Origin of the sequence: Nesterenkonia alkaliphila (assembly GCF_009758175.1) — a bacterium.
GTDB lineage: Bacteria > Actinomycetota > Actinomycetes > Actinomycetales > Micrococcaceae > Nesterenkonia > Nesterenkonia alkaliphila.
Genome location: NZ_WRPM01000023.1, coordinates 1 through 51,535 on the forward strand (window position 1 = coordinate 1; position 51,535 = coordinate 51,535).

The 51,535-nt window shown below is 63.5% G+C and carries 48 protein-coding genes and 1 CRISPR repeat array; of the genes, 22 read left to right on the forward strand and 26 right to left on the reverse strand.

All coding sequences use genetic code 11. The annotated features are described in order from the left end of the window. Positions 1-49 precede the first annotated feature (49 nt). The 7 genes from cas1 (at position 50) to GNZ21_RS03210 (ending at position 5,028) form a co-directional block, all read left to right on the forward strand. Positions 50-568 carry a type II CRISPR-associated endonuclease Cas1 gene (gene cas1, locus GNZ21_RS03180; RefSeq protein WP_157321268.1) on the forward strand — a complete coding sequence of 173 codons (519 nt, stop codon included), beginning with the start codon at positions 50-52 and terminating at the stop codon, positions 566-568. A 3-nt stretch (positions 569-571) separates the two neighbouring features. Beyond that, complete coding sequence (gene cas2 / locus GNZ21_RS03185) at positions 572-892, forward strand: CRISPR-associated endonuclease Cas2 (RefSeq protein WP_157321270.1); 321 nt, start codon at positions 572-574, stop codon at positions 890-892. Between the two features lie 355 nt (positions 893-1,247). Then, positions 1,248-2,757: a CRISPR direct-repeat array (repeat unit 36 nt; unit sequence CCAGTCTATCGAGGAGTGGAGGGGGAGATTCTCAAC). A gap of 244 nt (positions 2,758-3,001) precedes the next feature. Beyond that, positions 3,002-3,238 (forward strand): hypothetical protein, encoded by a 237-nt coding sequence (locus GNZ21_RS03190; protein WP_157321272.1) that lies wholly within the window; start codon positions 3,002-3,004, stop codon positions 3,236-3,238. Positions 3,239-3,287: 49 nt separating this feature from the next. Further along, entirely contained in the window at positions 3,288-3,521 is a 234-nt protein-coding gene (locus tag GNZ21_RS03195) for a hypothetical protein (RefSeq protein WP_157321274.1), read from the forward strand. Between the two features lie 3 nt (positions 3,522-3,524). Then, positions 3,525-4,223, forward strand: coding sequence for a pyroglutamyl-peptidase I (locus tag GNZ21_RS03200; protein ID WP_157321276.1), 699 nt, complete (start codon positions 3,525-3,527; stop codon positions 4,221-4,223). Positions 4,224-4,323: 100 nt separating this feature from the next. Beyond that, the gene (locus tag GNZ21_RS03205) at positions 4,324-4,527 is read left to right on the forward strand and encodes a hypothetical protein (protein ID WP_157321278.1); all 204 of its coding nucleotides are present in this window, start codon (positions 4,324-4,326) and stop codon (positions 4,525-4,527) included. 57 nt (positions 4,528-4,584) lie between these two features. Beyond that, positions 4,585-5,028, forward strand: coding sequence for a hypothetical protein (locus GNZ21_RS03210; protein ID WP_157321280.1), 444 nt, complete (start codon positions 4,585-4,587; stop codon positions 5,026-5,028). 9 nt (positions 5,029-5,037) lie between these two features. On the opposite strand, the gene dnaB is transcribed toward GNZ21_RS03210, so the two are convergent. Together dnaB and GNZ21_RS03220 are read right to left on the reverse strand one after the other, a co-directional pair. Continuing rightward, entirely contained in the window at positions 5,038-6,402 is a 1,365-nt protein-coding gene (gene dnaB, locus GNZ21_RS03215; protein WP_188503516.1) for a replicative DNA helicase, read from the reverse strand. Between the two features lie 26 nt (positions 6,403-6,428). After that, positions 6,429-7,847: a condensation domain-containing protein gene (locus GNZ21_RS03220; RefSeq protein WP_157321281.1), complete on the reverse strand. Its 1,419-nt coding sequence runs from the start codon at positions 7,845-7,847 to the stop codon at positions 6,429-6,431. Between the two features lie 87 nt (positions 7,848-7,934). Between GNZ21_RS03220 and GNZ21_RS03225 the strand changes: the two genes are divergently transcribed. Both GNZ21_RS03225 and GNZ21_RS03230 read left to right on the forward strand, forming a co-directional pair. Then, positions 7,935-8,723: an alpha/beta fold hydrolase gene (locus tag GNZ21_RS03225; protein WP_157321283.1), complete on the forward strand. Its 789-nt coding sequence runs from the start codon at positions 7,935-7,937 to the stop codon at positions 8,721-8,723. A gap of 768 nt (positions 8,724-9,491) precedes the next feature. After that, positions 9,492-10,619 (forward strand): CE1758 family FMN-dependent luciferase-like monooxygenase, encoded by a 1,128-nt coding sequence (locus GNZ21_RS03230; protein WP_157321285.1) that lies wholly within the window; start codon positions 9,492-9,494, stop codon positions 10,617-10,619. Between the two features lie 180 nt (positions 10,620-10,799). On the opposite strand, the gene rplI is transcribed toward GNZ21_RS03230, so the two are convergent. The 13 genes from rplI to GNZ21_RS03295 all read right to left on the reverse strand — a co-directional run bounded on the left by rplI (position 10,800) and on the right by GNZ21_RS03295 (position 22,758). Next, entirely contained in the window at positions 10,800-11,252 is a 453-nt protein-coding gene (gene rplI, locus GNZ21_RS03235; RefSeq protein ID WP_157321286.1) for a 50S ribosomal protein L9, read from the reverse strand. 28 nt (positions 11,253-11,280) lie between these two features. Next, the gene (rpsR, locus tag GNZ21_RS03240; protein WP_157321289.1) at positions 11,281-11,526 is read right to left on the reverse strand and encodes a 30S ribosomal protein S18; all 246 of its coding nucleotides are present in this window, start codon (positions 11,524-11,526) and stop codon (positions 11,281-11,283) included. Positions 11,527-11,596: 70 nt separating this feature from the next. Continuing rightward, positions 11,597-12,130, reverse strand: coding sequence for a single-stranded DNA-binding protein (locus GNZ21_RS03245; protein WP_157321291.1), 534 nt, complete (start codon positions 12,128-12,130; stop codon positions 11,597-11,599). 57 nt (positions 12,131-12,187) lie between these two features. Further along, positions 12,188-12,487, reverse strand: a complete 300-nt coding sequence (gene rpsF / locus GNZ21_RS03250) for a 30S ribosomal protein S6 (protein ID WP_157321293.1) — start codon at positions 12,485-12,487, stop codon at positions 12,188-12,190. A gap of 96 nt (positions 12,488-12,583) precedes the next feature. After that, positions 12,584-13,981, reverse strand: coding sequence for a M18 family aminopeptidase (locus GNZ21_RS03255; RefSeq protein ID WP_157321295.1), 1,398 nt, complete (start codon positions 13,979-13,981; stop codon positions 12,584-12,586). A gap of 31 nt (positions 13,982-14,012) precedes the next feature. Beyond that, on the reverse strand, positions 14,013-15,194 hold the full coding sequence (locus GNZ21_RS03260) for an NAD(P)/FAD-dependent oxidoreductase (RefSeq protein WP_157321297.1): 1,182 nt from the start codon (positions 15,192-15,194) through the stop codon (positions 14,013-14,015). Further along, positions 15,191-16,633: a sodium:solute symporter family protein gene (locus GNZ21_RS03265; RefSeq protein ID WP_157321299.1), complete on the reverse strand. Its 1,443-nt coding sequence runs from the start codon at positions 16,631-16,633 to the stop codon at positions 15,191-15,193. The genes GNZ21_RS03260 and GNZ21_RS03265 overlap by 4 nt, the downstream gene beginning before the upstream one ends. An 11-nt stretch (positions 16,634-16,644) precedes the next feature. Continuing rightward, positions 16,645-17,778: an N-methyl-L-tryptophan oxidase gene (gene solA, locus GNZ21_RS03270; RefSeq protein WP_157321301.1), complete on the reverse strand. Its 1,134-nt coding sequence runs from the start codon at positions 17,776-17,778 to the stop codon at positions 16,645-16,647. A gap of 50 nt (positions 17,779-17,828) precedes the next feature. Further along, positions 17,829-18,545, reverse strand: coding sequence for a GntR family transcriptional regulator (locus GNZ21_RS03275; protein WP_157321304.1), 717 nt, complete (start codon positions 18,543-18,545; stop codon positions 17,829-17,831). A 146-nt stretch (positions 18,546-18,691) separates the two neighbouring features. Continuing rightward, on the reverse strand, positions 18,692-19,468 hold the full coding sequence (locus GNZ21_RS03280) for a response regulator (RefSeq protein ID WP_157321306.1): 777 nt from the start codon (positions 19,466-19,468) through the stop codon (positions 18,692-18,694). A 27-nt stretch (positions 19,469-19,495) separates the two neighbouring features. Next, positions 19,496-20,962 carry a sensor histidine kinase gene (locus tag GNZ21_RS03285; RefSeq protein WP_229659411.1) on the reverse strand — a complete coding sequence of 489 codons (1,467 nt, stop codon included), beginning with the start codon at positions 20,960-20,962 and terminating at the stop codon, positions 19,496-19,498. A 12-nt stretch (positions 20,963-20,974) separates the two neighbouring features. Next, positions 20,975-21,838 carry an ABC transporter permease subunit gene (locus tag GNZ21_RS03290; protein WP_157321307.1) on the reverse strand — a complete coding sequence of 288 codons (864 nt, stop codon included), beginning with the start codon at positions 21,836-21,838 and terminating at the stop codon, positions 20,975-20,977. Then, positions 21,835-22,758 (reverse strand): ABC transporter ATP-binding protein, encoded by a 924-nt coding sequence (locus tag GNZ21_RS03295; protein WP_188503515.1) that lies wholly within the window; start codon positions 22,756-22,758, stop codon positions 21,835-21,837. Before GNZ21_RS03295 ends, GNZ21_RS03290 begins: the two co-directional genes overlap by 4 nt. 314 nt (positions 22,759-23,072) lie before the next feature. On the opposite strand from GNZ21_RS03295, the gene GNZ21_RS03300 reads away from it, so the two are divergent. Continuing rightward, positions 23,073-23,438, forward strand: coding sequence for a DUF4333 domain-containing protein (locus GNZ21_RS03300; protein ID WP_157321309.1), 366 nt, complete (start codon positions 23,073-23,075; stop codon positions 23,436-23,438). A 33-nt stretch (positions 23,439-23,471) separates the two neighbouring features. On the opposite strand, the gene GNZ21_RS03305 is transcribed toward GNZ21_RS03300, so the two are convergent. Then, complete coding sequence (locus GNZ21_RS03305) at positions 23,472-24,680, reverse strand: DUF418 domain-containing protein (RefSeq protein ID WP_157321311.1); 1,209 nt, start codon at positions 24,678-24,680, stop codon at positions 23,472-23,474. A gap of 9 nt (positions 24,681-24,689) precedes the next feature. Continuing rightward, positions 24,690-26,078 (reverse strand): glycosyltransferase family 87 protein, encoded by a 1,389-nt coding sequence (locus GNZ21_RS16155; protein ID WP_157321313.1) that lies wholly within the window; start codon positions 26,076-26,078, stop codon positions 24,690-24,692. A 47-nt stretch (positions 26,079-26,125) separates the two neighbouring features. Between GNZ21_RS16155 and GNZ21_RS03315 the strand changes: the two genes are divergently transcribed. Then, the gene (locus GNZ21_RS03315) at positions 26,126-27,211 is read left to right on the forward strand and encodes an inositol-3-phosphate synthase (protein ID WP_157321314.1); all 1,086 of its coding nucleotides are present in this window, start codon (positions 26,126-26,128) and stop codon (positions 27,209-27,211) included. A 26-nt stretch (positions 27,212-27,237) separates the two neighbouring features. Here the strand turns inward: GNZ21_RS03315 and GNZ21_RS03320 are convergent, their stop codons facing one another. Next, complete coding sequence (locus tag GNZ21_RS03320) at positions 27,238-28,662, reverse strand: CCA tRNA nucleotidyltransferase (protein WP_157321316.1); 1,425 nt, start codon at positions 28,660-28,662, stop codon at positions 27,238-27,240. 93 nt (positions 28,663-28,755) lie between these two features. On the opposite strand from GNZ21_RS03320, the gene GNZ21_RS03325 reads away from it, so the two are divergent. The 5 genes from GNZ21_RS03325 to trxA all read left to right on the forward strand — a co-directional run bounded on the left by GNZ21_RS03325 (position 28,756) and on the right by trxA (position 34,065). Continuing rightward, positions 28,756-29,250: an NUDIX hydrolase gene (locus GNZ21_RS03325; RefSeq protein WP_157321345.1), complete on the forward strand. Its 495-nt coding sequence runs from the start codon at positions 28,756-28,758 to the stop codon at positions 29,248-29,250. A gap of 23 nt (positions 29,251-29,273) precedes the next feature. Beyond that, positions 29,274-31,100: a murein biosynthesis integral membrane protein MurJ gene (murJ, locus tag GNZ21_RS03330; RefSeq protein ID WP_229659410.1), complete on the forward strand. Its 1,827-nt coding sequence runs from the start codon at positions 29,274-29,276 to the stop codon at positions 31,098-31,100. A 75-nt stretch (positions 31,101-31,175) separates the two neighbouring features. Beyond that, positions 31,176-32,591: a hypothetical protein gene (locus GNZ21_RS03335; protein WP_157321318.1), complete on the forward strand. Its 1,416-nt coding sequence runs from the start codon at positions 31,176-31,178 to the stop codon at positions 32,589-32,591. A 107-nt stretch (positions 32,592-32,698) separates the two neighbouring features. Continuing rightward, entirely contained in the window at positions 32,699-33,694 is a 996-nt protein-coding gene (trxB, locus tag GNZ21_RS03340; protein ID WP_188503514.1) for a thioredoxin-disulfide reductase, read from the forward strand. Positions 33,695-33,738: 44 nt separating this feature from the next. Beyond that, positions 33,739-34,065, forward strand: a complete 327-nt coding sequence (trxA, locus tag GNZ21_RS03345; RefSeq protein WP_157321320.1) for a thioredoxin — start codon at positions 33,739-33,741, stop codon at positions 34,063-34,065. 243 nt (positions 34,066-34,308) lie between these two features. Here the strand turns inward: trxA and GNZ21_RS03350 are convergent, their stop codons facing one another. The 8 genes from GNZ21_RS03350 to rpmH all read right to left on the reverse strand — a co-directional run bounded on the left by GNZ21_RS03350 (position 34,309) and on the right by rpmH (position 41,017). Beyond that, on the reverse strand, positions 34,309-35,529 hold the full coding sequence (locus tag GNZ21_RS03350) for a ParB/RepB/Spo0J family partition protein (protein WP_157321321.1): 1,221 nt from the start codon (positions 35,527-35,529) through the stop codon (positions 34,309-34,311). 1,078 nt (positions 35,530-36,607) lie between these two features. Continuing rightward, a complete protein-coding gene (locus GNZ21_RS03355) occupies positions 36,608-37,495 on the reverse strand; it encodes a ParA family protein (protein ID WP_157321323.1) in 888 nt (295 codons plus the stop codon). A gap of 43 nt (positions 37,496-37,538) precedes the next feature. Further along, entirely contained in the window at positions 37,539-38,213 is a 675-nt protein-coding gene (gene rsmG / locus GNZ21_RS03360; protein ID WP_157321325.1) for a 16S rRNA (guanine(527)-N(7))-methyltransferase RsmG, read from the reverse strand. A gap of 14 nt (positions 38,214-38,227) precedes the next feature. Then, positions 38,228-38,830, reverse strand: a complete 603-nt coding sequence (locus GNZ21_RS03365; RefSeq protein WP_157321326.1) for a Jag family protein — start codon at positions 38,828-38,830, stop codon at positions 38,228-38,230. After that, positions 38,827-39,846 (reverse strand): membrane protein insertase YidC, encoded by a 1,020-nt coding sequence (gene yidC, locus GNZ21_RS03370; protein ID WP_157321328.1) that lies wholly within the window; start codon positions 39,844-39,846, stop codon positions 38,827-38,829. The genes GNZ21_RS03365 and yidC overlap by 4 nt, the downstream gene beginning before the upstream one ends. A 101-nt stretch (positions 39,847-39,947) precedes the next feature. Then, positions 39,948-40,223: a membrane protein insertion efficiency factor YidD gene (gene yidD, locus GNZ21_RS15830; protein ID WP_308805452.1), complete on the reverse strand. Its 276-nt coding sequence runs from the start codon at positions 40,221-40,223 to the stop codon at positions 39,948-39,950. Positions 40,224-40,375: 152 nt separating this feature from the next. Next, positions 40,376-40,744, reverse strand: a complete 369-nt coding sequence (gene rnpA, locus GNZ21_RS03380; protein WP_188503513.1) for a ribonuclease P protein component — start codon at positions 40,742-40,744, stop codon at positions 40,376-40,378. A gap of 135 nt (positions 40,745-40,879) precedes the next feature. Continuing rightward, positions 40,880-41,017 carry a 50S ribosomal protein L34 gene (rpmH, locus tag GNZ21_RS03385; RefSeq protein WP_188503512.1) on the reverse strand — a complete coding sequence of 46 codons (138 nt, stop codon included), beginning with the start codon at positions 41,015-41,017 and terminating at the stop codon, positions 40,880-40,882. A 378-nt stretch (positions 41,018-41,395) separates the two neighbouring features. Here rpmH and dnaA point away from each other — a divergent pair, with 378 nt between their 5' ends. The 6 genes from dnaA to gyrA all read left to right on the forward strand — a co-directional run bounded on the left by dnaA (position 41,396) and on the right by gyrA (position 51,330). After that, on the forward strand, positions 41,396-42,916 hold the full coding sequence (gene dnaA, locus GNZ21_RS03390; RefSeq protein WP_157321350.1) for a chromosomal replication initiator protein DnaA: 1,521 nt from the start codon (positions 41,396-41,398) through the stop codon (positions 42,914-42,916). 540 nt (positions 42,917-43,456) lie between these two features. Beyond that, entirely contained in the window at positions 43,457-44,584 is a 1,128-nt protein-coding gene (gene dnaN, locus GNZ21_RS03395; protein WP_188503510.1) for a DNA polymerase III subunit beta, read from the forward strand. A 22-nt stretch (positions 44,585-44,606) separates the two neighbouring features. Continuing rightward, positions 44,607-45,821 (forward strand): DNA replication/repair protein RecF, encoded by a 1,215-nt coding sequence (gene recF / locus GNZ21_RS03400; RefSeq protein WP_188503509.1) that lies wholly within the window; start codon positions 44,607-44,609, stop codon positions 45,819-45,821. Further along, positions 45,814-46,371 carry a DciA family protein gene (locus GNZ21_RS03405; RefSeq protein ID WP_157321332.1) on the forward strand — a complete coding sequence of 186 codons (558 nt, stop codon included), beginning with the start codon at positions 45,814-45,816 and terminating at the stop codon, positions 46,369-46,371. The genes recF and GNZ21_RS03405 overlap by 8 nt, the downstream gene beginning before the upstream one ends. A 161-nt stretch (positions 46,372-46,532) precedes the next feature. Then, positions 46,533-48,617, forward strand: coding sequence for a DNA topoisomerase (ATP-hydrolyzing) subunit B (gene gyrB, locus GNZ21_RS03410; RefSeq protein ID WP_188503508.1), 2,085 nt, complete (start codon positions 46,533-46,535; stop codon positions 48,615-48,617). Between the two features lie 112 nt (positions 48,618-48,729). Next, positions 48,730-51,330, forward strand: coding sequence for a DNA gyrase subunit A (gene gyrA / locus GNZ21_RS03415; protein ID WP_229659415.1), 2,601 nt, complete (start codon positions 48,730-48,732; stop codon positions 51,328-51,330). Positions 51,331-51,535: the final 205 nt, after the last annotated feature.

Here is a 51,535-nt window from a genome sequence, read left to right on the forward strand (position 1 = left end):
ACATCCAAGACGAATACGGTCACGGCCCTCGGGAGGGTTACACCACTCTATGGGGCACTACTGGAGGGAAGCGAAGCACCTCTACGAGATGGCAAAGAAGGTGCGATCCGGTGACCCTGAGAACTTGGAGGGCCAAGCCGCCAGAGTATTGTGGAAAGGGCTCTACGGACATCTGAACTTCACTCGGATTCCCGGTGCGAATGATGCACTGAATGCCGCCCACAACTATGGGTACACAATTCTTCGTGGTCGCGTGCTCACGTCTATCTTGGGCTCAGGGCTGACTGCCGGGATCGGGATCTTCCATAGGGGGCGATCCAACCCTTTTGCACTAGCGGACGACCTCATCGAGCCCTTCCGCGCAGTGATCGACCGGGCGGTACTTGAGTTCGATCCTGAGAAGCTACTGCTGGATCAGCCGACAAAGAAGGCACTCATTCATGCTGTTCGCCCCCTCGATGTCCCTGAAGAGGGTTTTCGAGTCGATGCCGAGATTGACCGGTTCACCGCTGCTTTCGCTCAGTACCTGGAGGGAAAGCAGGACTATCTGGAAGTGCCGAGGATTTGAAAGATGGCGGATCCCGTGTGGTTACTTGTGATGTTTGACCTTCCGGTCCAAACTAAGGCACAACAGAAGGCCGCCAATCAGTTCCGAAACCTTTTGTTGGACTTAGGGTGCTCTCGCGTGCAGTTCAGTGTGTATGCTCGCTACTTTCCGAATGCCAGTCAGTCGCATCGTGTGGTGAAGAATATCGAAGAAAACATCAGTCCTGGTGGCGCAGTACGCATTATGCGATTTAGTGACGCAGTATGGTCATCAATGAAACGTTTTGAGGCCGAGGGACAGGCCATTGAGGCTGAAGAGCCAGAGGACCAACTGCTGTTGTTCTAGCTCCCTAGGAGCTAAGAGATCATCGCCGACGAACGCCAGCCAGGTCGTCGCCGATGACCTTCACCCGAACTACGTCCCTTGAGAAACACCGGAAACCCCGAACAGCAATGCTGCGGGACTTCGAGGGTTGAATTATGTGGCCCCGTCGGTATGACCCGACAGGGCGGAGAAGTCAGAGGAACCGAAGTTCCTCCTTATTAAGAATCTCCCCAGATTCTCCTCGATAGTTGCCGAAACTCTAGCATTTTTCGCTTCAAGTGTCAGCACTGAGGCCTCCCAGGACTGGTCAGACACCGTTTCCGAGCTCCGAAAAGCCCTCCAAAACGGCCTCTGACCAGGCCCTTTAGCCCCGTATCCAGTCTATCGAGGAGTGGAGGGGGAGATTCTCAACGTTCGCGGCCTGCCAGCCGGCGACGTCGCCAGTCTATCGAGGAGTGGAGGGGGAGATTCTCAACCCTCGCCGCCGGTATCGTCCTCGCCCTCCCAGTCTATCGAGGAGTGGAGGGGGAGATTCTCAACATCCGGTTGGGGTACCCGCGTCTGGGTGCCAGTCTATCGAGGAGTGGAGGGGGAGATTCTCAACGTCCTGACCAGCAGGGCGTGACCCTGGACCAGTCTATCGAGGAGTGGAGGGGGAGATTCTCAACAAGGTGGGGGGGTGAAATTGAAGTTTTGCCAGTCTATCGAGGAGTGGAGGGGGAGATTCTCAACAACGCTTCTGGTAGGCCGGTAAATAATTCCAGTCTATCGAGGAGTGGAGGGGGAGATTCTCAACAATACTTCAAACTGATTAGAGCGTGACCCCAGTCTATCGAGGAGTGGAGGGGGAGATTCTCAACCAGTGCTGGCACCAGCTAGTCAGCCTCCCCAGTCTATCGAGGAGTGGAGGGGGAGATTCTCAACAGCTTCTCCATGGCCAAGCTCGCGGCCACCAGTCTATCGAGGAGTGGAGGGGGAGATTCTCAACGTCGCCGACGGGCACCGCCGCCTCGCGGCCAGTCTATCGAGGAGTGGAGGGGGAGATTCTCAACCGCTTGCCGACAGTGCCGACCCGGTTGCCCAGTCTATCGAGGAGTGGAGGGGGAGATTCTCAACCGTGTTCTGTTCTGTCATGTTCCAGATTCCCAGTCTATCGAGGAGTGGAGGGGGAGATTCTCAACGTACGTGAGGGTCCACCACTGCGCGTTCCCCAGTCTATCGAGGAGTGGAGGGGGAGATTCTCAACCGACCGGAAACCATGATAGCTACCAAGCCCAGTCTATCGAGGAGTGGAGGGGGAGATTCTCAACGATTGGAGCCTCACCTATGCACATCAAGCCAGTCTATCGAGGAGTGGAGGGGGAGATTCTCAACGCGACCCCGCATCTAAAGCTAGGGCGCGCCAGTCTATCGAGGAGTGGAGGGGGAGATTCTCAACGTCTGCCGCCCTTCTCCTGCATCCACGCCCAGTCTATCGAGGAGTGGAGGGGGAGATTCTCAACCAGAGCTCCTGTGGGACCGCATCCCATCCCAGTCTATCGAGGAGTGGAGGGGGAGATTCTCAACCTCTTCTTTGCTTCCAAATCGGCCAATGCCAGTCTATCGAGGAGTGGAGGGGGAGATTCTCAACTGATGTTAGAGAACCGCTGCATGCTCATCCAGTCTATCGAGGAGTGGAGGGGGAGATTCTCAACTGAGCAGGCCCGGCACGAGGCGCAGCAGCCAGTCTATCGAGGAGTGGAGGGGGAGATTCTCAACTCGACCCAGCAGTAGCAGCATCAAGCAACCAGTCTATCGAGGAGTGGAGGGGGAGATTCTCAACACCCGCCTATCCCCTGCCGCTAAGTCAGCCAGTCTATCGAGGAGTGGAGGGGGAGATTCTCAACCTCGCTCTCCGGCTGCCGCTTCCACCAGCCGGCTGGACTGGGAGCGGGGCTGACAGGACCAGGGAGGCCGATCCCCCGGAAGTTCTAGCGCTGAGTGCGCAGCTTGTGCAGCGTTTCCGGGTGTTCTGGGGTGAGAGTGCTGCACAGATTGCGCACTCGATGGATTCCTAGCGTTCGCCGCAGAGTTTGCCTAGGTGCCGTCCGCAGCAGGAGTACGATGAGGCTCAGAGGGCAGGAGGAGCTCATGACTGATACGGATCAAGTCACACAGCACGACGGCCCGATAAGAACCGTCGATGGCCTGTACAAGGTGCTGCTGACGTACGACCGGGGCCAGGCTGTGTACTACAAGGACCGGGAGCTTGCTGAAGCGATCCACGATGCCAATCGCAAGGCAATCTACTTCCGGAACCTCGAGCATGACCTGCGCGCCTGGCAGAAGCTTCCGTGGTGGAAGCGGCTGTTTACGCCCCGTCCCTGATTCCCAGCGCCCCCCACAACACCACCCCCTAGACTGGTGGCAGTCGAGCATGGAGGAACGCACTGTGGCAGATCTGGAGAAGCTCAACAAGATCGGGTGGCTGCTGGTGGGCGCCGCCGTCCTGGTGAGCCTGCTGGTGATCATCGGACTCTTCAACGGCCTGGGCTTCTGGGCCGGGTTCTGGAGTTTTGTGTTCATCGTGGCGCCGCTGGCGGTGATCGGCCTGGCGCTGCTGGGCAAGCGTTGGTTCACGATCTCCAAGCGCACCGGCCGCCGGCTCTGACCGGTGGCAGCGCCTCAGCGAGTCCTGATCTCCGCCTTCGAACCCTTCGGCGGCGCGGACCGCAACCCCTCCCAGGACGTACTCACCCTACTCACCCAGCGGGCAGACCAGGGTGAGCTGCACGCACAGGCTGAACACCGCGGCGTCGTACTCATCCCGCTGACCCTGCCGGTGGAGTTCGGCCGCGCCGGGAAGCTGCTCACCGCAGCCATCGGCGACCACTCCCCCGCCCTGGTGGTCTGCCTGGGGCTCGCCGCAGGCACTGAGACCATCCGGCTGGAACGCCTCGGGGTGAATCTGCGCGATGCCCGGATCCCGGACAACGCCGGCGCCCAGCCCACCGACGCGCCAGTGGCTGCAGATGGCCCCGCCGCCCTGTTCAGCACACTGCGCCTGAAGGCCGCCCACGCCCGCATCGCCGCCGCGGGCATCCCCGTCTCCCTCTCGCTGAGCGCAGGCAGCTATGTGTGCAACGATCTGCTCTACACGGCCCTGCACCACATCAGCTCCCAGCGGCTGCAGATTCCTGCCAGCTTCGTCCACATCCCCGATCTGCCCGGCGTTGATCAACAGAGTGCTGATCAGCACAGCCCAGGCAGCCCCCTGAGCATCGGCCAGGCTGCCACAGCGGTGGACCTCCTGGTGGCCGAATCGCTGCACAACACTGGCGACGCCGCCACACCCCTGGGTACGCTCCACTGAAAGTTTCACGCCCTGCTCAGGTCACTTTCAGAGTAGGTGCTTACAGTCAATAGCGGTAAGCAGAAGTTCCAATCCTTGAGAAGCGTGCAGCGAGGTGACCATGACGTCACAGGAACAGGACGAGGCCGATACCCGGCTCCACCATCAGGCTGCCCAGCGCAATGGAGCCCCTCCCCCGGAAGGCGGCAAGAAGCAGGATGACCTGGGTCTCTCAGCATCCAACCGGGCTGTGACCATCACGCTGATAATCGGCATCGCATTGATGATCCTGGTGCTTATGCTGCCCTATCTCAGCAACCTCTGAGTCCGTTGCAGCGGCGACCCGCTGAAGCTCCCTGCCGAGGGATAAGCTTGGTTCCCGATGAGCAGGAGCAAAAAGAAGACCCGGGGCAATCCTCGCGGCCAGGCTAAGCGGCGCAGCTCCTCCTCACGCACATCCTCCCGCACCGCCTCGCGTGGCCCACAGCGGCGCACAGCCGCTGCGCGTTCCATGCAGGCAGCCAGGTACCTCTGGGCGGTGGTGACCGGCCTGGTGATCGCAGCTCTGCTGTTTGAACCCACAATGGTCTGGACCCTGGGAGTGGGGTTCTTCATGGTCGCCAATGCGGAGCTCTTCGGCCTATGGATGGTGGTGGCCGGCTACGGCATGGCCTGCCTGCCTGCCACATTCGGGCTGCTGGTGGCCACCGGGCGGTTCTGGTTCAGCCTGACCCACGGACTGTGGATCGGTGCTGTGTACTCCGTGACCGGATTCCTGCTGCTGGACCGTATCATGGGGCTGCTCAGCCCCTACGGATTCCCCTAGTTCCGCGGCTCAGAAGTCACGGGCCATCTCGGCGAAACGCTGGAAGTGCCCCTGGAAGATGAGGGTGATATCGCGGGTGGGACCGTTACGGTTCTTCGCCACAATGATGTCCGCCTCGCCGGCACGTTCGGTCTCTTTGTCATAGACCTCGGGGCGGTGCAGCAGCATCACCATATCGGCATCCTGCTCGATGGCTCCGGACTCACGCAGGTCAGAGACCTGGGGACGCTTATCCGGGCGCTGCTCGGAGCCGCGGTTCAGCTGGGAGAGCGCGATGATCGGCACATCAAGTTCCTTGGCCAGCAGCTTCAGGGTTCGGGAGAACTCGCTGACCTCCTGCTGGCGGGACTCGACCCGTTTCCCGGACATCAGCAGCTGCAGATAGTCCACAATGATCAGCTTGAGGTTCTCCCGCTGTTTCAGGCGGCGGCACTTGGCTCGGATCTCCATCAGAGAAAGGTTGGGGGCGTCGTCGATGTAGAGCGGCGCCTGCTCCAGGTGGTCCATGGCCCGGGCCATCTTCTCCCAATGCTCGTCCTGCAGGCTGGAGCCTTTGCGCAGATCACTGAAGTGCACTGCAGACTCGGCGGCGAGCAGGCGCATAGTCAGCTCCACCTTGCCCATCTCCAGGGAGAAGAAGGCAGTGGTCATACCGTGCTTGACCGATGCTGAGCGGGCGAAGTCCAGAGCCAGTACCGACTTGCCCATGGCGGGGCGGGCGGCGATCACGATCAGCTGACCGCCATGGAACCCATGGGTGAGATCATCCAGGTCCCGGAAGCCGGTGGGAATGCCGGTCAGCGTGCCGTCATTGGCGGCATTGACCTCGATCTCCTCGATAGTGGGGGCGAGGATCTCGGAGAGCCGGGAGTAGTCGGCGCTCTGCCGGTTCTCCGCTACGGTGTAGATCTCAGCCTGGGCCTCGTTGACGATCTCATCGACCTCACCATCGGCAGTATGGCCCAGCTGTACGATCTTGGTGCCGGCCTCCACCAGCCGCCGCAGAATGGCGCGCTCGCGCACGATATCTGCGTAGAAGCCGGCATTTGCTGCTGTGGGCACCGATTGAGCCAAATTGTGCAGATAGGCCGGACCGCCCACCCGCTGCAGCTGCTGCTTCTTGCTCAGCTCGTCTGAGACGGTGACCTCATCGGCGGGCTCGCCGCGGCTGTAGAGGTCGATGATCGCCTCAAAGATCAGCTCATGGGCCGGGCGGTAGAAGTCGCGTCCGCGCAGCACCTCCACCACATCAGCGATGGCGTCCTTATTCAGCAGCATGCCGCCCAGCACGGACTGTTCGGCGACCATGTCCTGCGGCGGGGTGCGCGACTCCGCGCCGGCCCCGGTGCCCGGGTCATAGGTCTCCACACTCACCCCGACAGTCTACTCACCGCTTGTCCTCACCGCGCTGTGCCTTTAATCTCGCGCAGTGCCAGCTGTTCCAAGGGGGCCCGCAGCCCGTAGACCAGCCCGGCCAGCCAGGTGCGCATGGAGCGGCGGGCCTGCCGGGTATCGGGGTACCGGCACCGCAGGTGCAGTCCGGTTTCGTTGATCACGAACCAGATCATCACCCCGTCGGTGTGGATCACCGCCGAGACGTGCTGCGGGTTCAGGTCCTGGGCCACGTTGACCGGCAGTTTGCGGTGGTCCAGCCAGCTCATGGCGAACATTCCGGGCACCTGGGGCATGCCGCCGTAGGTGCGCATGATCGGGGCCAAGGGGTAGGAGCCCAGCCTGATGGCCTCCTTCACTGCGGCGTAGCTGGACTGATATCCGGCGTCGTCGTTCTCCAGTGCTGAATTGGTGATGAACCACCCCACCGAGTTGTACCAGCGCTGATCATCCCGGGAGTGCACCGGGAAGACCGCGCGGAAAGGCTCACCGGAGAGTTCGCCGGCGAGCCGGGTCATCACCGAGACCGCCACGGCGATCAGCCGCACACTGTGCTCCTTGGCATGGGCCTCCACGGCGGCGAGCTCCTCGGCGTCGAAGACATCGCGAATCTCTACCCTCTCCTCCACCGGCTGGGAGATATCCCCGAGGTCCAGCGGGAACGTGGGCATCGCGCCACCGCCAGCCTCTAGGATCTCCCGCCAGCGGGCGACCACCTCAGGAGGCGGCGCGGGCCGGTTCGCCAAGTGCCGGGAGTGGGAGGCGAAGGACTCGGCGGGTGGGAGGTCAACCCCCGGCGGGTGGCCCTCCAACAGGTCAGCGACGCAATGGGCCAGATCCCGGGCCAGCACCAGCAGGCTCCAGGCGTCCACATGCGCATGGTCAGAACCGATGATCACCTGCGCGGGCCGCGCGGAGGCGGGGTCCTCGATCAGGCACAGCCGGTGGGAGGGGGCGTTGAAGGATTGGCAGACGGCGTCGAAGTGGGCGCGCAGGATGGCGCGGATGGCTTCTGGGGACTGCCCGGTCAGCTCCTCCCAGGTACCGGGCTCAATCTGGACGCTAGACAGCTGCAGATCTGTCTGGGGCCCGCCGCAGTGTTGGTCACCGGCCTGCTGGTCCCGCTCCGGTGTGGCAGCAGGTGGGGCCGCGGCGTCGTTCTGCTTCTTGGTAAAGACCGTCCGCAGTGTCCCGTGCCGGCTGATCACATGCAACCAGGCCTGGGCGATAGTTTCCCGCTCGGCCTGCACCGGCAGGTGGAAGGCCACCGCCATCCAGGAGCCCGGCCGGGAGCCGAGGCCGACATGACGGTCCTGGTCAAAGGACAGCGGCAGCCGCTCTGGCGGCTCCGCGGCCCGCGCGGTCACGGAGTAGGTCAGCAGCCGGCCAGGCTGCACCTGCATCTGGGAGACATTCGTCAGCCTCATGAGCGTAGTGTAGATGGGTGCCGCGACGTATAGGTAGCGCGGGAGAAACCTCCGGTTAACATGAGCTCCGGACACTTGAAAGAAGCTATGAAGCGTTTCCAGACAGCAGGTGCGACCCTGGCCTACGAGGTCAGTGGTGCGCCTGATGGACCCTTATTCGTCCAGACGCATGGTCTGACCTCCTCGGCCTGGCGGGAGCACCGTGCCGGATTGGACGTCACCGGTGCCCTGCGAGGATTCCGGGTGCTGCGCTATGACGCCCGGGGGCACGGTTCCTCCACCGGGCGGGCCGTGGCCGTGGACTATGTGTGGCCGCGCTTGGCTGAGGATCTGCTGGAGCTGCTGGAGGTGGTGGCCCCCGGGGAGCGGGTGCACACCGGCGGACCCTCCATGGGTACAGCGACCCAGCTCTATGCCGCGCTGCAGGACCCGCAGCGATTCGCTTCACTGAGCCTGCTGGTCCCGCCCACCGCCTGGGCTACCCGGGCTGCCCAGGCGGAGTCCTATCTGCGCTCCGCGGAGCTGGTGGAGAATGAGGGCATGGGCGCCTTTGTACGGGTCGGGGAGTCCGTGCTGCCCCCGCCCGCCCTGGCCGACCGGCCCCGGGAACGGGTCCCTGCGGTGAGCCAGGAGCTGCTGCCCTCGATCTTCCGCGGCGCCTCACTCACCGATCTTCCGGATAAGGATGCGGTGGCCTCTATACAGACTCCGGTGCAGATTCTGGCCTGGGTGGATGACCACGCCCATCCGGTCTCCACCGCCGAACAGCTGCACCGGCTGCTTCCCGATTCACAGCTTTCGATCGCTGAGACTCCGGAGGATCTGGCCACCTGGCCGGCACGGGTGGCCCAGTTTGTGCACCGGCACCGCAGCTGACCACCAGCGCTGCGTGGCCCGAGGGATGACCGGATCACCGGACCAGCCCCGGTGAAGGGGCTTCGGCAGGATCAGCGCTGCACAGCTGCGGCTCTGATCCCCTTCCCTTTGCCTAGGTCCGGCGATCCGATCTTCAGCGTCCCTGCAGAGGTCACAGGACAACCGCGAACGCTCCCTGTGAGCCAGGGCTTCGCCTGTCCGGTGTCACTCAGTCCGTCCGCAGCTGCGGACGGTGGTCTGATGCGGATGCACGCTGGCTGGTGCCGGCCAATACCCGCATCGGTGCGGAGGGACGGTTCACACTGTAGGCCGGGTTGCGGCGCTGAGGCAATAGGTCCCCGCACACCCCCTGTGGATAAAATGTGGACTGGGCGGCGTGTTCTGTGCAGAACCTGAGGGAAACCCTGTTGATAATAGTCGGCTTTCCTCACAGGCCACGGTCTGACCTGGGACGATGTAGCGACACGCTGTGAATTCAAACTTTTTTCCGGTGTGTGACAGGGCAGCCGGGAACAGTTGCTGTTTACCTGCTATTGGGTGTATAGACACTTCTGTGGACTCTTTTCCACAGGTTATCCACAGTGTGGAAGCGGGTTCTGAGACCTCCGTGCTGAGCCCGTCTGCTCAAACCCCCAGTCAGCGGCAGAGATGTGCATGCGCTCGGCCTCGGATGGGTTTTCTTTCAAATTTGAAGTATTATAGGCGTGCGGTGATCTCCGCATTCTTCCCCTTCGACGTTCTTACCCTTCGACTCTGTGCAGGAGAGCTATGCAGTTCGGCATCTTTTCCATCGGCGATGTGACACCGGACCCGATCACTGGGCATCTGCCCTCCGAGCAGGAGCGGATCCGGGCCACCGTGGCAATTGCCAAGAAGGCCGAGGAGGTGGGACTGGACGTCTTTGCCATCGGCCAGCACCACAACCCGCCATTCGTGGCCCCGGCGAACCCACCGATCTTCATGGCGTATATCGCCGCCCAGACCCAACGCATCCTGCTCTCCACCGCCACCACTCTGATCACCACCACAGATCCGGTGCGGATCGCCGAGGACTACGCCTATGTGCAGCACCTGACGCAGGGACGGATCGATCTGACACTGGGCCGCGGCAATACCGGCCCCGTCTATCCCTGGTTCGGCAAAGACATCCGCGCCGGCATCCCGCTTGCGGTCGAGAACTATGCCCTTCTGCAGCAACTGTGGCGCGAGGAGAACGTGGACTGGAAAGGCCGGTTCCGCACCCCGCTGCAGGACTTCACCGCCACTCCGCGTCCGCTGGACGGGGTCCCCCCGTTCGTGTGGCACGGCTCCATCCGCTCCCCGGAGATCGCTGAGCAGGCCGCGTACTACGGTGACGGGTTCTTCCACAACAACATCTTCTGGAACAAAGAGCACACCGGCCGGATGATCGATCTCTACCGGGAGCGCTACGAGCACTACGGCCACGGCCCGGCGGAGCAGGCCATCGTGGGACTCGGCGGCCAGGTCTATATGGCTGAGACCAAGGAACAGGCCATGCGCGAATTCCGGCCCTATTTTGACCGCGCTCCCGTCTACGGCGGCGGGCCCTCTCTGGAGGACTTCTCCACTATGACGCCGCTGACGGTAGGCACCCCTGAGGAGGTGATCGAGCGGACGCTGAGCTTCCGTGACTACGCCGGGGACTACCAGCGCCAGCTGTTCCTGATGGACCATGCCGGGCTGCCCCTGGAAACCGTGCTGAAGCAGATTGAGCTGCTGGGAGAGAAGGTGGTTCCAGTGCTGCGCAAGGAGGTCGCAGCCCGCACCCCGGAGACCGTTGTGGCGCCGCCTACCCATGAGCGCCTCAAGCAGCGCCGGGCAGAGGGTAGCGATCCCGTCCCGGGCGGGAGGAAGAACGACGACGCCGCCCACTGATCACTATGACGTTGGGTCGCAGCCCCGGCGCCGGAGGATTCCTTGTGTGAGGATGCGTGAGCATCCGAGCTAAGGAGGAGGTGTCGGGGCGGAGGGGCACCCAACGTCCTCCAACGGCAGTTAGACAGCTGTGGCCCCGGGAGAACCTCCCGGGGCCACATGCTTAGGTGATGCTGGTGACTACTTGGTGGCCACAACCTGCAGGTCGAGGCTGGCGGTCACATCGGTGTGCAGCTTGACGGTGGCGGTGTAGCGTCCCACGGACTTAATCCGCTCGGGCAGCTCCACAGTGCGCTTGTCGATGCTGCCCAGACCCGCGGTCTCCACAGCCTCAGCAATCTGGGCCGGACCCACAGTGCCGAACAGGCGGCCGGAGTCGCCGGTCTTCACACCGATCTTCACCGGTGCCGACTGCAGCTTCTCAGCCACGGCCTGTGCTTCCTCCACGGTAGCGATCTCGCGCGCCTGACGGGCGGCACGGATCCGCTCCACGTCCTTCTCGGCACCCTTGGTCCACGTCAGTGCGAAACCTCGGGGCAGCAGGTAATTACGTGCATAGCCGTCTTTGACCTCGACCACATCGCCGGGGGCGCCGAGGCCGGTGACTTCCTGAGTCAGGATGAGCTTTGCCATAGGTATGTCCTTTCCTTCCTCAGTCGTCTCAGCCGCGGCCAGCGCCGGAGTACGGCAGCAGGGCCATCTCACGGGCATTCTTGATGGCCTGGGCAATCTTGCGCTGCTCCTGCACGGAGACGCCGGTGACCCGGCGGGCGCGGATCTTGCCCCGGTCGGAGATGAACTTCCGCAGCAGGGCGGTGTCCTTGTAGTCGATATGGGTGATATCAGCAGCCTTCAGCGGGTTCGCCTTGGGCTTGATGGGCTTCTTGGCCTCAGCCTGTCGTGCCATCGTGGTGCTCCTTTGTTATTGGTTGGAGCCCGCGCTCAAACGCGGGATGGATAGTGTGTTGGTGGTGTGCTCAGAAGGGCGGCTCGTCGTTGCGGCCGGAGTCCCAGCCGCCGCCCTGTGAGGGCTGCCCGCCCCATGGGTCGGGCTGCTGGCCGCCCCCGAAGCCTCCTCCGGGATTGCCTCCGCCGAATCCGCCGCCGGAGTTGTTGCCGAAGCCTCCTCCGCCGCCCTGGCGGGGTGCCTGACGCTCAATCTTGGCAGTGGCGTAACGGAGGGAGGCGCCGATCTCGTCAACGTCCAGCTCCCAGCTGGTGCGGTTGTTGCCCTCTTTGTCCTCAAAGCTGCGTGCCTTCAACCGACCCTGGGCGATGACTCGAGTGCCCTTGGTCAGCGATTCGCACACATTCTCTGCGGCCTCTCGCCACAGGGAGCAGCGCACGAACAGCGTCTCGGCATCCTTGTACTCATTGGCCTGCCGGTCGAAGTAGCGCGGGGTGGAGGCGATGACAAAGTTCGTCACCGGTGCTCCGGAGGGGGTGAACCGCAGTTCTGGGTCGGCGGTCAGGTTTCCGACCACGGTGATGACGGTTTCGTTGTAGGCCATGTTGTGTACCTTTCTCTGCTGGTGGTGTAGCTAAATGCTAGGCCCAGGGTGGGAGACTCAAGCGACCTTGAACTCTTCGGGGCGGATGATCTTGGTGCGCAGAATGGTCTCATTCAGGCGCAGCAGACGGTCCAGCTCCTTGGCGGTGTCCGGGGTGGAGTGGAAGTTGACCACCGCGTAGATGGCCTCTTTCTTCTTCTGGATCTCGTAGGACAGCTGGCGGCGTCCCCAGATATCGATCTCGTCCACGGAACCGCCGTCCTTCTTGACCAGTTCCATGTACTTGCCCAGTGTGGGCTCCACAGTGCGCTCGTCAACCTCGGGGTCGACCAGCACCATCAGTTCGTAATGACGCATTATTGAACCCACCTCCTTCGGTCTTGCGGTCACGGTACTTCCGTAACAGGAGGTTCTGATGCGTGCTGTGCGTTCAGGACGCACAACCCCGCAATACTACACCGTGAGCTCCGCTGTGAAAAATGCCCGGATCGCGTCCCTGAGATGGGCCACATCCTGGACTCCACACATCTCCCGGGCTGAGTGCATGGACAGCAGCGGGATACCGACATCCACCGTGCGGATGCCCAGCCGGGTTGCGGTGATCGGCCCGATGGTGGAGCCGCAAGGGATGTCGTTATTGGACACGAACTCCTGGCTCGGCACCCCGGCCGCCCGGCAGATCTGAGCCCACATCGCCGCCCCGGGCGCATCGGTGGTGTAGCGCTGATTGGCATTGATCTTCAGCAGCGGACCTGCATTGGGCAGCGGCCGGTTGGCCGGATCATGCCGCTCAGAGTAGTTGGGGTGCACCGCGTGGCCGGCGTCGGAGGACAGGTGCCAGGAGCCTGCGAGCGCCTGGGCACGCTGGCTGACCGTGGCGCCCAGCCCTTCATAGATCCGGCCCAGCACCTCCTCCAGGAAAGGACCTGCCGCTCCGGACCGGGAGGCCGAGCCGAGCTCCTCGTGGTCAAAGGCCGCCAACATCGGGATCACCGGGGCGGAACCCTCAGCGTCCATCAGCGCCTGTAGGCCGGTGTAGACACTGGAGAGGTTGTCCAGCCGCCCTGAGGCGAAGAACTCCCCCTCAGCTCCGAAGACTGCTGGCTGCTGCGCATCAGCCACCACGACGTCATAGCCGTCCACCTCATCGGCGCTCACCCCGGCAGCACGGGCCACCACCTCCAGCACATTCGGGGCCTGACAGCCCCTCATTCCCTCAATCGCCTCGGAAGACTCGGCACCAGTGCCGGTCTTCGCTCGGCTCAATCGCTCACCAGCCTTAGCGGCCCTTTCAGGGGAGCCGGCGAGCCCGAGGATCGGCATAGTGTGCTGCTGCTTGCCCAGCTTGATGCCCTCGGCGTTGACCTGCCGGTCCAGATGGATGGCCAGCTGCGGGATCCGGGCCACCGGCCCGGTGGCAGCCAGATGCGTGGCTCCGTCGCGGGTGACGATCCGCCCGGCCAGGCGCAGCTCCCGGTCCAGCCAGGAGTTCAGCAGCGGTCCCCCGTAGACCTCCATCCCGGCCTGGATCCAGCCCTGCTTGACCACAGTGGGTTTGGGCTTGAGCTTGAACCCCGGGGAGTCTGTGTGGGCACCGAGGATGCGCAGCGGCGTCGTCGCTCCTGCGCCCTCCGGAAGGATCCAGGCCAGCACCGCCCCGTCGCGGACCACTACGTATTTGCCGGGCTCCCCGGGTGTGACCAGGTCAGCCCAGTCCTGATGCTCACCCAGCTGGGTGAAGCCGGCAGTCACCAGTCGCTGGGCTGCCACCTCGGCGGCATGGTACGACGACGGGGACTCAGTAACGAAAGTGCCCAGATCCTCTATCAGCTCATCAGTGCTCAGACTCATGGCTCCACACTATCGGAGCAGCCCGGCGCACTTACTGCTCTCCTGGTTTGCGAGGACCCCGGGGTGGTTCTGCCGGCACTCCCTGCGTGAACCTGCTGAGCCGGAAGTCCTCCAGCAGCGGCTCTGGTTCGTCCAGGAGCTCACCGGAGACCGCTCGGCCAAGAAAGGGAGCGAGGGTGACTCCGCTGTGGGTGGCCACGGCATACATCCACTCAGCCCCGGGCACCGGGGAGGCGATGGTCTTCCCATCGGCCGGCATAACTCGCTGTCCCACCAGAAGCTGATCTATTCGGGCCCCTGAGCTCGCCGGCAGAATGCTGCGCAGCCTGGTGAGGAACTGCTCCGCCAGTTCTGAGTCGAGACCCGGTACATTGCCGGGTTCGGCTGTGGCATCGAGGTCAAGGGCCTGAATGACCAACCGTCCGCCGCCCTCAGGGCGAGCATTGAGCCACGGCGTGGTCACCAGTCTGGCCAGCTTCACCGGTAGCGCGTTGGTCCGGGCCAGATACCCCACGGTAACGTCACCTGGTTCAGTGAAGCGGGCCATCGGCACAGTACCGCCACCGAGTTCGGCCACCTCACCGGTGCGCCCTCCGGAGGCGAGCACCACCCGGTCAGCCGGGTAGCTGCCCCCGTCCTGGGTACGCACCACTACACCGCCGCCAGCTGAGTCGAATCCAACAACTGTTGCGCCCTCTACGATCTTTCCGCCCGCGGCCCGCAGCCGATGAGCCACCTCAGCGACATACAGCAGCGGGTAGACATGACCCTCTTCCGGGAAGTACATGATCGCACGGGGACTCTCTGGCAGGTTCAGCCCAGGTTCCAGAGCGGCAGCCTGTTCGGGGCTGAGCTCCTGCACCTGGTACCCGCGCCGGGCCAGTGCCTCAGCCCGGTGCCGCAGGTCCTGCTCGTGCGAGGCGTCTGCAGCAATCTCCAGGTGGCCGGTGCCGAAGAACCACTGGCCTCCGCCCGTGGCCTCAGTGGCGAAGGCGCGGTGGGCTTCGATTCCGGCGCGGTTGATCGCATAGTAGCTGTGCGGCTCCTTGCCGTTGGCGTTGATCCATGCGTAGGAGGTGGAGGTGGTCCCGGAGCCCAAGGTTTGAGCTTCCAGCACAGTGACCTGTACTCCGCGCCGGGCCAGGCCCAGGGCGATGGAAAGTCCGACAATGCCGCCGCCGACTATGACGATCCGTTGTTCATTGGTGCTCATTTAGTCTCCTGGTCTGTGGATGGGGAAAGGGTGGAGTGCTGCTCCGAACTGCGTCCGAATACTGCATGTGCCACCAGCAGGCCGAGCACGGAGGATCCGATGCCGAAGATGGCGTAGGGGATGGTGGTGTCGAGGATGTGCGCACCGGCACAGGCAATCAGTCCGGCAGCCATCGAGACACCTGCCGTCACGGCCTTGAGTCGTCCGCCGCGTTTGGTCAGGAAGTAGCCGATGAAGATCGGGGCAAACAGGATGGAGGCCGAATATGCGTAGGTGGCCACCAACCAGGCCAGTGCTGCGGGGAACGCTATCGCCAAGGCTGCCCCCAGGATGACCACAACCACGGCCACGATCCGGGAGATCCCGCGAGTGTCTTTGTTGCGGTAGCCGAAGACGTTGACCGTGATGTCCTCCACCACATTGGTGACCACTGACTGCAGGGCCGAGGAGGTAGTTGTGGCGATCGTGATCAGCAGGAACGAGGCGAACAGCGCCAAGAGTCCTGCTGGAAGCTGAGTCAGGAACCATCCAGCGGCTGCCTCCTGGTTATCGGTCATCCCGTCATTGAGCGCGCGTGTGGAGAGACCGAGCAGGAACGGGTACAGCGAACCGATGAATACAAGGGTCCCGCCGAGAATCATGACTAAGCGCGCCTTGTTGACGTCTCCGAGCGCGAAGACCCGCTGGTAGTACATCTGGTTGGTCAGCGTTCCGGGCAGGATGGCGAAAGCCCAGAGCAGCACTGTCATTCCGCCCGCGGCAGCCAGACCCTGGGGGAAGGAGGAAATCTCCGCCGGAACAGCCTCCCGGATTCCGCTCCAGCCGCCGGCCATATTGACCCCGTAGATGACCACTACAGCCGACAGCAGCAGCATCAGTCCGCCGAGGATGGCGTCTGACCAGGCCACGGAGCGCAAACCGCCCGGCAGCACGAACACCAGAGTGATGATGCCCATCACGATGGTCAACAGGACCGAATTCATCCCAGTGATCTCCGAGAAGAGACTGGCGAACGCCACGTACTGAGTGGCCAGCCACCCGAAGGGGACGACGATGGCGGCTAGAGCTGCGAGGACAGTGACCAGGGGGTGCTGGGTGTATATGCGGCGAACAATCTCTGGGATCGTGGTGAATTCCAGCCGACGCAACCACTTGGCGATGAATGACAGCAGCAGGAACCCGACAAAGACGAAGAATGGGTAGAACCAGTACGCCCACCCATGTTGGTAGGAGTTGCCGACATGTGCGACTAGGACACCGCCGCCGGTGGCGGTGGCGAACTGGGTGAGTACAGCAACCCAGAGCGGCAGGGAGCGCCCGGCGACATGCCAGCCCTCTTCAGTGTTGACCTTACGGCCGGCGATGATGGATACAGCGGCGCCGAGGCTGAGCACGGCGACACAACTAACCAAGACCAGGGTGAGTTGTCCTGCAGTCATGATGATTCTCCTCAGAAGAAACGTGCGGGTGCGAGGTGTTCGATGGAGTGGCCCGTCTCCCCGGCTGTCGCAAGGTCAGCGACGACCTCGCCGAAGGTGGGCGCCAGTTTGAACCCATGGGCGGAAAAGCCCGTGGCCACTGTGACGTGGGGCAGGTTCGGCAGCGATCCGATCACTCCGTGGTTGTCCGGGGTGAAGCAATCCGCGTAACTTCCAATCCTCACCGGGTGTGGGATGAGGTCTGGGAGGTGTGTTTCGACCGCTTCCCTGACCGCGGCGAGGTAACGCCGGCCCGGGTTGCGGTCGATTTTCTCCGCGCTGTCCAGATGGGGACGCGGGAAGCTGTGCAGGCTGACTTTGACGGTTTCCCCGTCGACAGCAGGGAAGCAGGAGAAGGCGATGTCTCCGGTGCGAATCACGATAGGTGACACCTCCTTGGCGAATGCTTCCGGGTTTTTGGCCAGGAACCAGAACGTAGTGATCTGATGCACGCTCAGCGGCAGACTGCTCAGCTCCAACAATTCGCGGGACCAGGGACCGGGGGCGAGGATCACGTGATCAAACCGGTGTGTCCCCTGCGAGCTGTGCACGGTGACGCCCTCAGCGTCGGGCCGCACAGAGTCGACGGAGGTGTAGGTGTGCAGCTGTGCACCGTTGCGCTGGGCCTGCTCGGCGGCGGCGATGACCGCCTGTTCTGGCCGGAGTACTCCAGCAGACTTGTCGAGCACGGCAGTTTCGCCTTCGCTCAGGGGAAGATGTGGGAAGCGGTGGTTGGACTCTTCGCGGGTGAGCAGTTCATGCGGCAGGTCGAACTCACGGATGCAGTGCAGGATCTGTTCAAGATCGGGATGGCCGTGGGGCCCGATGCTGAGTCCACCCGAAAGGGTGAGAAGGTCAGCACCTGATTCGGACTCCAGCGAACGCCACAGGTCCTTTGCCCGCTGCAGCAGCGGTACGTACTCCGCCCCCTCCTTATAAGCCACCCGGAAGATCCGCGTCTGGCCTCCACAGCCGCCTCGATCATGTCCAGGCGCATAGGTGTCGAAGCCGTGCAGATCAGTGACCCCACGCTGGGATAACTGCCAAAGCGCCATAGCTCCGACAGTGCCGGTGCCGATCACGGCGATGGAACGATCCAGTGACATTGTTGGTCTCCTAGTCAGATATGCGGTAATCCGTGGCGATCAGAGCGAGGTCAGTGCGTGTCGGGGTCGATAGTCTGCTCGACGAAGAGTTGGAAGGCGTGCGGAGCCAGCACCGAGTTGTAGACCTCGGCGAGTCCCCCACCTTTGAGGTAGGACTCACGACGGGTAAAGAACAGCGGGGTACCTTGGGGGAGCTGCAGCAGCTCCGCCTCCCGGGCAGCGGCTACTCCCGGATTGATATAGAGCCGGGATCGAACCACAGGGATGCCCTCCCGCTGGTAGTAGGCCAGAGTAGTGAGCTGAGTAAGGTCCTCACTCATCAGCCGGGGGGCTACCGCGAATGGAACGGCATGGACCTCGATGACCACAGGACTGCCGTGCCGGTCCTCCTTGACTCTGGTGAGCCGATGCACGGCATCCTGTTCACCGACCCCAGGCAGGTCAAAGTCGAGATCGGCGGCCGGAAGGGTCTGGGCAGAGATCACCCGGTGGGCTCCCTCAGTCTCCGGGCCAGTGGCCAGCAGGTTGGTGAAGCCCAGCAGGTCAGTCGCCCTGTGCGTGACGACTGTTCCTGCGCGTCGGCGGCGGGTGACCAATCCAGCCTCCGCCATCGCGGTCACTGCTCGTTGGACTGTGGCTCGTGAGACGTTGTACGTCTGGCACAGTTCGCGCTCCGTCGGCAGCTTGGAACCCGGTGGGAGCTCCCCGGAACGGATGGCGCGTTCCAGATCAGCCCGTATCCGGGTGTACTGCGACTGTGGCGACATGCAGAAAGACTAACCATATAAATAATGACTAGTCCATAGTTGTCCAAGAATTCCACCTTATTTAACGTGGCTGTAACACCAGGCTGCTGCTCGGGGCGCCAGGCCGGCAGGGGCAGGCAGCAGCGCCGGAGCGGCCGCCGCAGGCGCTAGTCCAACAGGCCGGACTGGTAGACATAGACCACGGCCTGGACCCGGTCGCGCAGTTGGAGCTTGGTGAGGATGCGGCGGACGTGGGTCTTCACCGTGGCCTCGGAGAGGAAGAACTTCGCCGCGATCTCGGCATTGGAAAGGCCCTCGGCCACGGCGAAGAGCACTTCGGTCTCGCGGGTGGTCAGCGGCTCGCGCACCACCCCGTCCTCCAACGCCGCAGCGATCTCGGTGCCGGTGGGTGTGGCGGCGCCTTGGGCAGGGGCTGTGACAGGTGATTCGGGGCTGGCAGCTGCGGTGGGCGTCGTCGTGCCCTGCCCGCCCTTGCGAACGTACATCTCCAGCAGCCGCTGGGTGATCCGCGGAGCGACCACGGCATCCCCGGAGGCCACCACCCGTACCGCATCCACCAAGTCCTCCGGCTCCACGTCTTTGAGCAGGAAGGCGCTGGCCCCGGCCTGCAGCCCGGAGAAGGCGTACTCGTCCAGGTCGAAGGTGGTGAGGATGATGACCTTGACCTCGCAGAAGGCTGCGGCGATCTTCTCTGTGGCCTCGATACCGTCCATAGTGGGCATCCGGACATCCATCAGCACCACATCGGGGCGCTGGTCACCCAGGTCATGGAGCTTCTCCAGGGCTTCGGCGCCATCGCCGGCCTCGGCCACCACCTCCAGGTCCTGCTCCTCCTCCAGGATGAGTTTGAAGCCCATCCGCAGCAGGTGCTGGTCATCGACCAGCATTACTCTGATCGGCCGTTGGGCCGGAGCTTCAGTCATTCGGTTCCCTCCTTGGTGCTGGGCTGTTTAACTGCTGCGCTGTTTGGGCCCGGCCGGCGGCTCCAGTACGGCGCGCACTGTCCAGCCGCGGTGCTTGCCGGGTCCGGCGTAGACCGACCCGTTGTAGAAACTGGCCCGCTCCTGCATTCCCTGGATGCCCAGCCCTGAGCCTACCGACTCACGCCGGGTACCGGGGGCGGGGGGCACGCCGTCATCGGTGACGCTGATGATCACCTGGGGCTCTCCGGTCAGCCCCAGGGAACGCTGCTCCTTCTCGGAGAAGCCCTGGGCCTTGAGCTCTTCGCAGGCGGCCTGGTCTGTGCCAGGGATATGCTCCACCACCACGTCCACCCGGCTGACCCCGCGGCCATAGCGCAGCACATTGGTCAGCGACTCCTGGAGGATCCGGTGCACGGTGAGGCCGAAGGCAGCGTCCTCCGGCAGCGGGGGGCCGGACTGCTGCACGTGCAGCGGCAGGCCGGCCTGGCGGAAGTTCTCGAAGAGCTCGTCCAGAGACTCGGTGATCGGGCGGCGGGCCTGCTCCACCTCCTGGCCCTCGCGCAGTACCCCGATGACTCGGCGCATATCTGCCAGTGCGCTGCGCCCGGTGGCGGAGACCTCGCCGATCACCTCGGCGGCACGCTCCGGATCCCGCTTGGCCACCACCCGGGCACCGTCAGCCAGTGAGATCATCACTGACAGGGAGTGGGCCACCACGTCATGCATCTCCCGGGCGATCCGGTTGCGCTCGCCCAGTTGGGCCAGCTCATGGGACTTCCGCGCCCATTCCACGATCTCGCGCTCATGCCGGTGCCCGCGGCGCACCGCAGCCCCGATGCCCACCGAGATCACCACCATGAAGACGGTGGCCACAGCCACCAACACTAGGGCCTCGAACTCCCCCATGCCCTGGTCCAGGTAGTACTCTGCCCAGATGCTGCCGCCGTGGTTCTCGATCCAGCTCTCTGCAACAAGCAGGGTGCTGTAGCCTAAGGCGCTGGCCGGCAGGGCAGCGACCAGACCCCAGCGCAGCCCATAGTGGTAGGCCACCGCGTACCCGGCCAGGCACAGCCCAATCAGCTGCGTACCCTCCCACGGGTAGAAGTAGAGCATGGCTGATTCGAAGAGCGCCACCAGCACCAGCACCGTCAACGGGCGGGCGTGCCGGAAGCACAGAGCTGCGCAGACCACCGTATAGCCCAGCAGCAGCCACCAGGCATCAGCGCCCAGATCGATAAGGGCCAGCGGGAAGCCCCACACGCAGAGCAGCAGGTAGAAGGCGACCACCACAGTGTTCATCCACTTCGGGTGCCGCCGGAACCACCCGCGGATCCCGGGTTTGCGCACTAGGCCCAGCTGGTCCCAGCGTTCGAACATCTCCGGCACGGCCTGAGGCTGCACCATGCCGTGGTGGTCGGAAAAAGGGCCGTGGTGGGCGGAAAAAGGGACGACGCCGCCAGGGGCACTCTGGCCGGCAGGCGGCGTCGTTCTCATCTCCCTATCTCATCATGAGTCGCGGCGGGTGAAGCTCAGCCAGCCCAGTACTAAGGGCACTGCGGTCCAGACCAGCAGGCCCACAGCAGCCGGTCCCGGATCGAGGACCGGGAAGAAGGCGTACTCCCCGGCGGTGGGGTTGATGAAGCCCTCCACCAGGTTCATGTACTCGACTTGGATCAGGGCCTCCACCCATGCTGCGCCATCGGTGACGCCCATCAGGATGCTCAGCACAATCTGGACCACAAACATGATCGAGGCCAGTACTACGATGCCTCCGGCGGAGGAGCGCAGCAGGGTGCCCAGGCCGAAGCCGAGCAGCACGGTGAGCACCACTACCAGCCAGGTCTTGGCGTACATCAGTGCGATCTCCCCGTCGGTGACGATATCGCCCAGGCCCAGCGGATCGGCGATCAGTGCAGTGAGCACATGGGCGATCAGCACCATGATGACCGTGGTCAGTCCGGTCCAGACCACCAGGGCCAGAGCTTTGGCGCTCAGCAGGGTGGTGCGGCGCGGCACTGCGGTCAACGAGGAGCGGATGGCGCCGGTGGTGAACTCGGTGGTGATGGCGATGACTCCCAGGGAGCCCAGCAGGATCATCGCGAAGAAGCTGCCGGTCTGGCCTTGGACGGCCATATCCAGAGCATTGGTGCTGAAGTCGCCGGCGAACTGCTGGTAGGCGAAGGCGACTGCCCCGGCGATGAAGGCGCCCAGGCCGATGGTCACGATCGAGAGCCACCAGCTGGTGCGCAGCGCTTTGAGCTTGGCGAACTCCGAGCGGAAGGTGCCCAGGAAGCTGACACCGGAGAGGGTGGGGTCTACCTGGTAGGCCGGCGGGCGGGCCGAGGAGGCGGTGTTCAGGTTGGGGGTCATCGTGCTTCCTCCTGGTTCTGGCCGCCGGAGCGGTATTCGACGTAATCGCCGGTGAGCTTCATGTACTGGTCCTCCAGGGTGGACTGCTGGGGGGTCAGCTCGTGGAGCACAATCCCGGTCTCCAGGGCGCGGCGCCCGATGCTGCGCGGGTCCAGGCCGGTGACCTGCAGGGTCTCAGCATCCAGATGCTCCAGGCTCACCCCGCTGGTGTTCAGCGCATTGGCCAGGTCAGCGATCTGCTCGGTGCGCACCAACACCCGCTGCTCGCCGGAGCTGAGCAGCTCGGCGATGGGGGCATCGGCGATGATCCGGCCCCGGCCCAGCACAATGAGGTGATCCGCAGTCTGGCTCATCTCACTCATCAGGTGGGAGGAGACGAACACCGTGCGGCCCTCAGCAGCCAGCTGCCGGGCCATGCTGCGCACCCAACGCACACCCTCAGGGTCCAGCCCGTTGACTGGTTCATCGAAGATCAGCACGGCGGGATCACCTAGAAGAGCCGCGGCAATGCCCAGCCGCTGGTTCATACCCAGTGAGTAGCCTTTGATGCGCTTACGGGCCGCCTCGCCCAGACCGGTGAGCTCAATGACCTCCTCCACCCGCTTATTGCTGATCCCGTGGGTCGCGGCCAGCACCCGCAGATGGGCACGGCCGGTCCGGCCCGGGTGGGTGGCTCCGGCATCCAACACCGCGCCCACTGTGCGCAGCGGGGCCTTGTGCTGGGCGAAGGGTTTGCCGTCAATGGTCACGGTTCCGGCTGTGGGCCGGTCAAGTCCCACCGCCATCCGCATAGTGGTGGACTTCCCGGAGCCGTTGGGGCCCAGGAAGCCGGTGACCTTACCGGGGGCCAGCTGAAAGCTGATGCCGTCCACGGCGGTCTTGGAGCCGTATCTCTTGGTGAGATTCTCTGCTGTGATCACGTTCACTCACTTCCCGTCTTGCAAAGAGCCGCAAGCCGGGTCCCCGGCTCGCTCTCTTACACTCTGCTAGACCCACAGGCTGAGCACATCCCCCTGGAGACTGATCCTTGACTCACCCCCGAGGCGGGGCGAGGGTCTGCCGATGCCCCTACGCTGGAGAAACCTCATCCTTGGGAGTTACGCCCGCCTTCCCCCGCAGACTAGTTCGCACGGTGAAACACGTCATGCATTTCCAGGTTTCGTCCAGATAATTTGTATGGGGTGGGGGTAAGACCCAAAAGAGGGAACGGAAAATCTGAAACTGAAGGAGCCCCATGCCCCGCATGAAGCACGTACTGACCGCATTGACCGCTGCCGGTGCCATCGGCCTCACCGCAGCCTGCGGCAGCTCTTGGTCTGCCTCTGACATCGAGTCCGATCTGGCCCGTGACCTGGACAATGAATTCCCGCAGGATGCCCCGCACGAGGTGGACTGTCAGGAGGGCCTGGACGCCGAGGTGGGCGAGTCCACCAGCTGCGAGGTCGAGGACGCAAACGGCGCCGGAACCATCGTGGTGGAGATTGTCCAGGTGGACGGCAACGAGATCGAGTACGAGGCCGAGTTCTCCGACTACAACCTGCACAACGGTGAGGATGACCTCGACTCTGAGGACGAGGCTGACGGCGAGGATGAAGGCTGATCCAGCCGACACGTACCCGTTCGCCCCGCGAGGTTAGTCCCGCGAACCGGCGTAGGTCCAGGCGCGCAGCGGGGCCTCCAGGGGTCCTCGTGCAAACCGGGCGAACCACAGATGCGAGATCACCAGCTGGGCGGCCCAGATCGCCAGTACAGTACCGCCCACCGCCAGTTCGCTGAGCTCCCCGGCTAGGCCGAAGCCCACTCCGGCAAAGAGGATCACCATCACCACGGACTGGGTGAGGTAGTTGGTCAGCGACATTCGCCCTGCCGGGGCCAGCAGCCGGGTCAGCGGCACGGCGCTGCGGAAGAGGACCAGCAGCAGCACAACGTATCCGAAAGCCTGAATCGGACCGGCGGCTAGGTTGAGCGCCGTGCCCAGCAGCTCCCCGCCCATGCCTGGGTGGTGATCCGTGCTGCCGGGCGGGCCCCAGGCAAGCAGCGCGGCCATGGTGCTCAGCACCAGGCCCGCAGCCAGTGCCGGTAGCCCCATGCCCAGCAGTCGACCGGTGCTGAGCTCCCCGGCAGCGATCCGCTCGATCAGCCGGGCTCTGCCGACCACCAGCCCGAGCAGGAACACCGCCAGGGCCAGCGGCCCCTGTCCGAACAGCACTGAGATCTGCACCAGCGGGTAGACCCCCAGCTGGAATCCCAACCACTGAGCGGCCGGACCGGTGAACGCTTCCCGGGCTGCTGCGGGATCTCCCATCATCGTCGTGCCGTCCAGGGCATCACCCACCGCCCAGCTGATCACCCCCAGAAACAGGAGAAATCCGACCAAGGCGGCGTAGAGCACTGCTGCGGTGATCAGCGCTGCCCTGGCTGAAACCCGGCGCATGCCCAGCAGGATGAACCCGAGCACCCCGTAGGCCAGCAGGATATCGCCGGCAAACAGGAAGAGGCCGTGCAGCAGGCCCAGCAGGATCAGTGCGGAGAACCGGCGCAGCGAGCGCCGCCGTTCGCTGGCCCCGCTCTGATGGGCCCGCCCCCAGGCCAGCACAAAGCTGAGTCCGAACAGGAAGCTGAAGATCACATAGGACTTTCCCTCAAAGATCAGCGAGGAGCCGAAGCGCACCAGCTGGTCCGCACTGGTCTCCACTGAGTCTCCGCGCAGCCCCAGGAGCATCTGCGGGTGGGCGAAGAACCAGATGTTGACGCTGAGAATGCCCAACAGGGCCAGCGCCCGCAGCGCGTCCACAACATGTACCCGCTCAGTGCTGTGGCTCCCCCTGTGCGCTGAACTCATACATCCAGGCTAGGGCACTGATGGCTTTGATGAGGCGGGCAGTAGTGATGCGGTGGGCTGATAGAACTTCCTGATGACCAGGGCGCAGAGGTAGACGGTAGAGAACAGGTGGCCGAACACTGCGGCCACGTAGAGCTTCTCGTCGAAGAGGTGCTGCGGATCAGCCTCACTGACCCGGGCGGCCAGGTGCATCCAGATCGCCCAGAAGTGCAGGATCTGGAACCCGTGCCAGATCAGCACATCGCGCAGCTTAAGCCCGGCCAGGGCAATCAGCGGAACCAGCCAGATCATGAACTGCGGGGAGTAGACCTTGTTGAAGATCATGAATGCCGCCACGATCAGCAGCAGCAGCGGGACCAGCTGCGGGCGCTGCGGGGTGGTCAGACCGATCAGCAGCACCACCGCGCAGCTCAGCACGAACAGTGCGGTTGACCAGAAGCTCACTGCCTCGGCACTCATCTGCTCCCCGCTGAGCACACCGGTCACCTGCCAGATCGAGGACCAGCCGGCTCCACGCTCGGCGGAGAACACATAGAACTCCGCCCAGGCCTCGCCGCTGATCAGCAGCACCGGCAGATTGAGTGTCAACCAGGCGACGACGCCGCCGGCGGCAAGTCTGCCGAGATCAGCCCACCTGACAGCGTGCTCATCTGTCTCTTTCCTCAGGTAGGCGCGCAATGCCAGGGTGAAGACTGCCCCGAGCAGAAACAGCGGGTAGAGCTTCAGCGAGACTCCGATCCCCATCGCCACCCCCGCCCAGAGCCACTGCTGGCGCAGACACAGCAGCATCGCCAGGGCCAGGGCCGCGGCCGCGAAGATGTCCCAGTTGATGCCCAGACCCAGGATGATCGCAGGGGAGAGCGCCACCACAGCGGCCTGCCAGGGGCGGGGACCGGCAGCCTTCATCACCGCCCAGGTGAGCAGGAACCATGCCAGGGATCCCGCAAGGAAGGTGAGGTCCCAGTACAGCAGCCCACTGCGCCCCTCCCAGTAGGCAAGTCCGGTCCCGCCCAGGACTGCATCGGTACCGTGGGTCAGGGCTGCCAACGCCGAGGCCAGCACCATGGTCAGCGCCGGGTACTCGAAGTGGGAGTAGTCCGGGTGGAACGGCGCCCAGGGGTGTTGGGCGAAGTCGCGGGATCCCCAGAGCGCGGAGACATCGGAGTAGCAGCCCCAGTGGTAGACCCCGGTGCCGCCCCAACCGTTGATCCGGCAATACTGAGAGGCCAGCAGCGCCAGCAGCACTCCCACCGCGGTCATTGCCAGCAGTATCCGGGTGATGGTCCAGAACCCGGTGCGCTGTGTGCGCAGCCTGCTGCCAGCAGGCCCGCCCCACCGGTCCGACAAATGGCGTAATGTCGGATCGACTGAGGACAGCGGCTGAACTGTTTGGCTCACCCAACCACCCTATGATGGATAGGTTGCATCGATCGAAGGAGACGAGATTGTCAGAGAATCCGGTACGGGTAGCCCTGGTGGGCGTCGGCAACTGCGCGGCATCGCTGGTGCAAGGCGTAGAGTACTACAAGGACGCACCACCGGACCAGGATGTGCCGGGTCTCATGCACGTGCAGTTCGGGGATTATCACATCTCTGATGTGGAGTTCGTGGCTGCTTTCGATGTGGACGATAAGAAGGTCGGCAAGGATCTCTCTGAGGCGATCATCGCCAGTGAGAACAACACTATCCAGATCGCTGAGGTCCCCTACGCCAATGTGGACGTGAAGCGCGGGCCCACCCTGGACGGCCTGGGTGACTACTACCGGCAGACCATCCATGAGTCCGCCTTCGACCCCGTGGATGTGGTGGCCGCACTGAAAGAGGCACAGGCGGAAGTCGTCGTGTGCTACCTGCCGGTGGGCTCCGAGGAGGCTGCCAAGTTCTACGCCCAGGCGGCCATCGATGCCGGCTGCGCCTTCGTCAATGCGCTGCCGGTATTCATCGCCGGCACCGAGGAATGGGCGGCCAAGTTCACCGAGGCCGGGCTGCCGATCGTCGGTGATGACATCAAGTCCCAGGTCGGGGCCACCATCACCCACCGCGAGCTGGCACATCTGCTGGAGGACCGCGGGGTCCACCTGGACCGGACCTACCAGCTGAACTTCGGCGGGAACATGGACTTCATGAATATGCTCCAGCGCGACCGGCTGGAGTCCAAGAAGATCTCCAAGACCCAGGCGGTGACCTCCAACACCTCCGCGAAGCTGGCTGACCGGGATGTGCACATCGGCCCCAGCGACTATGTGCCCTGGCTCGATGACCGCAAATGGGCCTATATCCGCCTAGAGGGCCGGAACTTCGGTGACGCTCCGCTGTCCATCGAGCTGAAGCTGGAGGTCTGGGACTCGCCGAACTCCGCCGGAGTGATCATTGATGCGATCCGGGCCGCGAAGATCGGCCTGGACCGCGGAGTCGGCGGGCCTCTGCTGGCAGCTTCGAGCTACTTCATGAAGTCCCCGCCGGAGCAGTACTACGACGATATCGCCCACGAGAAGGTCGAAGCCTTCATCCGCGGCGAGGTCGAGCGCTAGTACAGCTAGGAGCCAGCGGACCCTGCTCAGAGGTTCTCAGCAGCCCACTGCCTGAGCAGGGCCACCGCGGCCTCATGGTCCACCGGACCGTGCTCCATGCGGTGCTCAAGCAGGAAGTTGTAGGCCCGGCCCACCACCGGCCCCGGCGGGATATCCAGAATCTCCATGATCTGCTTACCGTCCAGATGCGGGCGGATCTTGGCCAGCTCCTCCTGCTCCTGCAGCTGGGCGATGCGGGTCTCCAGCTCACCGTAGTTCCGGGCCAGCCGAGCGGCCTTCTTCCGGTTCCGAGTGGTCACATCGGAACGGGTCAGCCGGTGCAGCCGCTCCAGTTGGTCGCCGGCGTCGGTGACGTATCGGCGCACCGCTGAGTCAGTCCAGCCCTGGTCCCCGTAGCCGTAGAAGCGCATATGCAGCTCCACCAGGTGGCTGACGGCCCGGATGGTCTCCTTGTCGAACTTCAGCGCCTGCATCCGTTTGCGGGTCAGTTTGGCCCCGACCACATCGTGGTGCCGGAAGCTGACCCCTCCGCCGGGTTCAAACCGGCGGGTCTTGGGCTTGCCCACATCGTGCATCAGTGCGGCGAAGCGCAGCACAAAGTCAGGCCCCGGCACCGGACCCTCGGGCCCGGTCTCCAGCTGCGCGGCCTGCTCCATGACCTGCAGGGAGTGCTGGTAGACATCCTTGTGCCGGTGGTGCTCATCGTCGGTGAGCTTCAGGGCTGGAACCTCCGGCAGCACAATATCGGCCAGTCCGGTCTCCACCATCACATCCACCCCGGCGCGCGGGTGGGCCCCGCAGATCAGCTTCACCAACTCGGCCTGGATCCGCTCTGCGGAGACGATCTGAAGCCGCCCGGCCATCTGAGTCATCGCAGTGCGCACCTCCTCAGCCACCTTCAGGCCCAGCTGGGCGGCGAACCGGGCAGCGCGCATCATCCGCAGCGGATCATCGCTGAAGCTCTGCTCCGGGGTTGCTGGGGTGCGCAGCAGCCCGGCATAGAGGTCCCGCACCCCGCCGTGGGGGTCCACCAGTTCAAAGCTGGGCAGCCGCAGTGCCATCGCGTTGACTGTGAAGTCCCGGCGCAGAAGGTCATCGGCCAGTGAGTCGCCGAAACGCACCTGCGGCTTCCTGGACGCCGGATCATAGGCCTCAGCCCGGTAGGTGGTGACCTCTAGAGTGTCATGGCCACGGCGGATGCCGATAGTCCCGAAGGCACGCCCAATATCCCAATGGGTGTCGGCCCACCCGGTGACCACATGGATGATCTCCTCCGGGGTGGCGTCAGTGGTGAAGTCCAGATCCGGGGAGACCCTGCCCAGGAACAGGTCGCGGACCGGTCCGCCCACCAATGAAAGGTCGAATCCTGCCCGGGAGAACAGCTCTCCAAGCTCTAGCACAACATCGGGCAGCTCGGCTCCTGCGGGGAAGCCCTGGGGAAGTGAAACCATAACGGGCAACAGTCTGGCACAACCCGGCGTTAAAGTAGGTACATGACCAATGCGGAAACCGGAGGTGAACGGCGCACCCCCCTGACAGTGTCGATGGGTGCTCGCCGGGCCACCGGTTCTGCCTTCTCACGGCCCAATGGGCACCTGCCCACTGTGGAGGAGGTCAGCGCAGGCGGCGTCGTCATCACCCCGGCCTCCCGTGGGTTCGAGGTGGCCATCATCGCCCGCTACAACCGGGGCGGCAGGCTGGAGTGGTGCCTGCCAAAGGGCCATCCGGAGGGGGCTGAGTCCCACGAGGAGGCCGCGGTGCGGGAGGTGGAGGAGGAGACCGGTATCGCCGGGTCCATCCTCACCCAGCTCGGCAGCATCGAGTACTGGTTCACCGTACCGACCCACCGGGTGCACAAGACCGTGCACCACTATCTGATGGAGGCCGTGGGCGGGGAGCTGACCATTGAGAAGGACCCGGATCATGAGGCGGTGGATGTGGCCTGGGTGAATCTGGACCAGCTGGACCGGATCCTCTCTTTCCCCAATGAGCGGCGAATCGTGGCCGCCGCCAAGCAGGTCATCCAGGACTCGCTGTGAACTTCGGGCTATAGTCACCACCGATGAGCCGCACACCTTCCCCCTACCGGCCCCGGCACCGCGGACAGTCCCCGACGACGCCGCCCGCCGCCCCCGCAGCACCGCCCGCCGACCCTGCAACACCGCCCGCCGACCCTGCAACACCACCCGCCTCTGCCGCACCGCCCGCCCCCTCGCATGTGCCGAAGTCCGGGATGGCGGTGGCCTCTGTGGTGATGGCCGCCGGCACCACGGTCTCCCGGGTGCTGGGATTTGTGCGCACTGCCCTGCTGGCGGTGGCGATCGGCGCCACCACCACAATGGCCGATGTGTTCGAGAAGGCAAACAGCATTCCGAACATCATCTATCTGCTGCTGGCCGGCGGCATGTTCAATGTGGTCCTGGTGCCGCAGCTGATCAAGGCGGCCAAAGCCCCTGACCGGGGGGCGGACTACATCTCCCGGCTGCTTACCCTGACCATCCTGCTGCTGGGCGGGATCGCGCTGGTGGTCACCCTGGCGGCCTATCCGATCATCAGTGCCCTCACCTATGACTGGACCGAGGCGCAGCTGGCCCTGGGCACCGCTTTCGCGCTGTGGACGCTGCCGCAGATCTTCTTCTACGGCCTCTACGCAGTGGTCGGGCAGGTGCTCAACGCCAATGCCAAATTCGGCTGGTACATGTGGGCCCCGGTGCTGAACAACATCATCGCCATCGGATTCATCCTCGCGTTCATCCTCCTCTTCGGCACCTATTCCGCCGGGGATGATCAGGCCGCAGCCTGGACCACCACTCAGACGGTGATCCTGGCCGGAGGCCACACCCTGGGCGTGGTCACCCAGGCGGCACTGCTGCTCTGGCCGCTGTCCAAGCTGGGCATCCCGCTGCGGCCCAAGTTCGGGTTCCGCGGCCTGGGGATGGAGCAGACCGGCAAGATCGCGCTCTACACGCTGATCACCATGGTGGTGGGCAATGTGTCGATCCTGCTGCATATGCGCCTGGTCTCAGGTGCCACCGCGGCGCGGGCGACCATGGAGGACGGTGCCCATATCCCCGGCGAGTACGCAGCCAATATTGCTGAGCTGATCGTGCTTCTGCCGCATTCGGTGTTTGTGCTTTCCATGGCCACTGTGCTGTTCAACCAGATGGCCGCCCATATGCAGGCCGAAGACCACGGGGCCGCCCGCTCCACGATCAACCGAGGGCTGCGGATCTTCGCGATCCCGATGATGTTCTCCACAGTGGTGTTCATTGTGCTGGCCGGGCCAATCGGCCGGCTCTTCGGCGGCAGTTCGGAGGAGGCCGCGGCAGCCGGTGCCGCGATCGCCCAGCTGCTGATCATCTATGCTGTGGGCCTGCCGTTCCGCTCAGTGCAGTTCTATCTGATCCGCACTTTCTATGCTGCCGAGGATGCCAGAACCCCCATGATGGTGAACCTCACACTGGTGCCGATCGGGCTGACCATCACTCATCTGTGTGCCCTGCTGCTGCCCCATCACTACATTCCCTACATTGTGGTGGGCCTGTTCAGCACGCTGAACATCGCCCGCACCATCATCTTCCACCTCCTGGCCACCCGCCGCTGGGGCCATTACGGGCTCGCCAGCGTGCTCACCGCTTATATCTCCTCCGGGTTCGCCGCCCTGGCCGCCGGTTGCGCCGGCGTGCTGATGCTGGCCCCGCTGGGCGGGTTCACCTGGGGCTTCGCCTGGAACTCGATCGGCACAGCAGTGGTGAGTTGTGCCCTGGTGGTACTGGTGATGGCGCTGGTGTACTTTGTGGTGCTGCGGGCTGCCCGGGTCCGTGAGTTCGGCGAGTTCATGGAGCCGGTCTCCCGGCGCGTACCGGCCCTGGCGCGACTGGCCCGCTGAGCAGCGGCCCTTCACCGGGATTCGCCGGTAGGCTTGTGGTCCACAAACTCTGACAGTCCTGGGAGGAGATGAGACGTGCCCCAGCCGTTCGGCATCGGTGATGTGGTCGGCGGTCGCTACCGCATCACCCACCATGTGGTGACCTCCGCGGATCAGGACATCATTTTCCAGGCAACCGATAATCTGCTGGGCCGTGAGGTCTCGGTACTGCTGGCCTCCCGGGCCAATGCCAAGCAGGTGGCCACCTCCGCCAAGGAGCTGGCCACCGGCGAGCGGGAGTCTCCGGTGGAGGTGCTGGATCTGGGTTTGGCGGAGGACCGTACCTTCCTGATTTCCACAGTGGTGGACCCCAATCAGCTGCTGGATCTGGTGGTCCCGGATACCGCACCCTATGTGGAGCCGTACTACACCGATTCACTGGGTTCTGAACTCTTCGGACAGTCTCGGGAGATGCAGCCGCAGACCTATGAGGACGACGCCGAGTACTACGCCCGTCTGCAAGCTGGCCTAGGTGCCGGGGAGCGTGAGCGGCGCCGAGCCCTGCGCCCGGCGTTCCTGGACCTGGTCACCCCGGCGCACCGGCGCAGCCCGGAGCCCTCCGAGTCCGCTGAAGCTCCTGCAGCGGCGAACCCTGAGTGCAGCCTGGAGGAGCTTGAGTCAGAACTTGAGTCAGCCGGGGATGTGCACGGTCTGAGCATCTCCCGGGAGATCAGCCGGATCTCCTTCTCCCTGCGCAGCGACCTGGATGTGGTGGAGGCCGATCCGGCCGCCGATGTTGCGGAGGACCCGATTGAGGCCATCACCGCTGCACCCGGCGCAGCCGGGCCACTGGCTTCCGAAACGCGCGCGGATGCGGAGCAGCCGGGTGACCCTGGTCAAGGAACTCCGCCCGGCTCGCCGCAGGATCCGCTACCCGCTGTTGAGCCGGAGCCGAGGTCCGGACAGGATACTGCACAGGGTGTGCCTGGGGCAGGGGTGGAGTCCTTCGGAGCCTCAGTACCTGGTGGACCCTTTGTGGAGAGTGCACCCTCGGCAGCGATCTCCACTGTTGGGGTCAGTTCCGCAGGGTCCAGCCATCCCGGTCTGAAGGTCGATGAGCTGCTGGCCCAGGGGGAAGAGGTGGTGGATGACCCGCCTGAGACCCCGGACGAGTCCTATGACCGGCACAGTCTGGTGGAGCCCCCGGTGCCGCAGGCTGCTGGGAATCCCCCCACTCAGCAGCAGCACCTAGGACTAGACGGGGGTTCTGCCTCCGCCCAGGAGCCCGGCAGCTTCACCACCTTAATCAGCACTGTGCCGCAGCGGACCCCGAGCGCATTCCCGGCAGGTGCCGGCAGCAGCGAAACTCCCCTGCAGGAGACGCTCCATCTGGGGGGAAACACGAATGGCACCAGCAAGGTACCGATCAGCAGATGGATCGCCCTGGGCACCCTCGCTGTGCTGTTACTCGCCGCGGCAATCATCGTCTTTGCGATCCTTACAGGAAACTGAGCCCTCCTGCAGCGGCTTTCGTACCTTGGAAACAGGGTTCGCGGAATATGCCGCATCCCCGTATCGTTCGACCTGCTAGACGATCCCGCCATTCGTAAGGAACTCACGTGACTGACCAGACTCTCCCCGACCAGGTTCATGATGTTGTGATCATTGGTTCCGGTCCTGCCGGGTATACCGCTGCGGTCTACACCGCCCGGGCGAATCTGAACCCTGTGGTGCTGGCTGGTTCGGTCACCGCCGGCGGTGAGCTGATGAACACCACCGAGGTGGAGAATTTTCCTGGATTCCCAGAGGGTATTCAGGGCCCTGACCTGATGATGAATATGGAGGCCCAGGCCCGCCGGTTCGGTGCTGATATCCGCCACGAAGATGCCACAGCAGTCGCTCTTGAAGGGCCGGTTAAGGAGATCAGCACGGGATCCGGGGGTGTGCTGCATGCTCGCACGGTGATCCTGGCTACCGGTTCCGCCTACCGGGAGCTGGGCGTTCCCGGTGAGAAGGAGCTCTCCGGACACGGGGTGAGCTGGTGCGCCACCTGTGACGGTTTCTTCTTCCGTGAACAGGTCATCGCGGTGGTCGGCGGCGGCGATTCAGCCATGGAAGAAGCCCTCTTCCTGACAAAGTTCGCCTCGAAGGTCTTTGTCATCCACCGGCGGGACTCACTGCGCGCATCGCAGATCATGGCAGACCGCGCTAAGGCCAACGAGAAGATCGAGTTCATCTGGAACTCAGAGGTCACCGAGGTCCGCGGTGAGGGGAAGGTCAGTCAGCTGGCACTGCGCAACACTGTGGACGGCACGGAGTCCACCCTGGATGTGACAGGTTTGTTTGTGGCTATTGGTCATGACCCGCGGGTGGAGTTGTTCCAGGACCAGCTGCAGCTGACTGAGGACGGCACAGTGAAGGTGACCGGGCGGACCTCCAAAACCTCCCTGCCAGGTGTATTCGCCGCCGGTGACGTGCTGGATCCGCACTATCGCCAGGCCATCACAGCCGCCGGCTCCGGCTGCGTGGCCGCTCTGGATGTGGAGCACTACCTGGCAGACACCGCAGCTGACGACGCCGCCGAAACCCGTGTCGCAGAGCCAGCCTCCGTCTGAACCCCACCCGAGAACCAAGACCTCCACTGAAAGGAGCGGATACCATGTCCGATCTCAAAGCAGTCACCGATGCAAGCTTCGAAGAAGACGTCCTCAAGGCGAGCAAGCCCGTACTGGTCGACTTTTGGGCTGAGTGGTGCGGTCCCTGCCGCGCTCTGACGCCCGAGCTCGAGAAGCTCGCAGCAGCCCACGAGGACAAGATCGAGGTGGTCAAGGTCAACGTGGATGAGAATCCGGCCATCGCCGCCAAGTACGGCATCACCTCCATCCCTGCCGTCTTCGCCTTCAAGGACGGGGAGAAGGTGCACACCAGCATTGGCGCCAAGCCGCAGCCAGCACTGGAGCAGGAGTTCTCCGACCTGCTGAGCTGAAGAACCTCCTCCTTGGGTCTCCTGCCCTCCGCCCAGCCCCTGCTGAGCATGCAGTTAGCCTCGCGGAGCCGCAGAGACTCAGCCCGGACGTGTTGGCCCGCCCCCGCAGGAGCCTGACGTCTGTGACCCGCGCGGATCCGTGATCCGTGCGGGTCACCTCAAGCCGGGTCTTTAGGACCCTACCGCAGGCCCTCCTGGTGGGCGGGTCATTGTGCCCGGACGAGACCTGTGCCGGTGCGGGAACTACCGCTGGATGTGAAGGCCCAGAGTATCCAGTATCCGCTCCAGATCCTCCAGCCCGGCGAAGTCGATCGCAATCCGCCCTTTTCTTGCGCCCAGGCTGATCTTCACCTGAGTGTCGAGCTTGTCAGTGAGGGCCTCAGCGTATTCCTCCAGTTCCTGGACCCGAGTAGTACTGGGCAGACGACTGGTTTCACGTGAAACCCTCTCCTGGGCGGCACCCTTCTTCAGCAGTGTGGCCTGCTCCTCAGCACTGCGGACCGACAGGCCCTCGGCGATGATCCGCTGGGCAAGCTCCTCCATCAGCTCCTCTGTGTCCAGACTCAGCAGTGCGCGTGCGTGGCCCGAGGAAAGTACTCCCGCAGCGACTCTGCGCTGTGCCGCGGCCGGAAGTCTCATCAGGCGCAGGGTGTTGGAGATCTGCGGCCTAGAACGGCCGATCCGTTTGGACAGTTCCTCCTGGCTGATTCCGAAGTCGTCAAGCAGCTGCTGGTAGGCAGCTGCTTCCTCCAGGGGATTCAGCTCAGAACGGTGAATGTTCTCCAGGAGGGCATCGCGCAGCAGATCATCGTCCGAGGTGATCCTGACTACGGCCGGAACCGTTGGGCGGCCCGCTGCCTTGGAGGCTCGCCAGCGCCGCTCACCCATGATGAGCTCATACTGGCCGTACGGTGCCGGCCGCACCACGATAGGCTGCAGCACTCCAATCTCACGCACAGAGTGCACCAGTTCCGCCATGTCCTCTTCGTCGAACACCTGACGAGGTTGTTTGGGATTGGGCCGAATCTCCTCCACAGGTATGGCACGGAACTCGGCACCCTGCACGGGCTGCTCCGTTTCACGTGAAACATGCACCCCGTCTGAGATCTGCTCGACAGGATCCTCTCGACGGGAGGAACCCAACAGATCCGGCATCTCGGCCCGCTGTGACCCTTTCGGGCGGCGCGATGCAGTGGCATGCCGTCTAGTACCGGATCCTCCCGGCACAGAAGCGTCCCGAGAGATTCGCTGTGTCTCCAAATGGGACTTCGCAGAGAAGAACACATCTATCGGGCGTTCCGGACGCTCCGTTTCACGTGAAACATCCAGCGGTTCTGCTTCCGTCTCGGGCTCTACCGGCGGTACCGCATGTACGGCAGCCCCAGAGACGGCCCGCCCTTCATTGTCGCTATTGATGAGAGCGCCAAGCCCTCTCCCGAGTCCGCGTTTCTTCCGTTCAGCCATGCCAATAGTCTACGTCTCATATGCGTGAGTTTCTGTTGTTGCGCTGTCCTGCTCCGCAGTTTCACGTGGAATCTGCGCACAGTGGATGGTCCCAGCAGTCCGCAGCCGCTGCTCATCGGCTGCTCACACTGGAGAAGAGCCCGCTGGAATGCAACAGCCAGCTCACACCGACGGAGACACCTGCGCCCCCGCTCATCAGTCGGAGCCTCGGCACGCTATGGCTCGTTGGCGTTTCACGTGAAACGGCCGGTTGATAGCTTTGGTAGACAGTGGTTGGCGGTGGGAGGTACCAGAGCAAAAAGCCGCGGCGCCCACACGGTTGAACCTCTAGCGCGCCAAGACTGCTGGAGGCTTCCATCATGCGAGTCATTCAGCGGTCCTGATTCCCCGAGCTGCAAGCTGATACTTGATGGAGGCCTTAGCCGATACTTCGTAACGGTCCTGACCAGATTCCCTAGACTCTCGCCTCAGACGCCGTGGGTGAGGTCTGATCAGCAGCACTGAACTCATAACTGGTGCGCAAAGCGACTGGGACGTACTCAATCAGCCGGTGATCGAGACCTCAGACAGTCACAACTAATTCTGTTTCATGTGACACACCAGTTCCTGGGGTGCCGCCGCCCGTGGGCTATGAAGGCCTACCCCTGGGAATCCCGTGCATATTCTTATCGATACCCGGTGCACTATCGCTGAAGAGCCCCGGCCTCTGTGGGTCCGCCCTGAGGCCATAGGGCGCGGAGTTTCACGTGAAACGGCACAGATCAACCCCACCCGTCGCCCCGTCCTCACCACTCGGCACTGGCCTGGACCCCTTGAGTCGCAGATCGCGGCGCTCGGTATCACCAGTACCGAAAAGACTCACAGAGGCCGTCTCTGCAGGATCAGTCAGGTATCTCGCCCTAAGGCAGAGCAGGAGCGGTTCGGGCCGGGCCTCCGTGGTCTTCTGCGAGAAAGGACGGATCCCCCAACCGCCCGTGTGGTGTTCTGCGAGGAAGGATGAATCCCCAAGCAGCCGTCCGCCACCGAAGCGCGTCGGACGAGGCTCAACGTTTCACGTGAAACGCCTAGGGTGTGAGGCTCAGCCCCGTTGGACCAGTTCAGCCGCAGCTTCGAGATAAGCCAGAGCGCCTGTGGAGGACCGGTCATAGGAGATCACCGACTGCTGGTAGCTGGGCGCCTCAGCAATGCGTACGCTGCGGGGGATTTTGGTCTCCAGCACCTCGGTTGGGAAGTGTTCCTTGACCTCCTCCACCACCTGTGCCGCCAAATTGGTGCGGGCATCGTACATGGTCAGCAGAATGGTGGAGACCTTCAGCACCGGGTTCAGATGCTTCTGGATCATGCTGATGTTATTCAGCAGCTGGCTCAGCCCCTCCAGGGCGTAGTACTCGCACTGGATAGGGATGAGCACCTCCTTGGCTGCCACAAATGCGTTGACCGTCAGCAGTCCCAGGCTCGGTGGACAGTCGATAAACACATAGTCGAGGCGTTCCAACCCATTCTGCTCCCGATGCTGGAAATACTCCTCCAGTGCCCGGTGCAGCCGCTGCTCACGCGCCACCAAGGAGACCAGCTCAATCTCAGCCCCGGCCAGGTGGATTGTTGCCGGCACCACGGACAGCCGGTCCACATCGGGGCAGTCCGCTACAACATCAGCGAAGCTGAGATCATTGATGAGCACATCGTAGATGGAGTCGGTCTCAGCCGAGTGAGGGATTCCCAACCCCGTGGAGGCATTTCCCTGCGGATCGATATCTATCACCAGCACGTTGAACCCGTGATCGGCCAGCGCCGCAGCCAGGTTTACTGTCGAGGTCGTCTTACCGACCCCGCCCTTCTGGTTGGACACAGTGATGACCCGGGTCTCCGGGGGCCGCTCTAAGTCCATCTCGGAGAGCCGCTTTCTGCGTGCCTGCTCATCCTTCAGCTGGGCTGCCAGGGGGGATTCGGAGAGTGGGTCAGTCATAAGGTGCAGTCTAAGTCAGGGGGCCGAACCTGCGCAGGTCGGGCTATCCCCGCCGGGAGGAACGGACCACAGTGGTCGGCTGCTCGAGCAGATTCTCACCCAGCAGCTGGACCTGCGGTTGCTGGAGCCGATAGCGCTTAATGGCTTTGGCAGCCGCCTCAATCTCCTCCTGGGCTGAGCGACCCTTGAGGAAGATCAGCTCCCCGTCCTCACTCAGCAAGGGGGCGGTAAGGGGTATCAACTTCTTCAGAGCTGACACGGCGCGGGCTGTGACCACATCTGCCATCACCTCATCGGTGACTTCCTCGGCGCGCGCGCGGATCAGCTGCACGTTCTGCAGTCCGAGGTCCTGGACGACCTCAGCAAGCCAGTCGACCCTGCGTTCCATCGGCTCGATGAGGATGAAATCTGCATCAGGGCGCACCAGCGCCAGTGCGATTCCGGGCAGTCCGGCTCCGGAGCCGACATCGGCCACCGTACCTCCGGCAGGCAGCTCCGGGCCCAGTACCGCACAGTTGAGCACATGCCGCCCCCACATCCGGGGGATCTCGCGGGGACCCAACAGCCCATGCGTGATGCCGGTGGTGCACAGGTGCTCAACATAGCGCTCGGCCAGCCCCAGACGCTCACCGAAGAGGGTTTCCGCTGCGGGACGCTCGGCAGCTGTCAGAGCGGGAATCGGCTCCAGCGGCTCAGTGTCGGAAGGGGGAGTGCTCATCACCGGATACCCGCCTAGTCGGCAGAGACCACCACGTGGCGGCGCTTGGCCTCACCCTCAGACTCGGAGATCAGACCGGCCTCTGCCACGAAGTCATGGACGATCTTACGCTCGTAGGCGCTCATCGGTTCCAAGTGCACATCCTCACCGGTGTCCTTGACCTTGGCCACAGCCTCCTCCGCCAGGCGCTTGAGCTCGTCATTACGGGCGGCTCGTTGTCCATTGATGTCCAGCACCAGGCGGGTACGCTCACCGGTGGCTGCCAGCACTGCCAAGCGAGTCAGCTCCTGCAGAGCATCAAGGACCTCACCCTTGGCGCCCACCAGGTCCTGCAGCTCTTCGCCGCCGTCCTCGGCCTGAATGGAGATGAAAGTGCGCTCACCGCGGATCTCGATCTCGATATCGCCGTCGAGGTCAACAATGTCCAGCAGCTCCTCGAGGTAATCGGCAGCTACATCACCCTCATCGGGGCCGGAGGCGGTGTCATCTGAACTGACGAGTGGGGCGTCGTCGTTCTCTGCTGTACTGACCTGGTTAGCGACTACTGATGCCTCATTGGGATCAACGGTCTCGTTGCCGTGCTCCACTACCTCTTCAGGGGTGGTCTGTTCGCTCATCGCTGTCCCTTTTTCTTCTTCTTTTTCTTTTTCTTCTTCTTGGGCTGGGCGGTGTGGCCCTTGTGCTCGCTCTTGGGCTTGGCGGCCTCCTCGCGCGCCTTGCGAGCCTCCTCGCCCACCGGGGGCAGACCCTTGGCTGCGCGCCGCAGGTTGAGCTCCTTCTCCGCCATGGAGCCGGGGGTGGGGTTGTTGCGGATGACCCACCACTGCTGACCCATAGTCCAGAAGTTGGTCGCGGTCCAGTAGATCAGCACACCCACCGGGAAGTAGACACCGCCGAAGACGAACACCAGCGGTAGGGCGTAGAGCATGATCTTCTGGGTCTGGGCGAACTGTCCCTTCAGCGCGGCCTCAGACATGTTCTTCTGCATCAGCTGCTTCTGGGTGAAGAACTGAGTGCCGACCATCAGAATGATCATCACTGAGGTCAGCGCGATGACTGTCACGGTGCTGCCCATCAACGCCGGATCGCCCTGAGTCGCGCCCAAGAAAGTGTCGGGCATGCCGACCCCGAAGATCCGCGAGTTGGCGAAGCTGGTGACCTCTTCGCCGGAGAGCGCGAAGTAGCCCTCGCTCTGATAATCGGTGTCACCGGTGCCGATCTGCCCGGAGCCGCCTATTCGGTTCAGGCACCAGAACAGTGCCAGGAAGATCGGCATCTGCGCCAGGATCGGCAGACAGGTCATAAACGGATTGACCTTGTGCTTCTTGAACAGCGCCTGCTGCTCCTGGGCCATCGCCTGCCGGGAGACCGGGTCCTTCTTGCCCTTGTACTTGGCCTGCAGCTTCTGAATTTCAGGCTGGATGATCTGCATTCCGCGCTGGGACTTGATCTGCCGCACGAACAGCGGGATCAGGATGATGCGGATCACTAGCACCAGCAGCAGGATGGAGATTGCCCAGTTCCAGCCGGAGCCCTCGGGCAGGCCCATCAGGCTGAGCAGGCTGTGCCACATGCTCAGGATGAAGGAGACAGCCCAGCTGAAGGGCCACATAATCGTGTCGAGGAAAGCCATTACTCTCTTACGGGTGTCAGGTCCGGCGCCGAGCCCTGGGGTGGGAATGTTGTGTGCCGGACACGGTGGTGCGTGAGAAAACCAACCCTCAGACTACCTGCTCAGTCCTCATCCCGTGGAATCGGAGGATGGTTCAGCCGCACAATCGCCGGCAGTTCCTCCTCCGGCCAGGCCCGGTCGGAGGGTGGCACGTGGTCCACCCCGCCCCCGGTGAAGGGATTGCAGCGCAGAATTCGCCAGGCGGTCAACGCACTGCCCCGGAACAGTCCGTGCACTGTCACCGACTCCAGGCCATAGGCCGAGCAGCTGGGGTAGAAGCTGCAGACATTGCCGTAGAGGGGAGAGATCAGTTTGCGCCAGACTCTGATGAAGAGCACCAGAGGGTACGACGCCGCCCGCCGCCACCATCTCCAATACTGAGTCTGTCCGGATGGGCCCCGGCTAGGCTCAGGGCTCACAGAAGAGTGCCCCTGAGATGCCTCAGGATGGGTGTCCAGGTGGTAGAAGTCCCGGTGCCTGATCCAGACCGTCATGGCACGGCCCTCTTCAGCGCCCGGCGGATCCCTGAGGCGAGGTCATTCCTCAGCTGCTGGTGGTCGGACTCGGGGGCCTGAGCCAGGGCACGGACTACAAAATCGCTGCGGGACTGGGGCAGCGGGATCTCTCCGCTGCGCAACAGCTCAGCAACTAAGTGCCTGAGCCGGCGCACGGTACGGTGCCGGACCACCGCATTGCCCACTGCTTTGGAGACGATGAACCCGCAGCGCCACTGCGGGCTCTGATGCTGAGAGTCAACCAGCACTGAGACCACTACAGTGGCTGTTCCCGCACGGCTGCCGCGGCGCATCACAGCGGAGAAGTCCTGCGGGCGGGTGATCCGGTGCTCCTGGGGCAGCACGCCTATCCTCCCTGGCTGAGATCTGGTGCGGCTCTGGTCAGCAGCCTACTGCTGCCGGCTGGCTGCACAGACAGGTAGGGCCCACAGTCCTCTGAGACTGCGGGCCCTGACGTGCGCTGTGCTGAAGCAGCTGCCTCAGGCAGACAGCTTCTTGCGCCCGGCGCTGCGGCGCGAGGCGATGATGGAACGGCCGGCGCGGGTGCGCATCCGGGAACGGAACCCGTGCTTGCGGCTGCGACGGCGGTTGCTCGGCTGAAAAGTCCGCTTGCTCACTGTGTACTCCCAAAGGTGATGGTCAAAGTCTGAACTGCCATTTAGGCGCGCAGGTACGCGTCAGGCCCATTTGCGACTGGTCAACGGTAGTCCCACTACCACGTCCGGGTCAAATTCCCGTGCACCCGACACTGTGCATAACCCTGTGTGAAACTCCAAAGTTTTCCACAGTTGCAGTCCCCAGCCGCCTCAGCACCGCCGATTCATTCAGCCGTCCGTTTTCCTCAGACCTGTGGAATACTGGGCCCACGCCCTGACCGAGACCACCGACCTACCGCTTGAGAGAACCGCGTGTCCGCCGACTCCGAAACCTCCGCACCCACCCCACCAGGCCCTCCGGCCTCCGTCTCTGCAAAGTGGCAGCAGGTACTTACCGAGCTGCGTGAGCATCACGGGATCACCGGGCTGAAACTAGCCGATGTGGCCCGTGCGGTGCCACAGTCGGATCAGCTCATCGGGGACACCCTGCTGCTGGCGGTACCCCATGAACGGGTGCGGCAGCTGCTGCACTCCACTCTGCAGACCGAACTCTCCCAGGCCCTGCGCACAGTATTCGGCAAGGACATTCTCTGTGCCTATGTGATCGATCCCGAACTGGCCCGCGCGCAGAAGGACCGGGACGAGGCTGCCGCATCGCAGACCCCCAGTGCTGCACCGCCCCCCAGCCGAACCCACAGCTCAGCGCCGAGTGCCTACAGCGCGAACACCGCCGAGCAGAGTATGGGTTCTCCTGCCGCAGCACCGCCCCTGCCTGCGGAGACTCCCCAAGAACCCAGCAGCTTCGAGTCCCGGCTCAGCCGGGAGCAGATCCGGACCCGCCCAGGCTATTCCGAGGCCAGTGCCGCCCAGCCCGGGGCCGGACTGGCGGAGACCTCCCGCCTGAACCCCCGCTACACCTTTGACACTTTTGTGATCGGCTCCTCGAACCGCTTTGCCCATGCTGCAGCCAATGCTGTGGCTGAGGCTCCCGCCAAGGCCTATAACCCGTTGTTCATCTATGGTGACTCCGGGCTGGGCAAGACCCACCTGCTGCACGCCATCGGCCACTACGCCCAGCGGCTGTACTCCGGCATCCGAGTGCGGTATGTGAACTCCGAGGAGTTCACCAACGACTTCATCAACTCCATCCGCGATGACGAAGGTGCCAGCTTCAAGCACCTCTACCGCAATGTGGACATCCTGCTGCTGGACGATATCCAGTTCCTGGCTGATAAGGAACGCACGGTGGAGGAGTTCTTCCATACGTTCAACACCCTCTACAACAACAATAAACAGGTGGTCATCACCTCCGATGAGCCGCCCAAACAGCTTTCCGGGTTCGAGGAACGCCTGCGCTCCCGCTTCGAATGGGGGCTGATCACTGATATCCAGCCGCCAGACTTGGAGACCCGGATTGCGATCCTGCGCAAGAAGGCCAATGCGGAAAACTTCAGCTGCCCCGATGACGTGCTGGAGTACATCGGCTCCAAGATCTCCACCAATATCCGTGAGCTTGAAGGTGCTCTGATCCGAGTCACCGCCTATGCAGCGTTGAACAAGCAGGAGGTTGATCTCTCGCTGGCTGAACAGGTGATGCGCGATCTGATCTCCGATGATCACGCCAAGGAGATCACCGCCCAGCAGATCATCAACGCCACCGCTGACTACTACAGCTTCAGCGTGGAGGATCTGATGTCCAAGTCACGCAGCCGCAATCTGGTCACCGCCCGGCAGATCGCCATGTACCTGCTGCGTGAGCTGACCGAGATGTCCCTGCCGAAGATCGGACAGGAACTGGGCGGCCGGGACCATACCACCGTGATCTATGCCGAACGGAAGATCCGCGAGCTGATGGCGGAGCGCCGAGCCGTGTTCAACCAGGTCACCGAACTGACCAACAAGATCAAACAGGGCCGCTGAGCCTCTGGGCAAACAGGTGTGGAGGGCGGCGTCGTACACATCTTGCACTGATGTAGTTTCGCGCGATGAGCGGGTCTCCGGGGAGTTGACATTCGCTGTCTCCACAGTTTTCCTCACATATCCACAGGCAATGGTGCAGTTCGGGGAGACCACTCCCCACACCTGTGGATAACCTCGTGCAAATTCTGGGGAGAGGAGGCCCCGACCCTGTGCATAACACCCTCCGTCCTGGGGAGAGCCGCATTTATGCGCGGAAAATCCTCCCCGTGTAGTTCACAGCCCCAGGGAGCGTTCCCCACCTGATACCCCACAGGCAGATCGCGCCGATCAGCCGCAAGCAGCCAGTTATCCACAGAATCCACACCCGTTACTACCACTTCTTGTCCTTAAATCCATTAATCCCCTGATAAGCAACAGATCACGCGCCGAACCCAAGATGTTGTGGTTGAAGACCAGGCTTTCGGCATATCTGGGGAACACGGTAAGCTCATCCCTCAGACACACCTGGCCGAATACTTGACACGATGAGGGAGTTCCACCGTGCAGTTCACCGTTGACCGCGACATTTTGTCAGAGGCGGTGTCCTGGGCTGCCCGTGCATTGTCCCCCCGGCCCCCAGCACCGGTGCTCTCCGGGCTGCTCATCACAGCGGAATCCCAGCAGGTAACCATCTCCAGCTTTGACTATGAGGTCTCCGCTCAGCTGCAGATCGACGCTGATGTCTCAGACCAGGGGACGGTGCTGGTCTCCGGCAGGCTGCTCAACGACATCGTGAAGTCACTGCCCAATGCTCCGGTTACGCTCTCTCTGGAGGAGAACAAAGTTGTGGTGGTCTGCCGCTCCTCCACCTTCACGCTGACCACTATGCCTGTGGATGAGTACCCGGATCTGCCGGCTCAGCCTCATGTGGCCGGTGTGGTGGACGGCAGTGAGTTCTCCCGTGCTGTCTCCCAGGTGATTTCTGCAGCAGCCCGTGATGACACCCTCCCGCTGCTCACCGCGGTGAAGCTGGAGATCGAAGGCGAAACCATCACCTTCTTCGCCACCGACCGCTACCGGCTGGCGATGCGTGAGATCACCTGGCGGCCCGCCGACCCCAGCATCTCCACCTCACTGCAGATCAAAGCCAAAACCCTCAATGAGGTGGCCAAGTCCCTGGCCGGCAGCGGTGACCTCTCGATTGCTATTTCGGACGACGACGCCCTGGTCGGCTTCTCCTCCGGAGGCCGCCGCACCACAAGTACTCTGGTGGACGGCGACTACCCCAAGATCCGCCAGCTCTTTCCCGAGGAGACGCCGATCCACGCGGTGGTCAACACCGCTGAGCTCATCGAAGCAGCCCGCCGTGTCTCCCTGGTGGCTGAGCGCAATGGACATGTTCGTCTGCAGTTCGCTGAGAACAACCAGGTCACACTGGATGCCGGGGTCGATGACAATGCCTCGGCCTCAGAGGTCGTGGCTGCACAGCTGAGCGGGGAGCCGATCACCGTCGGCTTCAACCCGGCCTATCTGAACGAGGGGCTGGGTGTCTTTGACACCGAATACCTCCGATTCAGCTTCGTCTCCGCACCCAAACCTGCCATGATCACCGGCCAGCCGGAGGCTGAGGGCGAGAACTCCACAGACTTCCGGTATCTGCTGATGCCGGTCCGGCTGATCAGCCAATAGCCATCCTCCAGGAGCAGCGCCTGTGCGGCTCTCCCGCCTGAGACTCCAGAACTTCCGCAGCTACGCGGATACTGAACTCACCCTTGAGCCCGGTCCCAACGTGCTGTTGGGCTTCAACGGAGTGGGCAAGACCAATATCGCCGAAGCCATCGGCTATCTCTCCAGTCTGTCCTCACACCGGGTACCACAGGACACCCCGCTGATCAGACACGGCGAGGATCAAGCCTTCATCCGTGCGGAGGCCCACCGTGGGGGGCGCACCGCATTTCTTGAGGTGGAGATCAATCCCGGCAGGGCGAACCGAGCCCGAATCAACCGCGGCTCAGCCGTGCCGGCCCAACAGATCCTGGGAACGCTGCGCAGCGTGCTCTTCGCGCCTGAAGACCTGGAACTGGTTAAGGGCTCCCCTGGCGTGCGGCGCCGGTTCTTCGACACTCTTGCCGTCCAACTGCGGCCTGCCCTGGGTCAGCTGCGCCAGGATTATGAGAAGGTGCTGCGGCAGCGCAATGCGCTGCTGAAGTCCATCCGGCATGAGGGGTTTACCCCCACACATGAATCCACTCTGGAGGTATGGGACGCCCAGCTGTCGCAGACCGGGGCCAGGCTGCTGCGGGCCAGGCTGGACATGGTGCTGGCCCTGCGGCCCCAGCTCAGCCAGGGGTACCAGGACATCAGCCACTCAGTGCGCACTGCGACTATGAGGTATCTGTCCTCTCTTGATGGCCACGATGAAGAGCAGGCGGCACCGGCGGAGGCACTGCCGGAGAGCACCGCACTGGAGGAGGCCACAACCGAGCAGCTGGCTGAGCAGCTGCACCAGGGACTGCAAGCGGTGCGCAGACGTGAGCGCGAACGGGGGCTTACCCTGATCGGACCGCACCGCGATGACATTCACTTCAGCCTGGACACCACTCCGGTGAAGGGCTACGCCTCACACGGGGAGACCTGGTCCTATGCCCTGGGGCTGCGCTTGGCCAGCTACCGGGTGATGCTCGATGACGACCCCGAACCCGGCGCTGAGCCCATCCTCATCCTCGACGACGTCTTTGCCGAACTGGATGCCCGCCGCCGCCGTCGGCTTGCCGACCTGGCCACCGGAGCCGAACAGCTGATCGTCACCGCAGCAGTGGACGACGACGTCCCCGAGACCCTCCTCAGCAACGCCTACCGGGTGGAGTCTGCTGACCAGATCAGCACCGCGGTGAAGCTCAGAGCAGGGGAGGTCCAGAATGACTGAGGACCAGCCCTTTGATGCTGCCACTGCGCTGTTCAACCGGTACCGCAAAGCTGCCGAGGAGCGCGGTGAGCGGCGGATGCGCCGGCCCCCCAGAAGCACCTCGCTGACCTCTGATCCACGGGCCGCTACCCTGGACGCCCAGGATGAGCAGTCCGTCCAGCAACGCCGGTCTCGCACCCCGCGTGCGGACTTGCGGGATCCCAAGCCGCTGGGCGAGGCCCTGAAGACCCTGGTGCGCAGCCGCGGTTGGAGCGCCCCCGTAGCGGTGGGCTCAGTGGTCAGCCGCTGGGATCAGCTGGTGGGCAGCAGCATTGCTGAGCATTGCCGACCGGAGCACTTCGAGGACGGTGTGGTGACGGTGGTCTGCGACTCCACGGCCTGGGCCACCAACCTGAAGCTGATGAAGCCCCAGCTGATGGATGTCTTTGAACGCGAGCTGGGCAAAGGCATTGTCACCGAGATCGAGATCCGGGGACCATCAGCCCCCAGTTGGAAAAAGGGCCGCTACACCGTCCGCGGCGGCCGCGGTCCCCGAGACACCTACGGCTAGCAGGCGATATGCCGGGCGGAGGGGCCCTGAGACGATCACAGCCCCATGTGCAGGTGTGCGGATCGCTCCCAGCGGCGGTTCCTGGTCTCCTGGGACATATCTGAGGGCCGAAACCCGCTCAGAAATGCGGAAATACCGGGTGTTCACGGTAGAATGACTGGGTGACTGAACAGGACTCTGCGCACGGCAACTACGGCGCCTCTGACATTACCGTTCTTGAAGGCCTCGAGGCGGTGCGGAAGCGCCCAGGAATGTACATCGGCTCCACCGGTGAGCGGGGACTGCACCACCTGGTCTATGAGGTGGTGGACAACTCAGTCGATGAGGCGCTGGCCGGCTACTGCTCGCACATCCTGGTCACCCTGCAGGAAGACGGCGGGGTCCGAGTGGAGGATGATGGCCGAGGCATCCCAGTCGATATGCACCCCACGGAGGGAATGCCCACTGTAGAGGTGGTGATGACCGTGCTGCACGCCGGCGGCAAATTCGGCGGCGGCGGCTATCAGGTCTCCGGCGGCCTCCACGGGGTGGGCATCTCCGTGGTCAACGCGCTCTCCCGGAAGGTGGAGACCACCATCCGCCGCCAGGGGCACGAGTGGAGCATCGGCTTCGCCGAGGGCGGCAAGACGGTCAAACCCCTCACCCGGGGTGCGGAGACCGACCAGACCGGCACCACCCAAGTGTTCTACCCGGACCCGGAGATCTTCGATTCGGTCGAGTTCAGCTTTGAGACTCTGCGTGCCCGGTTCCAGCAGATGGCCTTCCTCAACAAGGGACTGCGGATCACCCTGCGCGATGAGCGTGACCTCGAGGCCAATGTGGTGGTCGAGGATGAGATCGCAGAACAGCACGACGAGGCGGCAGCACAGGTTCCGGAGGGCGAGGAACCGCCACCGGCCGAGCCCGGCGAGCATGAGCAGGCCCTGGTCGAATCGCCTAAGGGCCGAGTGGTCGTCTACCAGTACGACGACGGACTGTTGGACTACGTCAAGCACCTCAACTCCGCCAAACGGGCTGAGCATGTCCACGAGGACGTCATCGCCTTTGAAGCAGAGGATACTGACCGAGGAATCAGCGCTGAGCTGGCCATGCAGTGGACCCTGACCTACTCAGAGTCCGTGCACACCTACGCGAACACCATCAACACCCATGAGGGCGGCACCCATGAGGAGGGCTTCCGTTCGGCGATGACTGCCCTGATCAACCGGTACGCCCGCGAGAAGAACTACCTCCGGGACAAGGAGGAGAACCTCACCGGCGAGGACATCCGCGAAGGTCTCACCGCGGTGATCTCGGTGAAGCTCTCCGAGCCGCAGTTCGAGGGCCAGACCAAGACCAAGCTGGGCAACTCCGAGGCACGTGGGTTCGTCCAGGGCGTGGTGCACGAGCACCTCGGCGATTGGCTGGAGCGCAACCCCGGCCCGGCCAAAGACATCATCCGCAAGGCCCAGTCCGCCGCCCAGGCCCGGCTGGCCGCGCGCAAGGCCAGGGAGCAGGCTCGTCGCAAATCCCCTCTGGAGACCTTCGGAATGCCCGGCAAGCTGGCCGACTGCTCCTCCAAGGACCCCTCCATCTCCGAGATCTATCTGGTGGAGGGAGACTCCGCGGGTGGTTCGGCCAAACGCGGCCGCGATCCCAGGACCCAGGCCATCCTGCCCCTGCGCGGCAAGATCCTCAACGTGGAGCGTGCCCGCCTGGACAAGGCCCTGTCCAATAACGAGGTCCAGTCGATGATCACCGCCTTCGGCACCGGCATCGGCGAGGAGTTCGACATCACCAAGCTGCGTTACCACAAGATCGTGCTGATGGCAGATGCGGACGTGGACGGCCAGCACATCACCACCCTGATGCTGACCCTGCTCTTCCGCTATATGCGCCCACTGATCGAGCACGGCTACGTGTTCCTGGCCCAGCCCCCGCTGTACAAGATCAAATGGTCCAACGGGGACCCCGACTACGTCTTCACCGATGCTGAGCGCGATGAGGTGCTCACCAAGGGCCGCTCCACCGGGCGCAAACTGCCCAGGGAGCAGGGCATCCAGCGCTATAAGGGTCTGGGCGAGATGGACTACTCCGAGCTGTGGGAAACCACTATGGACCCGGCCAACCGTACCCTGCTGCAGGTCTCCATGGAGGATGCGGCTGCCGCCGATGAGATCTTCTCCATCCTGATGGGCGAGGACGTGGAGTCCCGCCGCAGCTTCATCCAGCAGAACGCCAAAGACGTCAGGTTCCTCGACATCTGATGAGCCGGTCTGCTGCAGGTGAGCAGGCGCCGTCGTACCTACATCTGAGAACACCGCGAAGGAAGTAGCGCAAGTGAGCGAGCACCCCCCAGAGAACTCGGACACCGGTCAGATCCCCGCCCCGCTGGCCGGTGCTGAGGTCGACCGGATCAACCAGGTTGACCTGCAGACCGAGATGAAGCGGTCCTATCTGGACTATGCGATGGCAGTGATCGTGGGCCGGGCACTGCCTGATGTGCGCGATGGGCTCAAGCCGGTGCACCGGCGGGTGCTCTATGCGATGTATGACGGCGGGTACCGGCCCGATCGCAGCTTCAACAAGTGCTCCCGCGTGGTCGGCGATGTGATGGGCCAGTTCCACCCGCACGGCGACAGCGCCATCTACGATGCCCTGGCCCGCCTCATCCAGGACTGGGTGATGCGCTACCCGCTGGCCGCCGGCCAGGGCAACTTCGGCAACCCAGGCGATGACGGGCCCGCCGCACCCCGGTACACCGAGACCAAAATGGCACCGCTGGCCATGGAGATGGTCCGGGACATCAATGAGAACACCGTTGATTTCCAGGACAACTACGACGGCAAGCAGCAGGAGCCGGTGGTCCTGCCGGCTCGATTCCCTAACCTGCTGGTCAACGGCTCCTCCGGCATCGCCGTGGGCATGGCCACCAATATCCCCCCGCACAACCTGCGTGAGGTCGCCTCCGGCGTCCAGTGGTACCTGGAGAACCCCCAGGCCAGCCGCGAGGAGTTGCTGGAGGCCCTGCTGCAGCGGGTGCAGGGACCCGATTTCCCCACCGGTGCCCAGATCCTGGGCACTCAGGGGATCGAGGAGGCCTACCGCACCGGCCGCGGCTCGATCACCATGCGCGCAGTGGTCAACGTGGAGGAGATCCAGAACCGCACCTGCCTGGTGGTCACCGAGTTGCCCTATCACGTGAACCCTGACGCCCTGGCCCGCAAGATCGCACTGCTGGTCAAGGACGGCAAGATTGGCGGAATCGCCGAGATCCGTGATGAGTCCTCCGGACGCACCGGTCAGCGGCTGGTGATCGTACTGCGCCGCGATGCTGTGGCCAAAGTGGTGCTGAACAACCTGTATAAGCACACCCAGCTGCAGGAGAACTTCTCCGCCAATATGCTCGCCCTGGTGGACGGGGTCCCGCGCACTCTGAGCCTGGATGCCTTTGTGCACCACTGGGTGATGCACCAGATCGATGTGATCGTCCGGCGCACCCAGTTCCGGCTGACCAAGGCTGAGGCTGAGGCCCATATCAAGATCGGGCTGCTCAAAGCCCTCGATGACATCGACCGGGTGATCGAGACCATCCGGGGTTCGGCCAGCGTGGACGAGGCCCGTGAGGGCCTGAAGCAGCTGCTGGACATCGATGACGAGCAGGCCACCGCCATTGTGGACATGCAGCTGCGCCGGCTGGTGGGCCTGGAGCGTCAGAAGCTGCAGGACGAGTACGACGAGCTGCAGCGAATGATCGCGGACTTCAAGGAGATCCTGGCCTCCGAGGACCGGCAGCGCCAGATCGTCGGCGATGAGCTGGGCACCATCGTGGAGAAGTTCGGCGATGACCGGCGCACCCACATTCTGCGCGGCTACGACGGGGATATGTCCATGGAGGATCTCATCCCCGAGGAGGACGTAGTCGTCTCCATTACCCGCGACGGCTATGTCAAGCGCACCAAGATTGACAATTTCCGGGCACAGAACCGCGGCGGCAAGGGCGTCCGCGGCGCCCAGCTGCGCGCCGACGATGTGGTGGAGCACTTCTTCGTCACCACCACCCACCACTGGATCCTGTTCTTCACCAACCTGGGCCGGGTCTACCGCACCAAGTGTTACGAGCTCATGGAGGCCGGGCGTGACTCCAAGGGCCAGCATGTAGCCAATCTGGTGGCCTTCCAGCCCGATGAGCACATCGCCGGGGTACTGGCACTGAGAGACTACGACGCCGCCGACTACCTGGTGCTTGCCACCAAGGGTGGTCTGGTGAAGAAGACTAAGCTCACCGACTACGACTCACCCCGGCAGGCCGGGGTGATCGCGATCAACCTGCGGGAGGACGATGAGCTGGTCTCGGCCAAGCTGATCTCCGCTGAGGATGATCTGATGCTGGTCTCCCGCAAGGGACAGTCGCTGCGCTTCACTGCCAGCGACGAGTCACTGCGCCCGATGGGCCGCGCCACCTCCGGGGTGACCGGTATGAAGTTCCGCGAGGATGATGAGCTGCTGACCGCTGATGTGGTCACTGAGGACTCCTATGTCTTCATCGTGACCGAGGGCGGTTACGCCAAACGCACCCATGTGGATGAGTACCGGGTGCAGGGTCGGGGTGGTCTGGGCATCAAGGTCGGCAAGTTCGTTGAGGACCGCGGCAACCTGGTGGGCGCCATGGTGGTTGAGGAGAACGACGAGGTGCTGGTGGTGATGAACTCCGGCAATGTGGTCCGCTCCGCAGTCTCCGGGGTTCCCCCGCGCGGCCGCGACACCATGGGTGTGATCTTCGCCAAACCGCGCAAGAAGGATGCCATCCTCAAGGTGACCTCCGCCTCGGGCGCGGCACTGGTAGCCGCCGGTGAGGGCGCCGCGGAAGTTTCCGAGGGGGCAGCCGAAGGCGAGGGGGCGTCGTCGGCCACACCAGGGGCTGATAACGATGCGGCAATGTCTGAACCTGAGGTTCAGGATTCTGAGAGTGAGAAATAGCCGGATGCAGTACCGTGGACTCTCGATGCACACGCCTTTTCATGCCCATGGAGGTCTCCAGTGAGCGAAAGCAATGATGGTCAGGAGAGCCAGAACAGCTCATCCGAGGCCAAGCGGCGCTTCCCTGCCCCGCGACCCCGTGGCGCCACGCTGACGAATATGCCGGCGATCAAAGAGGAGATCGCCACCGAGCCGCAGTCCGGTA

What these genes read in the sequence shown, in the direction of transcription:
- cas1 (WP_157321268.1), top strand. Translation starts at nt 50, where the DNA reads ATGGGGCACTACTGGAGGGAAGCGAAGCACCTCTACGAGATGGCAAAG.
- cas2 (WP_157321270.1), top strand. Translation starts at nt 572, where the DNA reads ATGGCGGATCCCGTGTGGTTACTTGTGATGTTTGACCTTCCGGTCCAA.
- GNZ21_RS03190 (WP_157321272.1), top strand. Translation starts at nt 3,002, where the DNA reads ATGACTGATACGGATCAAGTCACACAGCACGACGGCCCGATAAGAACC.
- GNZ21_RS03195 (WP_157321274.1), top strand. Translation starts at nt 3,288, where the DNA reads ATGGAGGAACGCACTGTGGCAGATCTGGAGAAGCTCAACAAGATCGGG.
- GNZ21_RS03205 (WP_157321278.1), top strand. Translation starts at nt 4,324, where the DNA reads ATGACGTCACAGGAACAGGACGAGGCCGATACCCGGCTCCACCATCAG.
- GNZ21_RS03210 (WP_157321280.1), top strand. Translation starts at nt 4,585, where the DNA reads ATGAGCAGGAGCAAAAAGAAGACCCGGGGCAATCCTCGCGGCCAGGCT.
- GNZ21_RS03220 (WP_157321281.1), bottom strand. Translation starts at nt 7,847, where the DNA reads ATGAGGCTGACGAATGTCTCCCAGATGCAGGTGCAGCCTGGCCGGCTG.
- GNZ21_RS03225 (WP_157321283.1), top strand. Translation starts at nt 7,935, where the DNA reads ATGAAGCGTTTCCAGACAGCAGGTGCGACCCTGGCCTACGAGGTCAGT.
- GNZ21_RS03230 (WP_157321285.1), top strand. Translation starts at nt 9,492, where the DNA reads ATGCAGTTCGGCATCTTTTCCATCGGCGATGTGACACCGGACCCGATC.
- rplI (WP_157321286.1), bottom strand. Translation starts at nt 11,252, where the DNA reads ATGGCAAAGCTCATCCTGACTCAGGAAGTCACCGGCCTCGGCGCCCCC.
- rpsR (WP_157321289.1), bottom strand. Translation starts at nt 11,526, where the DNA reads ATGGCACGACAGGCTGAGGCCAAGAAGCCCATCAAGCCCAAGGCGAAC.
- GNZ21_RS03245 (WP_157321291.1), bottom strand. Translation starts at nt 12,130, where the DNA reads ATGGCCTACAACGAAACCGTCATCACCGTGGTCGGAAACCTGACCGCC.
- rpsF (WP_157321293.1), bottom strand. Translation starts at nt 12,487, where the DNA reads ATGCGTCATTACGAACTGATGGTGCTGGTCGACCCCGAGGTTGACGAG.
- GNZ21_RS03255 (WP_157321295.1), bottom strand. Translation starts at nt 13,981, where the DNA reads ATGAGTCTGAGCACTGATGAGCTGATAGAGGATCTGGGCACTTTCGTT.
- GNZ21_RS03260 (WP_157321297.1), bottom strand. Translation starts at nt 15,194, where the DNA reads ATGAGCACCAATGAACAACGGATCGTCATAGTCGGCGGCGGCATTGTC.
- GNZ21_RS03265 (WP_157321299.1), bottom strand. Translation starts at nt 16,633, where the DNA reads ATGACTGCAGGACAACTCACCCTGGTCTTGGTTAGTTGTGTCGCCGTG.
- solA (WP_157321301.1), bottom strand. Translation starts at nt 17,778, where the DNA reads ATGTCACTGGATCGTTCCATCGCCGTGATCGGCACCGGCACTGTCGGA.
- GNZ21_RS03275 (WP_157321304.1), bottom strand. Translation starts at nt 18,545, where the DNA reads ATGTCGCCACAGTCGCAGTACACCCGGATACGGGCTGATCTGGAACGC.
- GNZ21_RS03280 (WP_157321306.1), bottom strand. Translation starts at nt 19,468, where the DNA reads ATGACTGAAGCTCCGGCCCAACGGCCGATCAGAGTAATGCTGGTCGAT.
- GNZ21_RS03285 (WP_229659411.1), bottom strand. Translation starts at nt 20,962, where the DNA reads ATGAGAACGACGCCGCCTGCCGGCCAGAGTGCCCCTGGCGGCGTCGTC.
- GNZ21_RS03290 (WP_157321307.1), bottom strand. Translation starts at nt 21,838, where the DNA reads ATGACCCCCAACCTGAACACCGCCTCCTCGGCCCGCCCGCCGGCCTAC.
- GNZ21_RS03300 (WP_157321309.1), top strand. Translation starts at nt 23,073, where the DNA reads ATGCCCCGCATGAAGCACGTACTGACCGCATTGACCGCTGCCGGTGCC.
- GNZ21_RS03305 (WP_157321311.1), bottom strand. Translation starts at nt 24,680, where the DNA reads ATGAGTTCAGCGCACAGGGGGAGCCACAGCACTGAGCGGGTACATGTT.
- GNZ21_RS03320 (WP_157321316.1), bottom strand. Translation starts at nt 28,662, where the DNA reads ATGGTTTCACTTCCCCAGGGCTTCCCCGCAGGAGCCGAGCTGCCCGAT.
- GNZ21_RS03325 (WP_157321345.1), top strand. Translation starts at nt 28,756, where the DNA reads ATGGGTGCTCGCCGGGCCACCGGTTCTGCCTTCTCACGGCCCAATGGG.
- murJ (WP_229659410.1), top strand. Translation starts at nt 29,274, where the DNA reads ATGAGCCGCACACCTTCCCCCTACCGGCCCCGGCACCGCGGACAGTCC.
- trxA (WP_157321320.1), top strand. Translation starts at nt 33,739, where the DNA reads ATGTCCGATCTCAAAGCAGTCACCGATGCAAGCTTCGAAGAAGACGTC.
- GNZ21_RS03350 (WP_157321321.1), bottom strand. Translation starts at nt 35,529, where the DNA reads ATGGCTGAACGGAAGAAACGCGGACTCGGGAGAGGGCTTGGCGCTCTC.
- GNZ21_RS03355 (WP_157321323.1), bottom strand. Translation starts at nt 37,495, where the DNA reads ATGACTGACCCACTCTCCGAATCCCCCCTGGCAGCCCAGCTGAAGGAT.
- rsmG (WP_157321325.1), bottom strand. Translation starts at nt 38,213, where the DNA reads ATGAGCACTCCCCCTTCCGACACTGAGCCGCTGGAGCCGATTCCCGCT.
- GNZ21_RS03365 (WP_157321326.1), bottom strand. Translation starts at nt 38,830, where the DNA reads ATGAGCGAACAGACCACCCCTGAAGAGGTAGTGGAGCACGGCAACGAG.
- yidC (WP_157321328.1), bottom strand. Translation starts at nt 39,846, where the DNA reads ATGGCTTTCCTCGACACGATTATGTGGCCCTTCAGCTGGGCTGTCTCC.
- GNZ21_RS03405 (WP_157321332.1), top strand. Translation starts at nt 45,814, where the DNA reads ATGACTGAGGACCAGCCCTTTGATGCTGCCACTGCGCTGTTCAACCGG.